The organism is Kitasatospora sp. NPDC051914, assembly GCF_040680995.1.
In the GTDB taxonomy this organism is placed as follows: Bacteria; Actinomycetota; Actinomycetes; order Streptomycetales; family Streptomycetaceae; genus Kitasatospora.
This window is the reverse complement of record NZ_JBFAXX010000067.1, coordinates 1-40633: the sequence shown is the minus strand read 5'-3', so window position 1 is coordinate 40633 and position 40633 is coordinate 1. Positions and strand designations below refer to the sequence as shown.

General features: G+C 74.8%; 33 protein-coding genes and 4 pseudogenes. 9 read left to right on the top strand and 28 right to left on the bottom strand.

What is annotated here, in order from left to right:
• Window positions 1-99: 99 nt before the first annotated feature.
• From AB0M03_RS32815 to purD, 4 genes are all read right to left on the bottom strand, one after another.
• Window positions 100-999, bottom strand: coding sequence for a phosphoribosylaminoimidazolesuccinocarboxamide synthase (locus AB0M03_RS32815; RefSeq protein WP_363498371.1), 900 nt, complete (start codon window positions 997-999; stop codon window positions 100-102).
• 43 nt (window positions 1000-1042) lie between these two features.
• Entirely contained in the window at window positions 1043-2584 is a 1542-nt protein-coding gene (locus tag AB0M03_RS32810; protein WP_363498368.1) for a N,N-dimethylformamidase beta subunit family domain-containing protein, read from the bottom strand.
• Between the two features lie 163 nt (window positions 2585-2747).
• A complete protein-coding gene (locus tag AB0M03_RS32805) occupies window positions 2748-4214 on the bottom strand; it encodes a hypothetical protein (RefSeq protein ID WP_363498365.1) in 1467 nt (488 codons plus the stop codon).
• A 493-nt stretch (window positions 4215-4707) separates the two neighbouring features.
• A complete protein-coding gene (purD, locus tag AB0M03_RS32800; RefSeq protein WP_363498362.1) occupies window positions 4708-5952 on the bottom strand; it encodes a phosphoribosylamine--glycine ligase in 1245 nt (414 codons plus the stop codon).
• Between the two features lie 440 nt (window positions 5953-6392).
• Between purD and AB0M03_RS32795 the strand changes: the two genes are divergently transcribed.
• A complete protein-coding gene (locus AB0M03_RS32795; protein ID WP_363498392.1) occupies window positions 6393-7163 on the top strand; it encodes an SLATT domain-containing protein in 771 nt (256 codons plus the stop codon).
• A 240-nt stretch (window positions 7164-7403) separates the two neighbouring features.
• On the opposite strand, the gene AB0M03_RS32790 is transcribed toward AB0M03_RS32795, so the two are convergent.
• The 3 genes from AB0M03_RS32790 to AB0M03_RS32780 all read right to left on the bottom strand — a co-directional run bounded on the left by AB0M03_RS32790 (window position 7404) and on the right by AB0M03_RS32780 (window position 10038).
• Window positions 7404-8054, bottom strand: coding sequence for a hypothetical protein (locus AB0M03_RS32790; RefSeq protein WP_363498359.1), 651 nt, complete (start codon window positions 8052-8054; stop codon window positions 7404-7406).
• A 139-nt stretch (window positions 8055-8193) separates the two neighbouring features.
• Window positions 8194-9087 (bottom strand): GntR family transcriptional regulator, encoded by an 894-nt coding sequence (locus AB0M03_RS32785; protein WP_363498356.1) that lies wholly within the window; start codon window positions 9085-9087, stop codon window positions 8194-8196.
• Between the two features lie 153 nt (window positions 9088-9240).
• Entirely contained in the window at window positions 9241-10038 is a 798-nt protein-coding gene (locus AB0M03_RS32780) for a carbon-nitrogen family hydrolase (RefSeq protein ID WP_363498353.1), read from the bottom strand.
• 156 nt (window positions 10039-10194) lie between these two features.
• Here AB0M03_RS32780 and AB0M03_RS32775 point away from each other — a divergent pair, with 156 nt between their 5' ends.
• Complete coding sequence (locus AB0M03_RS32775) at window positions 10195-11028, top strand: maleylpyruvate isomerase family mycothiol-dependent enzyme (protein ID WP_363498389.1); 834 nt, start codon at window positions 10195-10197, stop codon at window positions 11026-11028.
• A 152-nt stretch (window positions 11029-11180) separates the two neighbouring features.
• Complete coding sequence (locus AB0M03_RS32770) at window positions 11181-11990, top strand: Bro-N domain-containing protein (protein ID WP_363498350.1); 810 nt, start codon at window positions 11181-11183, stop codon at window positions 11988-11990.
• 45 nt (window positions 11991-12035) lie between these two features.
• On the opposite strand, the gene AB0M03_RS32765 is transcribed toward AB0M03_RS32770, so the two are convergent.
• From AB0M03_RS32765 to AB0M03_RS32740, 6 genes are all read right to left on the bottom strand, one after another.
• Complete coding sequence (locus tag AB0M03_RS32765; RefSeq protein WP_363498347.1) at window positions 12036-13352, bottom strand: MFS transporter; 1317 nt, start codon at window positions 13350-13352, stop codon at window positions 12036-12038.
• A 92-nt stretch (window positions 13353-13444) separates the two neighbouring features.
• The gene (locus tag AB0M03_RS32760; RefSeq protein WP_363498344.1) at window positions 13445-14671 is read right to left on the bottom strand and encodes a M64 family metallopeptidase; all 1227 of its coding nucleotides are present in this window, start codon (window positions 14669-14671) and stop codon (window positions 13445-13447) included.
• Between the two features lie 191 nt (window positions 14672-14862).
• On the bottom strand, window positions 14863-16113 hold the full coding sequence (locus AB0M03_RS32755; protein ID WP_363498341.1) for an ABC transporter permease: 1251 nt from the start codon (window positions 16111-16113) through the stop codon (window positions 14863-14865).
• Complete coding sequence (locus tag AB0M03_RS32750; protein ID WP_363498338.1) at window positions 16110-16793, bottom strand: ABC transporter ATP-binding protein; 684 nt, start codon at window positions 16791-16793, stop codon at window positions 16110-16112. Before AB0M03_RS32750 ends, AB0M03_RS32755 begins: the two co-directional genes overlap by 4 nt.
• Window positions 16790-18289 (bottom strand): peptidoglycan-binding protein, encoded by a 1500-nt coding sequence (locus AB0M03_RS32745; RefSeq protein ID WP_363498335.1) that lies wholly within the window; start codon window positions 18287-18289, stop codon window positions 16790-16792. The genes AB0M03_RS32750 and AB0M03_RS32745 overlap by 4 nt, the downstream gene beginning before the upstream one ends.
• A gap of 336 nt (window positions 18290-18625) precedes the next feature.
• Window positions 18626-19852 carry a benzoate/H(+) symporter BenE family transporter gene (locus AB0M03_RS32740; protein WP_363498332.1) on the bottom strand — a complete coding sequence of 409 codons (1227 nt, stop codon included), beginning with the start codon at window positions 19850-19852 and terminating at the stop codon, window positions 18626-18628.
• Window positions 19853-20048: 196 nt separating this feature from the next.
• Between AB0M03_RS32740 and AB0M03_RS32735 the strand changes: the two genes are divergently transcribed.
• Both AB0M03_RS32735 and AB0M03_RS32730 read left to right on the top strand, forming a co-directional pair.
• Complete coding sequence (locus AB0M03_RS32735; protein WP_363498329.1) at window positions 20049-20867, top strand: LPXTG cell wall anchor domain-containing protein; 819 nt, start codon at window positions 20049-20051, stop codon at window positions 20865-20867.
• A 163-nt stretch (window positions 20868-21030) separates the two neighbouring features.
• Window positions 21031-21822, top strand: coding sequence for a hypothetical protein (locus AB0M03_RS32730; RefSeq protein ID WP_363498326.1), 792 nt, complete (start codon window positions 21031-21033; stop codon window positions 21820-21822).
• 81 nt (window positions 21823-21903) lie between these two features.
• Here AB0M03_RS32730 and AB0M03_RS32725 read toward each other — a convergent pair whose 3' ends face one another.
• The 3 genes from AB0M03_RS32725 to pdhA are packed head-to-tail and all read right to left on the bottom strand — an operon-like array spanning window position 21904 to window position 25492.
• Entirely contained in the window at window positions 21904-23346 is a 1443-nt protein-coding gene (locus AB0M03_RS32725; RefSeq protein WP_363498323.1) for a dihydrolipoamide acetyltransferase family protein, read from the bottom strand.
• A 14-nt stretch (window positions 23347-23360) separates the two neighbouring features.
• On the bottom strand, window positions 23361-24335 hold the full coding sequence (locus tag AB0M03_RS32720) for an alpha-ketoacid dehydrogenase subunit beta (RefSeq protein WP_363498320.1): 975 nt from the start codon (window positions 24333-24335) through the stop codon (window positions 23361-23363).
• A complete protein-coding gene (gene pdhA / locus AB0M03_RS32715) occupies window positions 24335-25492 on the bottom strand; it encodes a pyruvate dehydrogenase (acetyl-transferring) E1 component subunit alpha (RefSeq protein WP_363498318.1) in 1158 nt (385 codons plus the stop codon). The genes AB0M03_RS32720 and pdhA overlap by 1 nt, the downstream gene beginning before the upstream one ends.
• Window positions 25493-25865: 373 nt before the next feature.
• On the opposite strand from pdhA, the gene AB0M03_RS32710 reads away from it, so the two are divergent.
• Window positions 25866-26534 (top strand): response regulator transcription factor, encoded by a 669-nt coding sequence (locus AB0M03_RS32710; RefSeq protein WP_363498315.1) that lies wholly within the window; start codon window positions 25866-25868, stop codon window positions 26532-26534.
• Between the two features lie 160 nt (window positions 26535-26694).
• Window positions 26695-27735 (top strand): phosphotransferase, encoded by a 1041-nt coding sequence (locus tag AB0M03_RS32705; protein WP_363498386.1) that lies wholly within the window; start codon window positions 26695-26697, stop codon window positions 27733-27735.
• A 62-nt stretch (window positions 27736-27797) separates the two neighbouring features.
• Here AB0M03_RS32705 and AB0M03_RS32700 read toward each other — a convergent pair whose 3' ends face one another.
• The 6 genes and pseudogenes from AB0M03_RS32700 to AB0M03_RS32675 form a co-directional block, all read right to left on the bottom strand.
• On the bottom strand, window positions 27798-29306 hold the full coding sequence (locus AB0M03_RS32700) for a protein kinase (protein ID WP_363498383.1): 1509 nt from the start codon (window positions 29304-29306) through the stop codon (window positions 27798-27800).
• 322 nt (window positions 29307-29628) lie between these two features.
• Window positions 29629-31116, bottom strand: coding sequence for a protein kinase (locus AB0M03_RS32695; protein WP_363498313.1), 1488 nt, complete (start codon window positions 31114-31116; stop codon window positions 29629-29631).
• Window positions 31117-31310: 194 nt separating this feature from the next.
• Window positions 31311-31907 (bottom strand): bacterial proteasome activator family protein, encoded by a 597-nt coding sequence (locus AB0M03_RS32690; protein ID WP_363498380.1) that lies wholly within the window; start codon window positions 31905-31907, stop codon window positions 31311-31313.
• 112 nt (window positions 31908-32019) lie between these two features.
• Window positions 32020-32859, bottom strand: coding sequence for a hypothetical protein (locus tag AB0M03_RS32685; protein ID WP_363498310.1), 840 nt, complete (start codon window positions 32857-32859; stop codon window positions 32020-32022).
• A 137-nt stretch (window positions 32860-32996) separates the two neighbouring features.
• Complete coding sequence (locus tag AB0M03_RS32680; protein WP_363498308.1) at window positions 32997-33977, bottom strand: NAD(P)H-quinone oxidoreductase; 981 nt, start codon at window positions 33975-33977, stop codon at window positions 32997-32999.
• Window positions 33978-34040: 63 nt separating this feature from the next.
• Window positions 34041-34682, bottom strand: a pseudogene (locus AB0M03_RS32675) (NAD(P)-binding protein); the annotation flags it as partial.
• A gap of 222 nt (window positions 34683-34904) precedes the next feature.
• On the opposite strand from AB0M03_RS32675, the gene AB0M03_RS32670 reads away from it, so the two are divergent.
• Window positions 34905-35960 carry an NAD-binding protein gene (locus tag AB0M03_RS32670; RefSeq protein ID WP_363498377.1) on the top strand — a complete coding sequence of 352 codons (1056 nt, stop codon included), beginning with the start codon at window positions 34905-34907 and terminating at the stop codon, window positions 35958-35960.
• 15 nt (window positions 35961-35975) lie between these two features.
• Here the strand turns inward: AB0M03_RS32670 and AB0M03_RS32665 are convergent, their stop codons facing one another.
• From AB0M03_RS32665 to AB0M03_RS32645, 5 genes and pseudogenes are all read right to left on the bottom strand, one after another.
• Entirely contained in the window at window positions 35976-37160 is a 1185-nt protein-coding gene (locus AB0M03_RS32665; RefSeq protein WP_363498374.1) for a molybdopterin molybdotransferase MoeA, read from the bottom strand.
• 17 nt (window positions 37161-37177) lie between these two features.
• Window positions 37178-37429: pseudogene (locus AB0M03_RS32660) on the bottom strand (DUF6457 domain-containing protein); the annotation flags it as partial.
• Window positions 37430-37558: 129 nt separating this feature from the next.
• Window positions 37559-38128: pseudogene (locus tag AB0M03_RS32655) on the bottom strand (NTP transferase domain-containing protein); the annotation flags it as partial.
• Window positions 38129-38195: 67 nt separating this feature from the next.
• On the bottom strand, window positions 38196-39110 hold the full coding sequence (locus tag AB0M03_RS32650; RefSeq protein ID WP_363498306.1) for an MBL fold metallo-hydrolase: 915 nt from the start codon (window positions 39108-39110) through the stop codon (window positions 38196-38198).
• A 133-nt stretch (window positions 39111-39243) separates the two neighbouring features.
• Window positions 39244-39891 (bottom strand): NAD(P)H-dependent oxidoreductase, encoded by a 648-nt coding sequence (locus AB0M03_RS32645; RefSeq protein ID WP_363498304.1) that lies wholly within the window; start codon window positions 39889-39891, stop codon window positions 39244-39246.
• 106 nt (window positions 39892-39997) lie between these two features.
• Between AB0M03_RS32645 and AB0M03_RS32640 the strand changes: the two genes are divergently transcribed.
• Window positions 39998-40360 (top strand): helix-turn-helix domain-containing protein, encoded by a 363-nt coding sequence (locus AB0M03_RS32640; RefSeq protein WP_363498302.1) that lies wholly within the window; start codon window positions 39998-40000, stop codon window positions 40358-40360.
• 93 nt (window positions 40361-40453) lie between these two features.
• On the opposite strand, the pseudogene AB0M03_RS32635 reads toward AB0M03_RS32640, so the two are convergent.
• Window positions 40454-40633, bottom strand: a pseudogene (locus AB0M03_RS32635) (dolichol-phosphate mannosyltransferase); the annotation flags it as partial.

The window sequence follows — 40633 nt, the reverse complement described above, 5'->3', positions numbered from 1 at the left end:
TGGCGTTGCTCTTGTGGTGCGTTACAGCGGTCGGGGGGGGTGCCGCCCCGCCCGTTGGTCGGGGCCGCGCCCCCCCACGCGCCCCTACGGGTTGCCCTTTCAGGCCCAGGTGGTGCCGGTGAGGCGCTCGTAGGCCTCGATGTACTTGGCGCGGCTGCGCTCGACGATCGCGGCCGGCAGCTCCGGCGGCGGCTGCTCGCTCCTGCGGTCCCAGCCGGACTCCGGCGAGGCCAGCCAGTCGCGGATGAACTGCTTGTCGAAGGACGGCTGGGCGCGGCCCGGCTCCCACTGGTCGGCGGGCCAGAACCGGGAGGAGTCCGGCGTCAGCACCTCGTCGCCGATGACGAGCTCGCCGTCGAGCAGGCCGAACTCGAACTTGGTGTCGGCCAGGATGATGCCCCGCTCGCGGGCGATGTCCCGGGCCCGGGTGTACACGGCGAGGGTGGTCTGCCGCAGGTTGGCGGCGAGTTCGGCGCCGACCCGGCGGGCGGTCTCCTCGTAGGGGACGTTCTCGTCGTGCTCGCCGACCTCCGCCTTGAGGGCGGGGGTGTAGATGGGGGCGGGCAGCTCGGAGCCGTCGACCAGGCCCTCGGGCAGGGCGATGCCGCAGACGGTGCGGGAGACCCGGTACTCCTCCAGGCCGGAGCCGGTGAGGTAACCGCGGGCGACGCACTCGACGGGCGCCATCTCCAGGCTGCGGCAGATCAGGGTGCGGCCCTTCCAGTCGGCGGGGGCGCCGGCCGGCAGCTCGGTGGAGATCACGTGGTTGGGCACGATGTCGGCGATCCGCTCGAACCACCACAGCGACAGCTGGGTGAGGATGCGGCCCTTGTCGGGGATCTCGTTGGGCAGCACCCAGTCGAAGGCGGAGGTGCGGTCGCTGGCCACCATCACCAGGTCGCCGTTGGCGGCGCGGTACAGGTCGCGCACCTTGCCGGTGTGCAGGTGGACCAGGCCGGGAACCTGGACGGGCTCGGGCTTGGTGACAAATCCGCTCAAGGTCGTCTCGTCCTCAGGGAAGGGGGCTGACGGCCCGAGTCTTTCACGAGAGCTGCCTGGCCTCCTTGCAGAGGTGGTCGAGGAGGTTGGCGGTGGCCCGCTGGATGCGGTCGTCGGTGTGCCCGGGGCGGTCGAGTGCGGGCGACCAGGCGAAGGTGCCGGCGGCGAAGACGTACGCGCCGCTCGGCGCCCGGTAGAGGGAGGTCTGCTGGTGCCGCAGCCGACCGGCGCTGTCCCGGTACGGGGAGTGGGCGAGCAGGGTGCGCTCGAGGTGGTCGGGCAGCGGGGCCCGCGGGTGGTAGTGGTCGGCCTCGCCGGCGACCAGGCCGGGCAGCGGGTCGCCCTCCTGGAGGCCGGTGCCGGACCAGAGCCAGTGCGCGGTGTTGCGGGCGATCATCGGTGCGGGCACGGGCACCCGCCCCGCGTACTGCACGCCGAGCAGGGCCTGTTCGGGCTCGCCGGCCTCGCGCCAGAGCGCGCTGGCGCTGCCGGGCAGCCCGGCGGCCGGGCTGCCCGCCGGGACCCGCTGCCGCTTGCGGCAGTTGAGCAGCCGGTGGGGCTCGCCGGAGGGGCCGGGCGACAGGTCCACCCGCCAGTACATGGTGTTGGCGGAGAGGAAGACCAGCGAGGTGCCAGTGTCCCTGGCCTCCTCGACGGCCCGCCGCATCGGCTCGGACCAGTACTCGTCGTGCCCGGGGAAGACCATCGCCCGGTGCTTCGACGTGTCGACCTGCCCGGCGTGCAGGTCGGTGGCGGTGGCGTAGGCCAGGTCGTAGCCGTAGCGCTCGGCCCAGCGGATGAAGTCGTAGGCGTGGCCGACGTGCAGCGGCAGCCCGGCGCCGGCGTGCGGGCGGTCGAAGGAGACGGTGACGGCCGCCTCGGACTCGCCGACCAGCCGCCCCTCGGCGTTCCAGGCGTGGTAGAGGCTTGCGCCGGTGTGCCCGTCCTCGGGGAAGAGGTTGTAGGCCTGCCAGGTCACGTCGGGCAGGACGAGCAGCAGCTCGGCCGGGTGCGCCGGGTCCGCGTCGCGGACGGTGAACGGGATGTGGCTGCGGTGCCGGTCGTCGGCGGTGGTGAGCACGGCGACGTACGCCCCGGCGCGCCAGCTCGGGGGGATGTGCAGCCGCCAGGACTGCCACCAGTGGTGGCAGGAGACGGTGCGGCCGACGACCAGCGGTGCGGCTTGGGCGAGGCCGGAGACCAGCGGGCTGGAGCTGACGTGCCGGGCGCCGTCGCCGCCGTAGTGGCCGATCCGGTAGACGTCCACGGTGAACTCGCGGGGCGGGTTGACCGTGACCCGGAAGTCCACGGAACCGCCGGGCCGCACCACGCCGGCCGAGGCGAATCCCTTGATCTGCTGGTCCACGTCGTCGGCGTTGGCCGGACTGTTGACCGGCACTGCGGGGCGGGGCGCGGTGAACGGCTGCTGGCCCGGCGCGTCGACGCTGACGTACCAGGGCACCCCGCCGTCGGCGAGGTACTGGTCGGGGCTGCGCAGCCACGGCAGCGGCCCCTGGCCGAAGGGGTCGGACACGCCGTGCGCCAGCGTGCCGGACTCCCACCGGCGGTTGAGTTCCGTCCCCACGGGCCCCTCCCACGGTCGCCGGCGTCGGGCTCGACCCGCCCGTCCGCGGCTGGCATGTGCCACACGGATGTGCGTGCGGTCCAGCACACCACAGGTTGCTGGCACTGCGTCACCCCACCGTAGCAACTGGTAGGCAAGACGCCCGATTCGACCTGATTCGTCATCAACTGCGGACGGGGCGCGCGAGCCGCACGCCCGCCGTCTCCAGCCAGCCGCGGAGCGGTGCGTCCTTGCCCAGTTCGACGGCCTGGGCGACCACCGCGGCGAGGTCGGCCCGCCGGACGCCGCCCATCAGCAGCACCGGGCCGTCCAGCCAGTCCAGCCCCGGCACGGCGGCACCCGCGTCCACCACGGCGCAGCAGACCATCGCGGTGAGGTGCTCGGCCAGCAGGTCGCGCCCGCTGCGGGGCACGGCCGCACGGTCGCCGCGGGCGGCCAGGGCCTCGGCCAGGTCGTCACCGCCGCCGGAGGCGAGCCGGGCCAGCACCCGCCCGAGCGGAGGGCCGCCGGCCCGCCCGGCGCCGTTGAGCGCGGCCTCCAGCCCGGCGGACTTCTCCCGCCAGCCGCGGGCCGCCACCTCCGCCGCGTACGCCTCCCACTCCAGCGGCTGCCAGCCGCCGGACGGCACCTGGTGCAGCAGCTCGGCGGCGAGCAGCGAGACGGCCGCGTCCACCCGGCCCGGCTCCTCCAGCAGGTCGCAGGCGGGGCGGTCGCCGAGCCGGGTCTCGTACCCGTCGGCGAGCCGGTCGCGACGGGCCAGCTCGGTGAGGGCGGCCACCACGCCCGCGTTCAGGTGCTCGGGGTGGCGGCCGAGCCGCCAGGCCGGCAGGGCGACCCGGGTGAGCAGGCGGTCCCACCCGGCGTAGGCCAGGCCGACCTGCTCCTGGGCGGCGATCCGCAGCCCGTAGTCGACCGCCCTGGCCTGGTGGGAGGCCCAGGCCGCGGCCGAGCGCTCCAGCTCGGCGGAGTGCTCCCGGCAGGCCGAGAGCAGCGCCCGGTTGATCCGGTCGATCAGTGCGGCGGGCCCGCGGTGCGGCTCGCCGAGCGACGCGTCCAGGCTGCGGACGAACCGGCGGGCGGCGGCGATGTCGTGGTCGGCGGCCGCCGCGGTGCCGGCCACCACCGGGGCCAGCAGCGCCCGCAACTCACCGGCGCGCATCCACCACAGGAACGGCGAGCCGATCACCAGGACGGGGGCAGCGTGCGGGAGGCCGCGGCGGCGCGGGCCGGGCGGCTCCTCCAGCCAGCTGTCGCAGTCCGGGGTCAGCGCGATGCCCGACGGGGCGGGCACCTCCAGCCGCTCGGCGAGGTCGGCCAGCAGCCGGTAGAGCTCGGGGGCCTCCTCGGGGCGGACCGGGACGGCCGGGGTGACCGGTGGCACGGCGGTGCGGTGCGAGCGGCGGACCAGCCAGCCGAGGGCGAGGGCCAGGACGGCGACCCCGGCCACCACCCATCGGACGGCGTCCCACGGGCCCGCGTCGGGCGCACCGGGTGCGCCGATCCGGCCGGTGAACCGGCCCGCGAACAGCACCACGGCCAGGGCGGCGGGGAGAACGGTGGCGGCCAGGGCCCAGCCGCGGATTCGCAGCACGGCCTGGGCATGCGCGCGTGCGGCGTCGACAGCAGCCATTCGGCGCGGCACCCCCTTCGGAGCAGTCGGGCGTCGGCGGACCGGGATGACGATGACCGGGGGCCGGGACGTCCGAGCGACTCGAAATGATCAGTATCCGACCGGGACACGGCGGCAGCCGCCCCCGGTTGTGCATCCTGCATGGCTCTTCTGACAGTTTTGACGCCCTCGTACAGATGGGTGTTCCGGATCGCACTGCATTCCACTCGTCCTGGTGACGGCGCGAACGATCCGGACGCCCCCAGCATCCCCCCGGGAGCGTCGCACCACCCGGTGGCGGCCATGGCAGCGGTGCCCCGGGCGGGCGCGATTCAGCGCACCCTACGACTGCAGCCCCCGTTGCGTCAGCCGGATGCCCGATGAGTCACCCGAAGGGCTGGATTCCTGGCCGGGTACGGCCCCCGGGGCCGGGCGCGGCGGGTCCGGAAACGGGTGAGGGCGCTGCGCCATGGGGGTGTCCCCACGGCGCAGCGCCCTCGGCGAGCGGCCGGGCCTACTGCTGCGCGGCCTTCAGCGCGATGTCCGTGCGGTGGTGCGAGCCCTTGAGCGAGATCCGGGCGATGCCGCGGTAGGCGCGCTCGCGGGCCTCGGCGATGTCGGCACCGGTGGCGGTCACCGAGAGCACCCGGCCGCCCGCGCTGAGCACCTCGCCGCCGTCGCCGCTGCGGGTGCCCGCGTGCAGCACGTAGGTGTGCTCGTCGGCCACCTCGTCCAGACCCTCGATCGGGTCGCCGGTGCGCGGCGCGGCCGGGTAGCCCTCGGAGGCGACGACCACGGTGACCGCAGCGCCCTCGTCCCAGCGCAGCGGCTCCAGCTCGCCGAGGGTTCCGTCGGCGGCCGCCAGCAGCACGCCGGCCAGCGGGGTGCGCAGCCGGGCCAGCACGACCTGGGTCTCGGGGTCGCCGAAGCGGGCGTTGAACTCGATCACCCGGGTGCCGCGGGAGGTGAGCGCCAGACCCGCGTACAGCAGGCCGGAGAACGGGGTGCCGCGGCGGCGCAGCTCGTCCACGGTCGGCTGGAGGACGGTGGCCAGCACCTCGTCGACCAGGCCCTCGGGGGCCCACGGCAGCGGCGAGTAGGCGCCCATGCCGCCGGTGTTGGGGCCCTCGTCGCCGTCCAGCGCGCGCTTGAAGTCCTGCGCGGGGACGAGCGGCAGCACCGTGGTGCCGTCGGTGATCGCGAACAGCGAGACCTCGGGGCCGTCCAGGTACTCCTCGATCACGACGCGCTCGCAGGAGGCGGCGTGCTCCAGCGCGGCCGCGCGGTCGGAGGTGACCACGACGCCCTTGCCGGCGGCGAGGCCGTCGTCCTTGACCACGTACGGGGCGCCGAAGGCGTCCAGCGCGGCGGCCGCCTCCTCGGCGGTGGTGCAGACGTAGGAGCGGGCGGTCGGCACGCCGGCGGCGGCCATCACGTCCTTGGCGAAGGCCTTGGAGCCCTCGAGCTGGGCGGCCTCCGCGGACGGGCCGAAGACGGGGACGCTGGCCGCGCGCAGCGGGTCGGCCACACCGGCCACCAGCGGCGCCTCCGGGCCCACCACGACCAGGTCGGCGGCGAGCTCGGCGGCCAGGGCGGTGACGGCCGCGCCGTCCAGCTGGTCGACCGGGTGCACCGTGGCGACCTGCGCGATCCCGGCGTTGCCCGGGGCGCAGTGCAGCTCGGTGACGGCGGGATCGAGGGACAGTGAGCGGCACAGGGCGTGTTCGCGGGCGCCGCCGCCGATTACGAGGACCTTCACGCTTGGCAAGGGTAGTCGGTGGCCGGTTCCGCCCTCCCGGCGGCCGTGGCGAAACCTCCAATCGTGCCGCTTTTCTCCGCATCCGATCTGGAGGATCGTCCAATCCGGCGTCCGTCCGGGCTGCGGCGCAGCCCCGGGGTCATGCCCGCAGGCCGCTCGGGCCTCGCTCGGAAGAGTGAAATCTCGCCGCCCGGCGAAACCCTCTCACCTCGGCTTCCGGACCCGAACCCGGATAACGATCACAGCCGAAGCACCCACACGGTAAGCCATTTGGGGGTAAGAAGTGCTGATGGACGAAAACCGGCGACGCGCCGGAGCACGGCACCATGGGCGACTCGCACCGCCGCACGGAGCCATGTCCGACGCAGCGTCAGCCGGGCGTCCAACCAGGACTGCACTGTCACCCGCCACAGGGAGCCCCACAGGTGAGCCAGCCGGAAATGCAACCCGAGGAGAGTCCCTGGGGCAAGGACGTCGGCGAGGAGGACCAGCCCTCGGTGGCCGCGACCGGCCGCACCCCCACGCGCCGCCGCACCGATCTGAGTGCCCGCCAATTCCCTTTGGGTGACTGGGGAGAGCCCGCCGAGCGGCTCGAGGAGCTCTACCGGTGGTCCGAGGAGCGGGCCGTTGAGGCCATCGACTGGTACCGCAGGGACCGCATCTGGAAGCGTCGGTGGGCGCGGCTGCTGCGCTTCGGCGCCGGGGTGTCCGCGATCGGCGGCGTGAGCGCCCCGCTGGTCGGGCTGACCGGGGTGCTGGACGGGGCGGCCGGCTGGGGCTACCTCGGCCTCGCACTCTCCGCCGCCTGCCTGCTGACCGACCGCGGATTCGGCCTCACCTCCGGTTGGATGCGCGACGTCTCCACCACCCAGGCGCTGCAACGGCGTTTGGAGGCCTTCCAGTTCGACTGGGCCTCGGAGTGCGTCCGCGAGGTGCTCGGCCCCACCGAGGGCACCGCCGGCGAGGCCGCCGAGCGCTGCCTGGGCGTGCTGCGGCGCTTCTGCGAGGACGTCTCGGACATGGTCCGCACCGAGACCTCGGAGTGGATGCTGGAATTCCGCGCCTCGATGACCCAGCTGCCCACCCAGGCGCCCGGCGTCTGGGGCGGCCGCTCCGAGGGCGGGTTCGGCGCCCAGGTCCGCGTCCTGCCCCCGCCGGGCACCCGGCCCACCATGCCACGACAGCGTCCCCCGGAGGGGCCGCTGCGCTAGTTTGTCGCCCGCTCGCCGCTGTTCTATCGTCCGCTCGCCTCCGGGCCCTCCTGACCCGGCGCCGACGGTCGTCGCGCTGATCGTCGCCCGCTCGCCTCCAGGCCCTCCTGACCCGGCGCCGACGGTCGTCGCTCCGTCGCTGCGCTCCCGCGCTCCTCGCTTTCGGCACCGGCGGGCCCTTCGGCTCGGGGCGGTCTTCGCTCCCTCGCTCCGCCCCGGGGTCGGGGCGGGCCTTGGGGGTCAGGCGAAGACGATCATCGAGCCCTGGGTGACGCTGCGGGTGGCCGCCGCGTAGAGCCCGGCCCAGGCGTGCCGCTCCCGTGCGTACGGGTGGTGTGCGTCGTCCAGCGGCGGGGCGAACGGCTGCTCGAGGCCGGTCGGCGAGAGCGGCCGGGTGGGGGCCGGCGGCTCCAGTACGTCGATGCCCAACACCGGTGCCACCGCCTGCAGTTCGCGCAGCAGTCCGTACGAGGAGCCGAGCGGCCCGCCGGTGGCCAGCAGCTCGTCGTCCACCAGCGGGACGGGGAACTCCACCGGCACGTACGCCCCGGCGTGGTCGAAGTGCCAGACCAGGTGCGACTGTTCGGCCGTCGACTCGAACATCTCCAGCAGCTGCTCGTAGTCGCCGCCGAGCGCGTCCACCGGGGTGATCTGGAAGCCCGTCACGCCCAACAGGTAGGCGCGGCGCAGGAAGTGGAGCGAGTCGTAGTCGAAGGCGGCTATCGGCTCGACGTCGCCGGTGATGCCAGGCGCGTAGCCGTGCACCGGCACCTCGGGCAGTCCGTGGCCGGCCAGCACGGAGTTGTAGCGGACGAGATCGTCCCGGAAGGGGTTCTCGGGGCTGTAGGTGAGGACGTCCACGAGCGGGACGAGCCAGAGGTCGCAGGCCATGGGCCGGCCCATCCTCTCCGGGGGTCGGGCGCCGCGCGCGGCCGACGGTGGTCGGGGAACGAGCGCCCACCCTACCCGGACGCCGGCGCCGCACGTCGCCCTCGGGTCGGCCGCCGACGGGGCGGGCGGGGCCGCGGGCTCAGGACGGCCCCGGCCGGCCCCGGACGGGCCCGGAGGGCCGCACCGGGCGGCCGAACCGCCCCGGCGGCACCGACCGCGGCAGCGGCACCCGGGTGGCCTCGTCCGGCAGCGCCGCCGGGGCGGCGGGACGCGGGGCGGCCGCCTCCGGTCCGGCGACCGGGGTGCGCAGCAGGCCGGTTACCGGCACCGACTCGACGTCCTCGCCGGCCAGCCGAGCCAGCAGCTCCAGCGTGAACAGGTTGTAGTCGTTGACCACTTGGTGCGCCCCGGCGATGTCGCGGGCCTCGATCCGGTCGACCAGGTCGCCGTGGCGGTCCCAGCAGACGCCGCCCAGGTCCGCCGCCTGCCGCAGGTAGGGGGCGGCGAACATCCAGGCCTGCACCCGCAGCCAGCCGAGGTAGTCGGCGACCCGGGCGTTGCCGAGCAGCGCCGCCGCCTCCTGCCAGAACCGCAGGTCGCAGCCGACCAGCACGTCCAGCTGGCCGGCCCGGGAGGCGCGCGAGGCGGCGTCGGCCCGGCGGCGCAGCGAGGGCATCCGGGACCAGTCGTAGCCGCCGGAGCCGTGGGCCGGGTGGGCGGTGAGCCTGCGCAGCGCGCTGTCGGTCAGCAGGGTCCGCGCCTCGAAGATCTCCAGGAAGTCCCGCCAGGTGAAGGCCGGAACGGTGAAGCCGCGGTGGTGCTCGGCGCGGAGCAGTCCCTGGGCTGCGAGGTCGACCATGGCCTCGCGGGCGGGGGTCGCCGACACCCCGTAGAGCTCGGCGACCTCCTTCACGGTGAAGTTCCGGCCGGCCGCCAGGCGGCCGGCCATCATCTCCTCGCGCAGCGCGTCGGCGATCTGCTCGCGCAGACTGTTGCGCTGGATCGGGGGACGGGCGGCACCGGTGCCGTACATGCGGGCCACCCTCCTCCGGCGGTGTCAGGGAGCCAGCGCGGAACGCGATGGCGGCTCATCTTCTCAAACACGCCCCCGGGGTGCACAGTGCCTCATCACGCCCATAACCGGACAGCCCGGCCGGGGCAGGTCCGGCCGCCCGGCCGCGGCCGGTCAGCGCTGGACGGGTGCCGGAATGCCGAGCAGCCGGTCCCGGTGCACCGGGAAGTCGGCCCGCGCCTTGCCCACCTCGGCGGGCTCGAGGTCCACGGTGAGCACCTCCTCGTCCGCCCCGGCCTCGCCGAGCACCCGACCCCACGGGTCCACCACCAGGCTGTGCCCGGCCTGCGGCACGCCGCCGTGGGTGCCGGCCGTGTTGCAGGCCAGGACGAAGGCCTGCTCCTCGACCGCGCGGGCCCGGGCGAGCAGCGTCCAGTGCTCGCGGCGGCGCTCCGGCCAGGCGGCCGGGACGACCAGCAGTTCGGCGCCGTCGTCCAGCAGGGCCCGGAACAGCTCGGGGAAGCGCAGGTCGTAGCAGGTGGCCAGGCCGAGTCGGCCGACGCCGGTGTCGGCGGTGACGATCTCCTGGCCCGCGCCCATGGCGACCGCCTCACCGCTGTCGAAGCCGAAACGGTGGATCTTGCGGTAGGTGTGGGTGAGGGCGCCGTCCGGCGCGAAGAGCAGCGAGGTGTTGTAGATGGGGCCGTCAGGATCGCGTTCGACGATCGAACCTGCGTGCAGCCACACCCCGGCCGCGCGGGCGGCGGCCGACATGGCCTCGGCGGTCGGGCCGTCCAGCGGCTCGGCCCCCGCCGACCATGCCTCGTAGGCGAAGCCGCCGAGCGCCCAGAGCTCCGGCAGCACCACCAGATCCGCACCCTCCTGGGCCCTGACCAGCGCAGCCGCGCGGGAGCGCCGCTCGGCCGGCGGCTCGGTGTCGGAGACCGCGAGTTGGATCAATGAAGCGCGCACAGTACCACCGTCCACGGCAAGAGTCCTACGATCATCACCCGAAAGCGCTGTCCCGCTGTGACCCGACAGCGTAACGTGCGGGTAGCACTTGCGCCCCCAGGTCCCGGCGGCGGCCGGCGGAGCGTGTTGGAAGCTGACGGAGGCCCGGAGATGCTTGTGGCGGACAACCAGACCGTGCAGGTTTACACCGACGCTTGGACGCAGTCCATCGAATCGGTGGCCGAACTGCTGGCCCCGTTGCCCACCGACTCCTGGAACAGGCCCACCGACTGCCCCGGCTGGTCGGTGCGCGACGTCGCCTCGCACATCATCGCCGTCGAGTCCGAGCTGCTCGGCGACCCGCGGCCGATCCACTCGCTCCCCCGCGACCTCCGGCACGTCACCACCGAGTTCGCCCGGTACGTCGAGCTGCCGGTCGACAAGCGCCGCTGCCACACGCCCGTGGAGATCACCAGCGAGCTGGAGTACACCGTCATCCGCCGGATGCGGGCCCTGCGCAACGCCCGCCACCAGCCGCACGACCTGGTCCGCTGGCCGGCCGGGCCGCTCTCCCGGGAGATCCCCTACGTCGAGCTGCTGCGCAACCGCGCCTTCGACGTGTGGGTGCACGAGCAGGACCTGCGGCGCGCCCTCCGGGTGCCCGGCAACCTGGACTCCCCCGGCGCCGCGGTCACCCGCGACTACCTCGTCCAGGGGCTGCCCAAGGTGGTCGCCAAGCTGGCCGGCGCCCCGGCCGGGACCACGGTGGTCTTCGACGTCACCGGGCCGCTGGAGTTCCTGCGCACCGTCCGCGTGGACGCATCCGGCCGCGGCACCGTCGACACCTCCGTCGGCCTCGCCCCCGACGTCCAGTTCCACCTGGACTGGGAGACCTACCTCCGGCTCGCCTGTGGCCGCATCCGCCCCGAAACGGCCGCCGCCGCCATCCGCGTCGACGGCGACACCGAACTCGCCGCCCGCGTCCTCGCCCACTTCACCCTGACCCCCTGAAGCCCTGATCGGCGTCCGCCCCGGGCGCGCGCCCCGTACCCGGACGGCGCGCGCCCTCGCACTCCCGTACGACGCCTGCCGACCGCCACTTCATCCGTTCGGCCTCGTTGATCCGTGCAGCACCCATCACCGAGAGTGAAGGAGGGGGCGGCATGAACGACGAGGCCGACATGGTGTTGGTGCCGTCGAGCTTCCCGGTCACCGGGCAGCCGATCAGGGTGGTGGTGATCCACGGGGAGCCGTGGTTCGTCACCGCGGACGTGTGCAGGATTCTCGGGCTGACCAACCCGAGCGAGGCCGTGAGGGGGCTGCACAAGGCCCACGCCCAGCGGATCGACCTTCGGATCGTAACCCTCAGCCCGCCTGAGGGTTATGACGTTTCCGCAGGTGGAAAACCCTATGGGCGCGGAAACCCAGTGGTCGGGGTGATCAGCGAGGCCGGCCTCTACCGGCTGATCATGCGGTCCGACAAACCGACCGCCGAGCCCTTCCAGGACTGGGTCACCGGAGATCTCCTGCCCGCCGTCCGCCGAGGTGACTTCGATGCGGGGCACCACCGCCGGAGGATGGGCGAGACGCTGGCCGAGGCGGTCGGCCAGCAGGTGGAGATCCTTACCGACGTCACCTTCAGTGACGGAATCAGCGCCCATGTCCGCTCGGACGGGACGGTGCACTGCCGCCACGGCGAGATGGAGTTCCGCGTTCCGAGCCGGGAGGAGGACAGCGGGCCTCCGTTCGGGCCGTACTACCGGTGCCCGAGCGTGGAACGGGTCGGCATCCGCGGAAGTGTGGCGCTGCCGCGCTGCCCGAGGCTGAAGCTGGTCGAGCTGGTCCGGCACCTCGCGGAGACCGGCCGCCGCAACCACCCGGGCGGCACGGTGCGCTGTGAGCTCGGCCGGGTGCGCTTCTCCGGGACGCCGCTCGACGTCGCGGATCTGCTCCGGGAGATCGGCGCGGCCTGATCCGGCCGCCGGCCCGCCCCGCGCGGGGCGGGCCGGCGGTGTGCCTCAGTGGGCGAGCCTGCGGCGGAGGCGGAGGATCATGGCGGTGCCGACCGCCATGGGGATGTACTGCCAGCAGAAGGCCCAGCGGTAGGCCTCGGCCGTGTGGGTGCCGTCGGCGGAGGCGAGGATGTCCAGCAGGACGCCGATGCCGAGGAGGGTCACCACGGTGCCGACGAAGCCGCCCATGTTGGCGATGCCGGAGGCGGTGCCGAGGCGTTCGGCGGGGTTGTGGGAGCGGGCGTAGTCGAGGCCGACCAGCGAGGCCGGGCCGTTGCTGCCCATGACGGCGATCAGCACCAGCAGCAGCCAGAGCGGCGGGCGGCCGCCGGGCCAGGCCAGGACGGCCGCCCAGCAGAGGGCGGTGGCTGCGATCACGGCGAGGCTGAGCGGCATCCGGGTGCGCGGGCTGCGGGAGACCGTCCGGCCGAAGACCAGCGCGAAGACCATGTTGCTGACGACCAGCAGGGTCAGCAGGGCGCCGCCGGCGGCCCGGCTCATGCCCTGCCCCTCGACCAGGTAGGGCATGCCCCAGAGCAGGCCGAAGGCGGCGGCCGGGAAGGCCGTGGTGAAGTGCACCCACAGGCCGAGCCGGGTGCCGGGTTCGGCCCAGGCGTCCCGGATCTGCCGGCCGACCGGGAGGCCCGGTGCGGAGCTGTCGCGCCGGGCCCTGCGGCTGTGTCCGGGGCCCTCCCGCAGCACCAGCGCGACGAGCGCGAACACGCCGGCGCCGGCCAGTGCGATGGCGGCGAAGGTGGCCGTCCAGCCCTGCTCGTGCAGGGCCCGGGCGAGCACGACCGTGGTGACCAGGTTCCCACCGACCCCGACCAGCCCGGTGAGCTGGGCGATCAGCGGGTTCTTCGCGGCCGGGAACCAGTGCGCGGCGATCCGCAGCACGCTGATGAAGGTCATCGCGTCGCCGCAGCCGAGCACCGCCCGGGAGGCCAGCGCCGGGCCGAAGGAGTCGGCGAAGGCGAAGGCCAGCTGTCCGGTGCTCATCAGCAGGACGCCCAGCAGCAGCACCCGCCGGGCGCCCTGCCGGTCCACCAGCAGGCCGACCGGGATCTGCATCGCCGCGTACACCAGGACCTGCAGGACGGCGAAGGTGGAGAGCGCGGAGGCGCCGATGCCGAAGCGGGCGGCGGCGTCCAGGCCGGCGACGCCGAGGCTGGTGCGGTGGACGACGGCGAGCAGGTAGACCGAGGCGCCGACCGCCCAGGCCGCCCAGGCGGCGCGCCCTCCCGGCGGGACGGGCCGGAGCAGGGGCGGGGAGGAATGGAGTGGGGGAAGGGGGCGGGCGGTGTCGGCAGGGTCCGCGCTCATGGCACCAGAGCCTAGTCATCCCATGACCTGACCAATCGGGCAGGGTACGAACCGGGCCCGACCGGGCACCGGCGGACCGCGGGGCCCGCCCGTCAGCCGGTCAGCGTCCAGCTCACGGTGCGGGTCATGTACCGGTCCCGGAAGGCCTCGTCGCGCACCCAGTCGGTGGTGTCCCGGACGGTCGCGGTGACGGTCGCCCGTGCTCCCGGCGCGAGGCCCAGGGTGGCGGTGTCCAGCCAGCTGCCGCCGGCGGCGGGCACCGGCTTCCCGTTCACCGTCCACTCGATCTGCAGCTGCCTCGGGCCCTCCAGCGGCACCGCGCTCACCTGCAGCCGCGGCCGCCCGGCGACCGGGCCGGGGGCGGGCACCGCGCCGTCCAGCGGCTTCACCCGGCGGTAGACCTGCTCGACGATCGCCTCCCGGGAGGGCAGGTTGTACGTGCCGCCGAGGGTCCGCATGACCGAGTCGGCGGTCGGCCGGTACAGCCCGTTGGCGCTGCGGTACGCGCCCACCACGCCGCCGCCGTCGGGCGAGGTGGCGCCGAGCCAGCGCCACCACTTGACGTGGGTGCGGAGCATCTCGTCGGCGTCCACGGCCGAGAGGTTGGCGTAGCCGGGGTCGTCGGGGGCGCTGTCGTACTCGTCGCCGAGGTCGCCCACGGTGTGGCCGATCTCGTGCTGGATGATCCGGCCGGCGTCGGGGCTGCCGCCGGCCAGCGTGGTGACGCCGGTGCCGCCCGCACCGCCGTACTCTTCGGAGTTGGCGAGCGCTATCAGGTACTGCGGGCCGGCGTCCTCCCCGGCGTAGCGGGCGGTCGCGGACTCGTCCGCGCAGAGCAGCCGGGCGGTGCCCTCGCACCAGAAGTGCATGCCGAGCGGGGTCTCCGTGGGCCCGCCGTCGTCGTCCTCGGCTATGCCGGCGACCGGGGAGACCACCTCGACCCGCCGTATGTTGAAGAAGTTCTGGTACGTCCGGAACGGTTCTATCTCCATCAGCGCCCGCCAGGCCCGGTCGGCCTGCTCCCGGAACAGCGGCTGCTGGGCGGCCGTGTAGCCGTCGCCGAGGAGCACCAGGGTGATCCGGTTGGCCGGGTCCCCGGCCCGGCGGATGTCCACGCTGGGGGCCGCGCCGGGGGCCCGCAGGTCGATCCGGCCGGGGGCCGGCGGTGCTCCGCGTTCGGCGAGCGGGCCGGCGGGCGGCCCTATCACCGCGGACGGCGCGGGCGCCGCGACCTCGAGCGCCGCGGGCAGCACGGCGGCCGACATCAGCACGAGGGCGGCCAGACTCCGGACGATCCGGCCAGGGTTGCCAGGCGGCATGCGGGTGCGTCCTCCGGGCTCCGGTCACCCGGCGGGGGCCCGGGTGGTGGTCGCACACACGTACCCACGACGACACGCCCGGCCGACCGGACGCATCCGAAGTTCGCCGAACCGGACCAACGGCACCCCGGCGTGTCGGCTCGCACTGGCGCCCGCGGACACTCCCGCCCGGCGGCTGCCCGCCGCCCCGGTCAGCTGCTGCGCAGCGCGGCGAGCGGGTCGGTCCGTGCCGCCCGGACGGCCGGGTAGACGCCGGCGAGCAGGCCGATCACCGCTCCGACCAGCGGCGCCGGCAGGGTGGCCCAGGGCTGCAGGACGGCCGTCCAGTCGCGGGCGGCGGCCACCGCGAGGACGGTGAGCACGCCGAGGCAGGTGCCGATCAGGCCGCCGAGGGCGCCGAGCGCGGCCGACTCGGTGAGGAACTGCGCGGCGATGTGGTGGGTGCGGGCACCGAGGGCGCGGCGCAGGCCGATCTCGGGGGTGCGTTCCAGGACGGCGACGAGCGTGGTGTTGGCGATTCCTACGGCGCCCACCACCAGGCAGATCGCGGCGAGCGCCAGGAACAGGCCGGTGAGGTCGGAGGTGACCCGGTCGCGCAGGCCGTGCGGGTCCGGCGGGGCGGTGGCGGTCAGCAGGTCCGGGGCGTCCGGGCGGAGCGCCACGGGCAGCTGGTCGGCCACCACGGCGGCCGCCCCGACCCGGGTGGCGGCGATCAGCCGGGCGGCCCGGTCGTCCCCGGTACCGGGGTTGCCGAAGCGCTCCAGCGCGGTGGAGCCGGGGATGATCATGCCGAGCAGGGTGTCCGGCAGCCGCTGGACGTCCCGGTAGATGCCGATCACGGTGTACGGCAGGCCCTCGATGAAGATCGCGGGCTGGGCGTCCAGCCGGGTCACCCCGAGCCGGGTCGCGGCGGTGCTGCTGAGCAGCACCACGGGCAGCGAGGCGGACTGCGCGTACGGGTCGAGGGTGACCCCGGCGGCCAGCGTGGGGTGGACGGCGGCGACCGCGCCCGGGGTGGCGGCGAACAGGGCGAGGCCATGGGCACCGCCGCCGGCCGCCGGGGAGGCGGAGATCCGCAGGTCGTCCGAGGGGATGCGCCACCAGACACCGGCAGCGGTGACGCCGTCGATCCGCCCGGCCCGGGCGTCGACGTCGGCGGGGAACGCGGTGGGCGGGTCGGCGCCCGGGGCCACGCCCTGGGTCGACGGGTGGTCGGCGACGGTGACGGTGGTCGCCCTGGTCAGGTCGAAGCTCGCGCCGATCTGCCCGGAGGCGGTGGCGGTCAGCCCGAGCACGGCGACGAAGGCGCCGATGCCCAGGACGGTGCCGAGCACGGTGAGCGCGGAACGGCCGGGGCGCTGCAGCACACCCGCCAGCGCCTCGCCGAACAGGTCGCGCGGCGACAGCCGGGAGGGCGGGCCCACCGGGCCGGTGCCGCTCACCGGTGCGCCGCCGGCTCGGTGAGGCGGCCGTCGCCGATCCGCACCACCCGGCGGGCCCGGGCGGCGACGGCGGGGTCGTGGGTGATCATCACCAGGGTGAAGCCCTCGTCGTTGAGCTGCTCGAAGCGGTCCAGGACGGCGGAGGCGGAGGCCGAGTCCAGGTTGCCGGTGGGCTCGTCGCAGAGCAGCAGGTCGGGCCGGTTGACCAGGGCCCGGGCGATCGCGACCCGCTGCCGCTCGCCGCCGGAGAGCGTGGTCGGCAGGGCGTCCGCCCGGTGTCCGAGGCCGACCCGGTCCAGTGCGTCCCGGGCGGCCTTCCGGCGCCGCTCCCCCGGGGTGCGGTTGTAGACCCCGGCGAGCAGCACGTTCTCCTCGGCGGTGCGGTGCGGCAGCAGGTGGAAGGACTGGAAGACGAAGCCGATCCGCCGCCCGCGCAGGGTGGAGCGGTCCCGGTCGGAGAGCTGCCCGGTGTCGATGCCGTCCAGCATGTAGCGGCCGGCGGTCGGGGTGTCGAGCAGCCCGAGCAGGTGCAGCAGGGTGGACTTGCCCGAGCCGGACGGGCCGGTGACCGCCAGGAACTCGCCGCTGTGCACGGTCAGGTCGCACGGGTGGAGCGCGGTGACCGGCGGCGGCCCCGCGTGGCTGCGGCCCACGCCCTCGAGCCGGACGATCTCGCTCACCGGCCGACCACCACCGGGTCGCCGGGCTGCAGCTGCGCGGTCTGCACGGGGGTGACGGCCACGTACCCGTCGGCGTTCACCCCGGGGGTCACCGGCACGGTGATCCGGCGGCCGCCCGAGTCGATCCGGGTGACGGCCGTCCGGCCGGTGGCGTCGGTGAACACGGCGGCCACGGGCACGCACAGCACCGGATCGGCGGTGGCGCTGCGCTTCACGGTGATCCGCACGTTCTGGCCGACGAACGCGGCGGGCAGCGGATCGGCCGGGTCGATCCGCAGCGGCACGTACGAGGCGCCGGGCGGGCCCGCTGCGGGAGCGCCCGGCGCGGCCGCACCTCCGGCGGCCCCCGCACCCGCGGCGCCCGTCCCGGCGGCACCGGCGGCACCGGGCGCCGCACCGCCGCCGATGGCGATCACCCGGCCCGCGGGCGGCGCGGTGGTCGGCGCGTCCAGCCCGGCGACCCGGCCCTTGGCCGTCGTCCCCGAGGCCTCGGCGAGGATCTCCACCTCCATGCCGGGGGCGATGCCGGGGGCCTGGGCGGGCGCCAGCTGGCCGGTCACCACCAGGTCGCCGCTGGTCAGCGAGAGCAGCGGGCCCGCGACCGGGGCACCGACGGGGGCGTTCACCGCGGTCACGGTGGCCGGCACGACGGGCAGGAAGACCGCCTCGCCGGCCGACACCACCGGGCCGTTCGCGGCCTCGGCGGCGGCCAGCGCCGCCTTGTCCTCGGCGAGCTTCCGCCGGGCCTCCTCCAGCTGGCCCGCGGCATCGGCAGCGCCGGTGCCGGTGCCCTGGTGTGCCTTCAGTGCGTCGACCTGGCGCTGGTCGGCCTCCACCGTCCGCCGGGCGGTGTCCACCGCCTGCTGGGCGGCGGCGCCGGCGGTCGGGGCGGAGTGGCCGAGCTTCCGGTAGAAGTCGGTGACGGCGCGGGCGGTGCCGGTCCCGAACGTGCCCTCGGCGTCGGAGCCGCGGCCGTGGCCGAGGTCGGCCAGCGCGGCCTGCAGCTGGGCGACGTCCGGGCCCTCGGCGCCCGGCTTCAGGTCGCGGTAGGCCGGCACCGCGCCCTTCAGCACGAACAGCGGCCGTCCGGAGACCTCGGCGAGCAACTGCCCGTTGCCCACCGCGTCCCCGGGCTTCACGGCGAGCCCGGAGACGTAGAGCTGGGTGATCTCGGGCGAGCCGGAGGCCGGGGTGACGTTGTACTGGGTCGGCGGATAGACCTGGCCGCGGGTGACGGTGGAGCGGGTCAGCACCTTCAGGGCGGCCTCGGCGGTCAGCAGGGTCCTGGGCGGGGGCGCGGTGTCCGCGGCCCGCTCCGCGGGCGACTTGATCACCGTGGCGGCGCCCAGCCCGCCGCAGGCGACCAGCGCCGCGGAGACCGCGACCACGACCAGGGCACGGCGCCGCCGCACCATCCGCGAACGGCCCGGAGACCCGCCCTCCGCCGTCTCCTCCGCGTCGAATTCCTGCTCCCGTTCCCGAATCAGGTCGCTCAATGCCTCGTCACCAGCCACTCACCGCTGCCCGTCGGAAGAAATTCACGTGCACCGGAGCGGGTGATTCCGAATTCCCCACCGCACCCGGATCGAGCCGCCTCAGCCTACCCGCGGGGCCCGCTGCGCCATACGATCCGGCGGTCGCGAATTTCGATCCGAATTGCCCGTACCCGCACGGAATTCCGCCGTTCGGGGCGCCTTCTCCTACCGCATGCACATCATGATCGCAGCCCGGGATCGGCCGTTCGGTCTACGGTTTCCGTGAAAGGCGCCCACGAACCCTCCGCATACGGACGCGGTGGATTCCGGCGGAATAGCGGGACGCGGCCCGGAGGGTCAGCCGCGGCGGTGGTGCAGGACGACGTGGGTGGCCAGCCCGAGCAGCAGACCCCAGAAGGGAGCGCCGATGCCGAACAGGGTCACCCCCGAGGCGGTCGCGAGGAAGGTCACCACGGCGCCGTCCCTGCCGCGCTCGTCGGCGACCGCCCCGGCCAGGCTGCCCTGGAAGGAGGCGAGCAGCGCCACCCCGGCGATCACCGCGATCAGGACGTGCGGCAGCCCGGTGAACAGGCTCACCAGCACCCCGCCGAAGCTGCCCACCACCAGGTAGAGCACGCCCGCGGACATCCCGGCGACGTACCGCCGCCGCAGGTCCGGGTGGCTCTCCTCGCTGGTGCAGATCGCCGCGGTGATCGCGGCCAGGTTGACGCCCGGCGAGCCGAACGGGGCCAGCAGCACCGAGAGCACGCCCGTCGAGCCGACCAGCAGCCGGTCGTCCGGCCGGTAGCCGGAGGCCCGCATGATGGCGAGGCCCGGGGCGTTCTGCGAGGCGAGCGCCACGATGGTCAGCGGCAGCGCCAGGCCGACGGTCGCCGCCCAGGAGAACGCCGGCGCGGTGAGCACCGGACGGGTCGGCCCGCCCGCCCCGATGTGCAACGGCAGGCCGACGGTGGCCGCCGCCAGAACGGCGCCGACCAGCAGCGCCACCGGCACCGCGTACCGCGGCACCAGGCGCTTGGCGAGCAGGAAGGCGGCGAAGCTGCCCAGCACCAGGACGGGCGCACCGCGCAGCTCCGCGAAGATGCCCGCACCGAAGGTGAAGAGGATGCCGGCCAGCATCGCATTGACGATGCCGGACGGGATCGCCCGGACCAGCCGCCCGAACAGCCCGGTCGCGCCGAGCACCGCCACCGCCACCGAGGACAGCAGGAAGGCGCCCACCGCCTCCCGGTACGGGTACGCGCCGAGACTGCCCACCAGCAGGGCCGCCCCCGGCGTGGACCAGGCGGTGATCACCGGCGTCCGCGTCCACCAGCTGAGCAGCAGGCAGGTCAGCCCGCTGCCGATGGAGACCGCCCAGATCCAGGAGGCGGTGTGCGCCTGGTCCAGGTGCCCGGCGGCGGCCGCGGCGAGCACCACCACCAGCGGGCCGGAGAAGGAGACGGCGATGCAGACCAGTCCGGCCAGCAGGGCGGGCAGCGAGACGTCCCGGCGCAGCGAGGGCCGGGGCTCGGGCGGGGCGGGGGCGGCCTCGACCTGCACCGCGGTCTGATGATCGGACATGGGCAGCAGTATCACGGAGACTTCCCCGGCACCCGAAAAAAATTTCTCCGGACCACCTGCAACCCCTCGGGCAGATGGACGTCCATGAGGATGAAGGCACGGAGAGCGGGACCGGCGGACAACGGCCGGGGGGCCGATGCGCCGGGCAGCCTTCACCCATACACACCGTCAGCACACATCCCTGGGGGGACCAGTCATGCGCGCGCCCGTTATCTCCCGTTTTGTCCGCAACGCCGCCGTCACCGCCGCAGCCGCTCTCACGATCGGCGTCGGCCTGCCCGTCCTGTCCGGCGGCACCGCCGTCTGGGCGGCCTGCGGCGACGGCACCGCTGCCACGGCGCCGCAGGCCGTCACCCTTGCGCCCGGCGCGTTCCTCCCGCCGCTGCCGAAGAGCGTCACCGCCGGCGGCGCCGCCGTGGAGCTCGGCCTGCTGCAGGCCAACGACACCGGCAAGCCGCACCAGGCACTGGCCCCCTGGTTCGCGCTGTTCGCCTCCGAGCCGCTGCCCGGTGGCCGCCGGCTGGTCAACCTGCAGCCCGAGGACGTGAGGGTGGAGGTGCAGTTCCACGGCGCCTGGAAGCGCCTGCCGGTGCGCCACAGCTGCGACCCGACCCTGGTGGCCGACACCTCGTCGATCGCGGAGCCGGTGCCCGCGGGCGGCACCCACCGCTACCGGTTCCGGCTGACCGTCCTCGCGAAGACCCCGGAGCAGATCAACAAGATCGACGTCAGCACCGGCCCGCGCACCGCCTTCCGGCTGGCCGTGAAGCACCCGAAGCCGGCCGCCGCCCCGACCACCGCGAAGCCCACCACCGCGAAGCCCACGCCGACCAAGGCGGCGCCCGTCCCGGCGGCCGCGACCACGGCCCTCGCGGCCACTGCCGCCGCCCCGGCCACCGAGCTCGCCGAGACCGGCCCGTCCACCCCGACCGCATTCCTCCTCGCGTCCGGCGCGGCGGCCCTCGCCCTGGGCGGCGGGGTCCTGTTCGCCGCCCGGAAGCTCTCCCGCCGCTGACCGGGACGCTTCGCAAATCCCGTGCGGTCCTTCCCGCGTGCCGGGTTGCGCGGCCATCCGGGTGAGGGCACCGTGGGCGGGACCGGCGGGAACGGCCGGGGGGACCGAAGCGCCGGATGCCTGTCCGTCCACACCATCGGCACCGACGTCCAGGGGGTCGCTCATGCGCACACCCGTCTCCCGTTCCGTCCGCAGGGCCACGACGACCGCGGCCACCGCCCTCCTGCTCGGGACCGCCCTCCCGGTGCTCTCCACCGGGAGCCCCGCCTGGGCGGCCTGCGGGAACGATCCGGGGCCCGCTCTCCCCTCCGAGCCCCGGCACGCCGAGGACCCGGTCACGGCCTTCATCCAGCCGCTCCCCACGGAGGTGGCGGCGGGCGGGGAAGCAGTGGAGATCGGTGTCGAGGAGGGCAACTTCACCGGTGGGCCGTACCAGCGGCTTACCCCCCGGTTCGCCGTGCTCGCCTCGGCACCGGCGGCGCAGCAGGGCGAACTCGCCAACCTGCAGCCGGCGGACGTCAGCGTCGAGGTCATGTGGCAGGGGCAATGGCAGCGGCTGGCGCTGCACCGGTCCTGCGACCCGGTGCTGGTGGCCGACACCTCCTCGCTCGCCGTGCCGCTGGAGGACGGGCGGGCGCAGCGCTACCTGTTCCGGGTGAGCCTGTCCGCCGCCACCCCGCCCGAACTGAGCAGGCTGGACGTCTACGCGGGTTCGACCGGCAGCGACCGGACGGAAGCCGCGGAACTCACCGTCACCCGGAGCGGCCCCGCGGCAGGCGGGGCGGGCACGACGGCGGCCGCAGTGGCCGCCGCTCCGGCAGCGGACGTGAGCACGCCGGCCGCAGACCCGGCGGCCGTGTCCGCGCCGGCCGGCACCGGGTGGGCCGGGACGGCGGTCCTGCTCGCCCTGGGCGGCGGGATCCTCCTGACGGCGCGTCGGCTCCGGCGCCGCTGACCGTCCCCGGAACGCCGCCGGCCCCGCCCCCACGGAGGGGACGGGGCCGGCGGCGTTCACCGAGGGATCGGCCCCGGGCGATCAGCCCCAGGTGATCAGGCGCTTCGGGTACTCCAGGATCGCGGCGATGTCCGCGAGCACCTTGGAGCCGAGCTCGCCGTCGACCAGGCGGTGGTCGAACGAGAGCGCCAGCGTGGTGACCTGACGGGGCACCACCTTGCCCTTGTGCACCCACGGCAGTTCCCGAACCGCACCAAAGGCGAGGATGGCCGCCTCGCCCGGGTTGAGGATCGGGGTGCCGGTGTCGACGCCGAAGACGCCGACGTTGGTGATGGTGACCGAGCCGCCCTGCATGTCCGCGGGCGAGGTCTTGCCCTCGCGCGCGGTGTCCACCAGCTCGCCGAGCGAGACGGCGAGCTGGGTCAGGGTCTTGCCGCCCGCGTCCTTGATGTTGGGGACGATCAGGCCGCGCGGCGTGGCGGCCGCGATGCCGAGGTTGACCTGCCCCTTGATCACGATCTCCTGGGCGGCCTCGTCCCAGGCTGCGTTGATCTCCGGGTGCCGCTTCACCGCGGTGAGCAGCGCCTTGGCGACCAGCAGCAGCGGGGAGACCCGGACGCCCTGGCCGAGCTCGCCGGTCTCCTTGAGCTTGCGGACGAGCTTCATCGTGCGGGTCACGTCGACCTGGACGAACTCGGTGACGTGCGGCGCGGTGAAGGCCGAGGAGACCATCGCGGCGGCAGTGGCCTTGCGGACGCCCTTGACCGGGATGCGCACGTCGCCGGCGCCGGAGACGACCGGCACGACGGCGGGCGCGGCGACCGGGGCGGGAGCGGCGGCGGCCGGAGCCTCCGGCGCCGGCGCCGGCGCCACGGCGGCGTGCACGTCCTCGCGGGTGATCACGCCGTCCGGACCGGTCGGGACGACCGTGCGCAGGTCGACGCCGAGGTCCTTGGCCAGCTTGCGGACGGGGGGCTTGGCCAGCGGCCGCTCCCCCGTCTGGGCGGGCACCTGGACCGGGGCGGCGGGCGCCACGGGGGCGACCGGGGCCGGCGCGGCGGCCGGTGTTTCACGTGAAACCGGAGCGGCGACCGCCGGTACGGCGGCGGTGGTCCGGCGGGCCCGGCGCTGGGTGCCGCCGGTGCGCGGACCGTAGCCGACCAGCACCTCGCGGCGCTCGGGGACGGCCTCCTCGGCGGCCGGGGCCGCCGCAGCCGGTGCCGCGGGCGCAGCGGCAGGGGCCGGAGCCGCCTCCGCGGGGGCCGCACCGGCGACCGCCACCGCGATGATCGCGGTGCCGACGTCGACGGTGGAGCCCTCCGGGAAGAACAGCTGCTCGACGACGCCGGTGAACGGGATCGGCAGCTCGACCGCGGCCTTGGCGGTCTCGACCTCGCAGACGACCTGGCCGTCGGTGACGGTGTCGCCCACCTTGACGTACCAGGAGAGGATCTCGGCCTCGGTCAGCCCCTCGCCGACGTCGGGCATCTTGAACTCGCGGAGCGCGCGAACTTCGGTGGTCATGTGCGTCGCTCCTCTCAGTACCCGAGCGCGCGGTCGACGGCGTCGAGCACCCGGTCGAGGTCGGGCAGGAAGGACTCCTCGACCCGCGACGGCGGGTACGGGGCGTAGTAGCCGCCGACCCGCAGGACCGGCGCCTCCAGGTGGTAGAAGCACTTCTCGGTGAGCCGGGCGGCCAGCTCGGCGCCCATGCCGAGGAAGACCGGCGCCTCGTGGACCACGATGCCGCGGCCGGTGCGCTTGACCGACTCCTCGAGGGTGGCGAAGTCGACCGGGGTGAGCGAGCGGAGGTCGACGACCTCCAGGCTGCGGCCGTCCTCGCGGGCGGCCTCGGCCGCCTCCTGGCAGACCTTGACCATCGGGCCGTACGCGATCAGGGTCGCGTCGGTGCCGGGGCGGACGATCCGCGCGGAGTGCAGCGGCAGGTCGGCGCTGTCGCCGACGTCGCCCTTGTCCCAGTAGCGCCGCTTGGGCTCCAGGAAGATCACCGGGTCGTCCGAGGCGATGGCCTGGCGGAGCATCCAGTGCGCGTCGTGCGCGTTGGAGGGGGTGACCACCTTGAGGCCGGCGGTGTGCGCGAAGTAGGCCTCGTGCGACTCGCTGTGGTGCTCGACGGCGCCGATACCGCCGCCGTACGGCATGCGGACGGTGACCGGGAGCTTGACGTGCCCGAGCGAGCGGGCGTGCATCTTGGCGAGCTGGGAGACGATCTGGTCGAAGGCCGGGTAGACGAAGCCGTCGAACTGGATCTCCACGACCGGGCGGTAGCCGCGCAGGGCCAGGCCGATCGCGGTGCCCATGATGCCGGACTCGGCGAGCGGGCTGTCGATGACCCGGTCCTCGCCGAAGTCCTTCTGCAGGCCGTCGGTGATTCTGAAGACGCCGCCGAGCTTGCCGATGTCCTCGCCCATGAGGACGGTCTTCGGGTCGTTCTCCAGCGACTTCCGCAGGGCGTCGTTGAGCGCCTTGGCGATGCTGAGCCGGTCTGCCATCAGTTGTGCTCCCCGCCCTCGAAGGAGGCCGCGTAGGCCACGTACTCGGCCCGCTCCTCGGCCACCAGGCCGTGCGGCTCCGCGTAGACGTGGTCGAAGATCAGAGTCGGGTCCGGGTCGGGCATGGAGCGCACGCCCTCGCGGACCCTCAGGCCGAGGGCGTCGCTCTCGGCCTCGATGCCGGCGAAGAACGCGTCGTCGGCGAGGCCCTCCTTCTCCAGGTGGGCCTTGAGGCGGGTGATCGGGTCCTTGGCCTTCCAGGCCTCGGTCTCCTCGGAGCCGCGGTAGCGGGTCGGGTCGTCCGAGGTGGTGTGGGCGCCCATGCGGTAGGTGAACGCCTCGATCAGGACGGGGCCGTTGCCGGTGCGGGCGTGGTCCAGGGCCCAGCGGGTCACCGCGAGGCAGGCCAGCACGTCGTTGCCGTCCACCCGCACGCCCGGGAAGCCGAAGCCGGAGGCGCGGCGGTAGAGCGGGATGCGGGTCTGGTTGGTGGTGGGCTCGGAGATCGCCCACTGGTTGTTCTGGCAGAAGAAGACCACCGGCGAGTTGTAGACCGAGGCGAAGGTGAAGGCCTCGTTGACGTCGCCCTGGCTGGAGGCGCCGTCGCCGAAGTAGGCGATCACCGCGTCGTCCGCGCCGTCCTTGGTGATGCCCATCGCGTACCCGGTGGCGTGCAGGGTCTGCGCGCCGATCACGATGGTGTAGAGGTGGAAGTTCTTCTCGTTCGGGTCCCAGCCGCCGTGGTTCACGCCGCGGAACATGCCGAGCAGGTTCAGCGGGTCGACGTCGCGGCACCAGGCGACGCCGTGCTCGCGGTAGGTCGGGAAGGCGTAGTCACCGGGACGCATCGCACGGCCGGAACCGACCTGCGCAGCCTCCTGGCCGAGCAGCGAGGCCCACAGGCCCAGCTCGCCCTGGCGCTGCAGCGAGGTGGCCTCGGCGTCGAACCGCCGGACCAGCACCAGGTCGCGGTAGAGCGCGCGCAGCTCCTCGGGGGTGGTCGCCAGCGGGAAGTCCGGGTGCTCGACCCGGTCGCCTTCCGGCGTCAGCAGCTGTACGAGCTCCGGCGCGGCTCCCGTGCCTGCGCGGAGGTTGTCAGGGACGCCGGGGGCGGCCTTCTTGCGCGCCCTCGCCGTGCTTTTGACGGTCACGTTCACTCCTCGGTCTGTCCGGCCGCCCGGGGTCGCCGGTGACCGGTCCGGTCACCTCCGGGCAAAGCGCGCTGGGTGTGCGCACCGGCTGCTCGGCAGGTGGTGATCCTTCTCCGACGGCGTCCCTCACGAGAACGTTACCCAGCGGCGCCCCTTGGCGCGCTTGCGCTAGGACGTCCTACTTGTTCCCCTGCGAGAACCGCCGGTGTGGTGCGGGTCTCGCGTCGGTGGCCGTCAGGACACCAGCGCACGGTATCCGGGCAAAGCTCTCCGCGTAAGGGGGTAACGGGCATCGATTCGGTGTCCTCCGCGCCGGTCTGTCCCCCGGGGAGCGGCCGGGAGCAGGGATTTCGACACGGTGGCGTGGAAGGATTCCCCCATGACAGGAAACGGACATATCAGGGTATTCCTCCTCGACGACCACGAGGTCGTGCGGCGCGGCGTGCACGATCTGCTGTCCACCGAGGCGGACATCGAGGTGGTCGGCGAGGCCGGTACGGCCGCCGAGGCGCTCGCCCGGATTCCCGCGGTGGAGCCCGACGTCGCGGTGCTCGACGTCCGGCTGCCGGACGGCAACGGCGTGGAGGTCTGCCGCGAGGTCCGCTCCCGGGTGCCCGGGGTGCGCTGCCTGATGCTCACGTCCTTCTCCGACGACGAGGCCCTGTTCGACTCGATCATGGCGGGCGCCTCAGGGTACGTACTGAAGGCGATCCGCGGCACCGACCTGATCACCGCGGTGCGGGACGTCGCGGCCGGCCGCTCGCTGCTCGACCCGGTGGCCACCGGCCGCGTCCTGGAACGGCTGCGCGAGGGCAGCGGCAAGGAGGACGAGCGGCTCGCCCGGCTCACCAGGCAGGAGCGCCGCATCCTCGACCTGATCGGCGAGGGGATGACCAACCGGCAGATCGGCAACGAACTCCACCTCGCCGAGAAGACCGTGAAGAACTACGTCTCCAGCCTGCTCGCCAAGATGGGGATGAAGCGGCGCACCCAGGCCGCCGCCTACGTGGCCCGCAACCTCCCGCCCGAGGCGAAAGCACACGGCTGACGATCTGTCAACCACCCCTGCGGGCGCTGATTACGCTCACTCCGTGATTCCCAGCCCGGCCTCCCCGCCCGTCCTCGGGGAGGGCACCGTCTCCCTCCTCGCCCCCGCCGCCCGCCGCACCCGGCCGCTCCGCCACGCCGCCGCACCGGCCCGTCCCGACCTGTCCGCCCCGCCCGTCGGCACGCTCAGCCCGCCGGTCGCCGACGCCTCCCTGGCGGGCGTGCTCCGCCGCTTCGGCACCGCACCGCCGGTCTCCGTCCGACCGGTCGCCGAGGGCCTGCTGAACCGCGGCTACCGGGTCACCACCACCGACGGCCGGTACTTCCTCAAGTGCTACGTCGACCTCGCCACCGCCTCGCGGGACGCGGTCACCGCCCAGCACCGGGCCACCACCGCGCTGCACGCCCGCGGGCTGCCGGTGGCCCGGCCGCTGCCCGCCCTCGGCGGGGACACCGTCGTGGCGCACGGGGAGCGGTTGTTCGGCCTCTTCCCCTGGATCGAGGGCGGCCACCGGCACGGCACCTCGCTGGACCCCTCGCAGTGCGCCGACCTCGGCGCGCTGCTCGGCCGGCTGCACGGCGCGCTGGCCGAGATCTGCGCCCCCGTCCGCCAGCCCACCGGGCGACTGGCCGCGGACCCGGACGAGACCGCGCGGCTCGTCGCCGACCTGCGCCGGCTCGCCGCCCGGCACCGGCCGCAGGAGCCCTTCGACGCCCTCGCCGAGGAGCACCTCGCCGAGCGGCTCGACCTGATCTCCGCGCACCGGCACCGCCGCCCCGTACCGGCCGCCGCCCCGCCCACCGGCTGGACGCACGGCGACTTCCACGGGCTCAACCTGCTCTACCGGGACGGCGGGGTCGCCGCCGTCCTCGACTGGGACAAGCTCGGCCTGCACCCCACCGCGGAGGAGGCCGTCCGGGCCGCCACCCTGGTCTTCAACGACCGCGACACCGGCGTGCTGGACCTCTGCCGGGTGCGCGCCTACTCCCGCGCCTACCGGGAGGTCTCCGGGGCCGGACCGGCCCAGCTGGCCGCCGCCGTGCACCGGGTCTGGTGGGAGCGGCTGAACGACCTGTGGATGCTGCAGTGGCACTACCAGCGCAGCGACCACCGAGCCGACCCGCTGTTCCCCGCCGCGGCCGGCCAGCTGCGCTGGTGGTGCCAGGAGTACGAGCAGGTCCTGGACGCCTTCACCAACTGACCGGGCGGGGCGTCACCACCCCGCGGGCGCGGGCGAGGTGGCGCCCCCGGTCGGGCCGGGCGTCACTGGGTCGAGGTCGTCGCCGTGGGGTTGGCGGTCGGGGTCGGGGTGTCGCTCGGCTGGGCCGTCTGGGTCGGCTTGGTCTGGGTCGGCGTCGGCGACGGCGACGTGGTCTCCGTCGGCGAGGCCGAGGGCGAGGCCGAACCCGTCGCGGTCGGGCTGCCGGTCGGCGAGTGCGTCCCGAAGGTCGGCTCGGTCGGCCTGGTCGTCTCGCTCTGGGTGCGCGACGGGACGGTCGTGGTCGGCTGCTCGGTGGGCTGCCCGGTGTCCGCCGGGGCGGTGGTCTGCGTGTTCTGCTGGGTCGGCGTGTTGCCGCCGCCCCCGCCGCCGCCGCCGCTGAGCGCCAGCCCGATGCCGACGCCGGCCGCCACCAGCACCGCGAGGACGCCCAGCACCCAGCCCCACGGGCTGCGCCGGTCCTCCTCGTAGTCGCCCGGCCCGTCGCCGCCGCCGTACCCCTGGTCCCCGTAGCCGTGGTCCCCGTAGCCCTGGCCGCCGGTCGGCTGGTAGGGGCGGGAGGGCGTCTGGTAGGGCGAGGTGACCTGGAAGGGCAGTGCCGCCGTCGGGTCCGCGGGCTCCGTCCGGCCGACCGGCTCGGTGACGGCGGTGCCGCCGCTGGGCGTGCCCTCGGGGCCGGGGCGGCCGTGGCCGCCCTGCCCCGCGGCCGCCAGACCGGCGGCGGCCGCGGCCGCCGCGGCGGCTCCGGCCGCGTAGCCGGCGCCCTGCGACCCGTGCATGGTGCGCAGCGCGTGTTGCACATGGGCCCGGAACTCGTCGGCGGTCTGGAAGCGGTCGTCCGGGTTCTTGGCGAGCGAGCGGAGCACCAGCTCGTCCAGCTCGGCCGGCACCCGCCCGTTGGCCCGGGACGGCGGCACCGGGTTGTCCTGCACGTGCTGGTAGACCACCGACAGCGGCGTCTCACCGATGAACGGCGGCCGCAGCGACAGCAGTTCGTAGAGCATGCAGCCGGCCGCATAGAGGTCGGAGCGGTGGTCGACGGCCCGGCCGAGCGCCTGCTCGGGCGACAGGTACTGCGGGGTGCCCATCACCATGCCGGTCTGCGTCATGGTGGTGGCCGCGCCGGTGAGCGCGCGGGCGATGCCGAAGTCCATCACCTTGACCGCGCCGCCGGTCGTGATGATGACGTTGGCGGGCTTGATGTCGCGGTGCACGATGCCGTGCTTGTGGCTGTAGGCGAGCGCCTCCAGGACCCCGGCGATGATGATCAGCGCCTGGTCGACCGGCGGCGCCTCCTCGTCCACCAGCAGCTCGCGGACCGTCCGGCCCTCGACCAGCTCCATCACGATGTACGGCGTGGACTCGCCGTCCAGCAGCTCCTCGCCGGTGTCGTACACCGCCACGATGGAGTGGTGGTTGAGCGCGGCAACGGCGTGCGCCTCGCGCGTGAAGCGCAGCCGGGCGATCTCGTCCTCGGCCAGATCCGCACGCAGCAGCTTGACGGCGACGGTGCGGCCGAGCCGCACGTCCTGGGCGGAGAAGACCTCCGCCATGCCGCCTCGGCCGAGCCGGCCGGTGATCCGGTAGCGGCCGTCGCCGACCGTGCCGAGCGCGGCCTTGGTGCCGCGGCCCGGGGTGTGCCCGAAGGCCGGGGTCTGCACGACCTCGGTCGCGGCGGTCTCCGGCTCCCGGGCCGCCTCGTCCTCGGTGGAGGCCCGGACGCCCGCGCCCTCGCCGTCGTCCGGCCGATCGCTCTGTGCCATCGCTCCTCGCCCCGGGCCCTCGCTCGGCGCGCAGTCGCCCTGTCGGTTACGTCCTGTGAAACGCTACCGCTTCGGTGCGGTCACCGTGGAACGCGCGGCTCGGGCCGGCGTATCAGTTCCGGCCGTCCTGCGGCAGCTCCAGCACCTGCGAGACCACCGGTGCCGAGGAGTTGCTGCCGTAGGTGCTGTTCTTGTTCTGCTCGCCCTTGGCGGCCGCGATCAGCACGATGATCACCGCCAGGACGATCACGCCGAAGATCACGCCGACCACGACCAGCGCCGTCGAACAGCCCGCGTTGTTGTTCGCCGGCTGCGGCTTGGCCACGAACGGGCCGGGCTGGGCCGGCATCGGCCCGGTCGGGTGCGCCTGCTGCGGGAACGGCCGCGGGGTCTGGTAGGGCTGCGGGGCCTGCTGGAAGGGCTGCGGGGTGTGCGCCTGGGGGAACGGCTGCGGGGTGTGCGGGGCCTGCGGGAAGGGCTGCGGCGTGTGCGGCGCCTGGGCCTGCTGGAAGGGCTGCGGGGTGTGCGGCGCCTGGGCCTGCGGGTACGGCGGCGGCGTGCTGGCCTGCGGCGGCTGGTACGGCTGCTGCACCTGCGGGGTGGGCGTCCGGATGTCCCCCGTGACCTGCGGGAAGTTGGTCAGCGAGGGTGCGGCGTGCACCGAGCGCGGGCCCTCGCTGATCACCAGCGGGGTGGAGGCCTGCAGCGGCGCGCCGCCGGCCTGCGCGGCGGACTCGACCCGCTCGACCTCCTCGCGCATGGCCTCCGCGGTCGGGAAGCGGTGCGCCGGGTCCTTGCGCAGCGCACGCTCGACCAGTGCGTCGACCGCGGGCGTGACCGCCCGGTTGATCGTCGACGGCGCCGGCGGCGGCTCCTGCACGTGCTTGTACGCGATGGAGAAGGCCGAGTCGCCGTCGAACGGCAGGCCGCCGGTCAGCAGCTCGAAGAGCATGCAGCCGACCGAGTAGAGGTCTGAACGGGCGTCGACGCTCTTACCGAGCGCCTGCTCGGGCGACAGGTACTGCGGGGTGCCGACCACCATGCCGGTCTGCGTCATGGAGGTGACACCGGACTGCAGCGCGCGGGCGATGCCGAAGTCCATCACCTTGACGATGCCCTTGGTGTTGACCATGACGTTGCCCGGCTTGATGTCCCGGTGCACCAGGCCCTGGTCGTGCGAGGCCTCCAGCGCGGACAGCACCGCGGCGGTGATCTTCAGCGCCTGGGCGGTCGGCATCGCGCCGTGCTGCGCGATCGCGTCGTTCAGCACGTCGCGCAGGGCCTGGCCCTCGACGTACTCCATGACGATGTACGGGGTGGCCGCGCCGTCCGCGGCGATGTCCTCGCCGCTGTCGTAGACCTGCACGATGTTGGTGTGCTGGAGGCGGGCGACGGCCTGCGCCTCGCGGCGGAAGCGCTCCTTGAACGAGGCCTCCCGGCCCAGCTCGGTGTGCAGGGTCTTCACCGCGACCTGGCGGTCCAGCACCGTGTCGTACGCCAGGTGCACGGAAGCCATGCCGCCCTGCCCGAGCAGGCGCTGCAGCACGTACCGACCGTTGCCCAGGGCGTGGCCCTCGACCGTGGTGCCGTCCTCGCTCATGTCCCCCTGCTTCCAGGTCTCTCGTCCGGGGCCTGCCCGGTCCGCGGGCCCGCGGCGCCGCCGGCCCCCGCCGGCAGCACGCAGGCCGACCGGCAGGGGCCCAGGGTATCGGCTCGCGCCGACGTGATCGGGTGCAGGGGCGCAGCTGTGTCCGGCCTGCAACGCGGTTGCCGAACAGCTGCGACACGGGGCCGCTACAGGTACGGACCCGAACGGATTCCGCGGCCCGGACCGGATTCCTCCTCGCCCGGCTCCATGCCGTGCAGACCGGGCGGCAGCGCCCTGCGCATCTGCTCCAACTGCGCCCGCGCGGCCATCTGCTGGGCGAACAGCGCGGTCTGGATGCCGTGGAACAGGCCCTCCAGCCAGCCGACCAGCTGCGCCTGGGCGATCCGGAGTTCGGCCTCGGTGGGGATGGTGTCCTCGGTGAAGGGGAGCGAGAGCCGCTCCAACTCCTCGACCAGCTCGGGCGCGAGGCCGAGTTCGAGCTCCTTGATCGAGCTGGCGTGAATGTCCTTCAGCCGGGCACGGCTGGCCTCGTCGAGGGGGGCCGCCCGGACCTCCTCCAGCAGCTGCTTGATCATGCTGCCGATCCGCATGACCTTGGCGGGCTGCTCGACCATCTCGGTCACCGGCAGTTCGCGCGGTTCCCCCTGGTCGTCACCCCGGCCCAGTCCGCCCGGGACGGCGCCGATCGGCATGCCGTCCGGGCCCACGATCAGCACCTTCGGGTTGTCGTCCGGCTGTCCGCCCGACGCCTCGACGGCCTGCTGCAGCGAGCGCTCGTTCATCGGGTTCGTCATGCCTGGCATTCTCCCTCACCGGGGTTCGGTACGGGGAGTGCCCGGCGATCTTGTCCGGTCCCGGATACGGGAGTTCCGGGTCGGACGCGGGAGGTCGGGCTCAGCCGCGGCGCATCCGCAGGCCCACCATGGCCAGGCCGATGCCGATCAGCGTCAGCCCGGCGCCGAGCGGCAGCTGGCGGGTGGAGGGGTCGGACCAGCGCAGCGGGGCGGCGACGTCGGCGGCCTGCGGGAGGGGCGCCGCGGCGGTGGCGCCGGGCAGCGCCTCGGCCAGGTCGGCGGAGGACTCCGGTGCGGCGGGCCTGGCCGCGGTGGTGGCGGCCCCCGCGGCCCGGCCGTGCGCGGGGTGCCCGACCGCGGCGGCGGAACGGGTGTGCCGGCCGTGCGTCGGCGCGACGGCCGCGGCCACGGCGCCCGGGTCCGCGGAGGAGTGCGAGGAGTGCACGGTGGCGGGGGCGGCGGGCGCGGTGGTCGGCTCCGTCGTGGTGTCCCCGGTCTCCTCCGCCTCCTCGGCGCAGTCGTCGCCGTCCTCGGGCCCGGGCTGCGCGTCCTGGCCGGACGGGGAGGCGGGGCTCGCCGGAGCCTCGGTCGGGGGTTGCTGCGAGGAGACCGGGGCGGACGGCTCGGGCACGGTCGCCGGGGTGTTCACGGGCGGCCTGACGGGGAGTCCGGACATGCCGGAACCCCCCTGGGCCGAGGGCGGCACCGTAGTGGGTACGACCGGCTGCGGGAGGGCCGAGGCCGCCTGTTCGAGCGCCTGCCGCACGGCCGCCTCGGCCGTGGAGCGGGGCGTGCCGGTGGTCTCCGCACCGTCGGCGGCGACGGCCGGAACCGCCAGCAGGACCGGAAGGACGAGGCCCGCCCCGACGAGGGCCGCCCGGCGGCACGCGACGGGGAACGCGGAAGGAAGAGCGCGGAACGCGTACGGCAGTGCAGCCACGGCGGGAGGTCCTTCCGACGGGCGGCCGCGCAGTGGCGCGGTCGGCGGCGGGACAGCTCCGGACCAGCGTCACACAGTCCGGCAAAACGGGCATTTCGTACGCTCACTCCCCGTGCCCGCCGCCATCCGCGCCACGGTCAGCCCAGCCGCAGCACCACCTTGCCGACGTGCTCGCCCCGCTCGATCAGGCGGTGCGCCTCGGCCGCCTCCGAGACCGGCAGCACCCGGTGCACCACCGGGCGGACCACCCCGGACTCCACCAACGGCCACACGTGCTCGCGGACGGCGGCCACGATCGCCGCCTTCTCCGCCACCGGGCGGCCGCGCAGGTTGGTCGCCGCGATCGCACCGCGCTTGCGCAGCAGCGCACCGAGGTCGAGCTCGGCCTTCACCCCGCCCTGCAGGCCGATGACCACCAGCCGCCCGTTGACGGCCAGGGCCTCCACGTTCCGCTGCAGGTACTTGGCGCCCATGATGTCCAGGATCACGTCCGCCCCGGCACCGCCGGTGAACTCCCGGACGGCCTCCACGAAGTCCTGCTGCCGGTAGTCGACACCGGCGTCCGCGCCCAGCTCGGCGCAGCGGGCCAGCTTCTCCGGGCCGCCCGCGGTGACCACCACCCGGGCGCCCACCGCCTTGGCCAGCTGGATCGCCATCGTGCCGATGCCGCTGGCACCGCCGTGCACCAGGACGGTCTCGCCCGGACGCAGGTGGGCCACCATGAAGACGTTCGACCAGACCGTGCAGGCCACCTCCGGCAGCGCCGCCGCCTCCTCCACCGAGATGCCCTCGGGCACCGGCAGCAGCTGGCCCGCCGGGACGGCCACCCGCTCCGCGTAGCCGCCGCCGGTGAGCAGGGCGCAGACCTCGTCGCCGACCGCCCAGCCGGCCACGCCCGCGCCCAGCGCGGCGATCCGCCCGGCGCACTCCAGGCCCGGATAGGGGGACGAGCCGGGCGGCGGGTCGTAGAAGCCCTGCCGCTGCAGCAGGTCCGCACGGTTGACGGCGGTCGCGGCGACCTCGACGAGGACCTCGCCCGCCGCGGGCTCCGGGTCGGGCACCTCCGCCCAGGTCAGTACCTCGGGCCCGCCCGGCTGGGGAATGGTGATGGCTCGCATGCCCGCCACGCTACGCGCGCCGCCACTGCCGCCGACCTTCGGCCCGCCGGTACCGGCCTGCGGTCAGCCGTGGTTGACGCTGCGTCGGACGATGATGATCCGGTCGGTGAGCTGCAGCACCGCGACCTCGGGGTCGGTGAAGTTCAGCAGTCGGCGACCGCGGACGACCGCCACCACCAGGTCCTCGCACTCGCGCGGGGAGCGGCCGGCCTCCGCCTTGGTGACCGGGCGCTCGGTGAGGTCGAGGCCGGAGCCCACCGTCAGCAGGTCCTCCATGACCGCGCCGGCGTGCGGGCTGAGGATCGACATGCCGAGCAGCCGGCCCGCCGAGCTGGAGCTGGTGACCACCACGTCGGCGCCGGACTGCCGCAGCAGCGGAGCGTTCTCGTCCTCCCGGACGGCCGCCACCAGCATCGCCTCGGAGTTCAGCTGACGTGCGGTCAGCGCCACCAGCACGGCGGTGTCGTCGCGGTCCGGCGCGATCACCACCTTCTCGGCACGCGGCAGTTCGGCCCGCATCAGGGTGTCCGTCCGGGTGGCGTCGCCCATCACGGCCGTCAGGCCGTCCCGGCCCGCCTGGTCGCACGCCCTGCGCTGCGGGTCGACCACCACGATCGACTCCTTGCGCAGCCCCTGGCCGAGCAGGGCGGTGACCGCGCTGCGGCCCTTGGTGCCGTAGCCGACCACGACAGTGTGCTCCCGCACCGGACCTCCAGCGAACCGCCGACCTGCGACGGCACGGCCGCACCGCCGCAGGCGACGATACCGCCGGGCCCGCCGCACCGGCCCGCACCCGCCGTGGACCGGCACCCGGTCTCCACCGGACCCGCCCCGCGCGGCAGTGGCCCGCGGCGGCGCCGCGGCGCCATGCTGGTGCCCGTGACGAACGGCACCCGCTCCTCCGGCCCCGACGGCAGAACCTCCCGGCTGCGCGCCTACCGCACCGGCCGATCGCAGGACGCCGAGGTGGAGTCGGGCGGCCGGGTGTCCCTGCCCACCCGGACTCCCCCGCCGCCGTTCCGGCAGGTCTCCCGCCGGCTGCTGCTGGCACTGGGCGTCCTGGTCGCCACCACGCTGATCGTCTGGCTCGACCGGGCCGGCTACCACGACAACGCCGACGACTCGCTCGACCTGCTGGACTCCGCGTACTACGCCACGGTCACCCTCTCCACCACCGGCTACGGCGACATCACCCCGGTCAGCGACAGCGCCCGGCTGACCAACATCTTCGTGATCACGCCGCTGCGCGTGCTGTTCCTGATCATCCTGGTCGGCACCACCCTCGAGGTCCTCACCGAGCGCACCCGCCTGCAGTGGCGGATCGGGCGCTGGCGCTCCACGGTGCGCGACCACACCGTGGTCGTCGGCTACGGCACCAAGGGCCGCAGCGCCGTCGCCGCGCTGCTCGGCCAGGGCATCCGCCGCACGTCGATCGTGGTGGTGGACCCGCAACGCAAGGCGATCGACCAGGCCACCATGGACGGCCTGGCCGGAGTGGTCGGCGACGCCACCCGGACGGAGACCCTGATGCGGGCCGAACTGCCCCGCGCGGCCCGGATCGTGGTCGCCCCGGAGCGGGACGACACCGCCGTGCTGGTCACCCTCACCGCCCGCCAGCTGAACCGCGGAGCCACCGTGGTCGCCGCCGTCCGGGAGGACGAGAACGCTCCGCTGCTGCGGCAGTCCGGCGCCGACGTGGTGGTCACCAGCTCCAGCTCGGCGGGCCGGCTGCTCGGCATGTCGATCCTCAGCCCGCACGCCGGCGCCGTCATGGAGGACCTGCTGACCCACGGCACCGGCCTGGACGTGGCGGAGCGGCCGGTGACCACCGAGGAGGCCGGCCGCTCCCCGCGGGAGTGCGCGGACCTCGTGGTGGCGGTCGTCCGCGGCCGCCGACTGCTGGACTACGCCGCCCCGGAGGCCGCCGTCCTGAAGCCCTCGGACCGGGTGATCGTCATCAGGGACGCCCACAGCCACGCCTGACCCCGCACCGGGTGGTCAGGGCAGCTCCAGCACCTCGGCCCGGCCGCCCGCGGCGAGGCCGCCCGGCGGCACCACGGCCACCCCCTCGGCCAGCGCCAGGCCGCGCAGCATGGCCGGCCCGTCGAAGCGCAGCGGCACCACGCCGTCGCCCGTCCGCACCACCGGCACCAGCCGGGTGTCCCGGGGGTGGCCCGGCAGGTCCACCGCGGCCGGCTCCGTCCGGGCCGACGGGAGGTTGCGCCCGGCCAGCGCGGACAGCAGCGGCAGGGCCAGGGTGAGCGCCCCCGCGGCAGCGGCCAGCGGGTTGCCGGGCAAACCCACCAGGTGGCGGCCGCCGGGCAGCGAGGCCAGCAGCATCGGGTGCCCGGGGCGGACGGCGACGCCGTCGACCAGCAGCCGGGCCCCGGCGTCGGCCAGCGCGCCGTGCAGGAAGTCCGCCGGACCCAGGGCGGTACCGCCGGTGGTGAGCACCACGTCGGCGGGCGAGCGGCGCAGCGCCTCCAGCAGCAGCCCGCGGTCGTCGCCGACCCGGCGCACCCCGCACACCTCGGCACCGGCCGCGGCCAGCCACGGCGGCAGCAGCGGGCCGAGCGCGTCCCGCACCCGGCCCGGCCCGGGCACCCCGGACCCCAACAGTTCGTCGCCGAGCAGCAGCAGCTCGACGGTCGGACTGCGGCGCACCTGCAGCAGGTCGTGGCCGGCGGCGGCGGCCAGACCGAGCACCGCCGCGGTGACCCGGGTGCCGGCCGGCAGCAGCACCTCGCCGCGGCGGCACTCCTGGCCGCGCGGGCGGACGTCCTGGCCGGGGCCGACGGCGCCGTGCAGCAGCCCGTGCTCGACGCGGCCGTGCTCGCGGCGCAGCACCCCGGTGGCGCCGGGCGGCAGCTGGGCGCCGGTGGCGATCTCCACTGCGGCGCCGTCCGCCAGCGGGGCGGGCGTGCCGCCGGCCAGCAGCCGTCCCTCGGGCCGCCACGGCCCGGGGCCGGCGACCGCCCAACCGTCCATCGCGGAGGTGTCGAACCCCGGCAGGTCGGTGACGGCGGCCAGCGGCTCGGCGAGGGTGCGCCCGAGTGCGGCGGCTAGCGGGACGGCCTCGACCGGCAGCGGTGCCGCGACGGCGAGCCCGGCCGTCCGGCGGGCGACCGGCCAGGGGCGGTCTCCCGCCGGCGCTGCGGCCGGCTCGGTGCGCGGGCGGTCCACGTCGGCGAGGGCGCCCGTCACGCCTGCTCCGGCGGTGCCTCGGCGGCCCACCGCTCGGCGAGGGCCGAGGTGCGGGCAGCGGCGGCCGCGACCGCCTCCGCGCCGCCGCCCTGCACGGCCGCCGCGTACCCGACCAGGAAGGCGGTCAGCGGCGCGGCGGGGCGGGCGACCCCGTGCGCGACCACCCGGGCGAGGTCCAGCAGCCCGGGCACGTCGACGTCGAGTTCCAGGCCGAGTTCGGTGCGGACCTCGGCGATCCAGTCATCCAGCGTGCGCTCCATGGCCCCATGCTGCCCGATCCCGGTGCCGGCGGTGCAGCGGCCGCCGTGTGCGGCACGAGTCCGATTCCTCACGTCCGGCCCGGACGACCGGTGAGCTCAGGGTTCGGCGCGCTCGCGCCGTTCGCGGTCGCGGGCCCGGGCGAGCTCCTCCCAGGTGTCGCAGTCGTACGCGACCGCGTCGGTGTCGGCGAGGCGGACCGTCCGCAGCGGGCCGGTGAGCCGCCGCAGCGGCTGCCCGGCCGGGGTGCCGAGGGCGGCGAGGGAGGCGCGCAGCGCGGCCGTCCGGTAGGCGGCGGCGAGCGGCTGGTCCCGGCCCCCGGCGTCGACCAGAACGGCGGCCTCGGCCTCGGTGTCGTCCAGGGCGTCGAGCAGCCGGTGCACCGTCCGCCGGTCCAGGAACGGCAGGTCGGCGGCGAGCAGCAGCACCCGGTCCGCGGTCACGGCGGCGAGCCCGGCGGCGACCGCGGCGACCGGGCCGCCGCCGGGCGGCTCCTCGCGCACCCGGACCGCCCCGGGCCGGTCCGTGCCGCGGGCGGGCCCGACCACCACGGTGGTGCGGGCGTCCGCGCAGGCGTCCAGCACCCGGTCGAGCAGGCTCCGGCCGCCGACCTCCAGCCCCGGCTTGTCCGCCCCGCCGAGCCGGCTCGCCGCACCCCCGGCCGGCACGACCACGTCGAAGTCCGTCATGCGGCCAGTATCGCCGGACTCGAGCAGTCGATTCAGGGGCGCCCGTGTGCCTTGAAGACGCCCGCCCTCAGTCCTCCTCGACGATCTCCGCGTCGACGATCTCGGCCTCCTCGGACGGGGTGGTGTTGGCAGCGGCACCGAGGTCGAGGATGGCCGGCAGGGTGAGTGCGCCGTAACGCTCGTTCATCGCGGCGGCGAGTGCCTCGGCGTCGTGCGGGTGGGCGGCGAGCGCCCGGTCGAAGTCCTGCAGGTACTCGCCGGTGAAGGACAGCACCCGCAGCGTCTCGTCGTCCGCGCCCGGGGCCCGGTGTCCTGCGATCACCCGGTCGACGCCGAGGTCGGCGATCCGGGCCAGGTTGTGCGCCCAGTCGATCCGCCGGTACGCGTCGGTGTCGGCCGTCCACACGTGGGTGCCGTTGTAGACGAAGTCGCCGGCCAGCACGGTGCGGATGCTGGGGATGTGGACGACCGTGGAGTCCTCGCAGTCGGCCTGGCCGAGCGGCAGGACCTGGATCTGCTGCCCGTCGATCACCAGCGGCTGCGGCAGCAGGGGCGTCGGCAGCAGCGGCTGGTCGGGGATGTCGTCCCCGTAGACCGGCTTCCACTCGGCGACCTTGGCGGCGGCGGTGCGGGCGATGCCGTCCACGACCGGGGGTGCGGCCAGCAGCTGCGCCTCGGGGAAGAGCCGCAGCACCTCCTCGGCCCCGAAGTAGTGGTCGGGGTGGCGGTGGGTGACCACGATGGCCAGCAGTCGGCGGCCCTTGCCGGCGATCCACTCGGCGAGCTCGCGGCCGGCGCTGCGGGTGAGCTGGGCGTCCACCAGGATCGCGGTGGACACGCCCATGATCAGCACGGAGGTGGCGAAGAAGGCGCTCTCCGGGCCGGTGAAGACGTCGATCTCCAGCGGGGCCGGCGGCGGATACCCGGGCCCGGGGGCCGCGCGGTCTGGTCCGGCGGTCTCGTCGGGCGGGTTGGGCGTCACGTCGGCTCCCTGGTCGGCGGGGCGGCCCGCGGCGGCCGCTCGTTCGTACCAGCTTGGTCGGTGGGGGTACCGATCGCCGGTCAGGCGCGCCCGGGCGGGTGCAGTGGCCGCCGCCCGGGCGCGAGCCGGCCGGTCAGGCCGCCACGCGCGCGCCGACGGCCTCGGCGCGGGCCACCGCGTCCTTGAGCGCCTGCGCCTTGGAGGCGTCCGCGTGCTCGGCGAACTGGGCCAGCGCCGGGTTGACCCGGGCCAGGGTGAGCTCGGGCACCACGAAGTCGACCTCCAGGCCGAGCATGCCGGTCAGCACCTTCTCCAGGTAGGTGGTGACGAACTCGAAGCCCTCGCGCGGGGTGCCCGGGCCGTACGCGCCGCCGCGGGAGGCGATCACGGTGACCGGGGTGCCGGCCGCGGAGGGCTGCTCGCCGGCGCTGCGGCCCATCAGGATCACCTGGTCCAGCCATGCCTTGAGGCTGGACGGGATCGTGAAGTTGTACATGGGGGTGCCGATGACCACCGCGTCGGCCTGCTCCAGCTCGGTGATCAGCTGCTCGCGCAGCTCGAAGGCCTGCTGCTGCCCGGGGGTGCGGTGCTCGGCGGGGGCGAAGCCGGCGGTGATGCCGTCGGCTGCCAGGTGCGGGACGGGCTCGGCCGCGAGGTCGCGGTAGACCACGGTGCCGCCGGGGTTGGCGGCCTCCCAGGCGGCGCGGTAGGCCGCGGAGACCTCGCGGGAGACGGAGCCCTCGGAGAGCGCGGACGAGTCGATGTGCAGCAGCGTGGGCATGGCGTGCCTCCCTTTCGGTAGTGGCTGCATCTTCGTGAGCAGCTTCCACAACAGTAGCAGCTTACTTTTCTATAGTCACTTGCCGCCGGGCAGTACCCTGGGAGGCATGGCGCAGGAAACGGCACCGGCCCAGCCGGCCTGTACGGGAGTGGACGTCACCATCACCCGGGTCTTCGCTCTGCTCGGAAAGCGCTGGACGGGGCTGGTCGTCGCGGTGCTCAGCCACGGGCCCGCGCACTTCGCGGAGCTCCGCCGCGCCATCCCGGGCATCAGCGAGCGCATGCTCTCCGACCGGCTCACCGAGCTCGCCGAGGCCGGCCTGGTGCTCCGCGAGGTCGACGAGGGGCCGCCGCTGCGGGTCCGCTACCTGCTCACCGAGTCCGGCTGCGCCCTCGGCCCCGCCCTCACCGAGCTGCGCACCTGGGCCGAGCGCTACCTGCCCCCGCTCCCGCCCGGCGGCACCTGCTGAGGCTCCCCCCGGACACGACGGAGCGCCCCGCCGCCGTGGCACACCGCTCGGTCGGTGTACCCGGCGACGGGGCGCTCCCGTCACCCCGGAGGGTTACTTCTGCTTGCCGGTGATCTTGTCGATGCGGGCGGTGATGCCCCAGGCGGTGACCCGCCAGAGGGCCTCGACGACGATGTTGCGGCTCATCTTGGAGGCGCCGTGCTCGCGTTCGACGAAGGTGATCGGGACCTCGGCGACCTTGAAGCCGGCCTTGACGGTGCGCCAGGCGAGGTC

What these genes read in the sequence shown, in the direction of transcription:
- AB0M03_RS32805 (WP_363498365.1), bottom strand. Translation starts at nt 4,214, where the DNA reads ATGGCTGCTGTCGACGCCGCACGCGCGCATGCCCAGGCCGTGCTGCGA.
- AB0M03_RS32795 (WP_363498392.1), top strand. Translation starts at nt 6,393, where the DNA reads ATGCAACCCGAGGAGAGTCCCTGGGGCAAGGACGTCGGCGAGGAGGAC.
- AB0M03_RS32790 (WP_363498359.1), bottom strand. Translation starts at nt 8,054, where the DNA reads ATGGCCTGCGACCTCTGGCTCGTCCCGCTCGTGGACGTCCTCACCTAC.
- AB0M03_RS32785 (WP_363498356.1), bottom strand. Translation starts at nt 9,087, where the DNA reads ATGTACGGCACCGGTGCCGCCCGTCCCCCGATCCAGCGCAACAGTCTG.
- AB0M03_RS32770 (WP_363498350.1), top strand. Translation starts at nt 11,181, where the DNA reads ATGAACGACGAGGCCGACATGGTGTTGGTGCCGTCGAGCTTCCCGGTC.
- AB0M03_RS32765 (WP_363498347.1), bottom strand. Translation starts at nt 13,352, where the DNA reads ATGAGCGCGGACCCTGCCGACACCGCCCGCCCCCTTCCCCCACTCCAT.
- AB0M03_RS32760 (WP_363498344.1), bottom strand. Translation starts at nt 14,671, where the DNA reads ATGCCGCCTGGCAACCCTGGCCGGATCGTCCGGAGTCTGGCCGCCCTC.
- AB0M03_RS32740 (WP_363498332.1), bottom strand. Translation starts at nt 19,852, where the DNA reads ATGTCCGATCATCAGACCGCGGTGCAGGTCGAGGCCGCCCCCGCCCCG.
- AB0M03_RS32735 (WP_363498329.1), top strand. Translation starts at nt 20,049, where the DNA reads ATGCGCGCGCCCGTTATCTCCCGTTTTGTCCGCAACGCCGCCGTCACC.
- AB0M03_RS32730 (WP_363498326.1), top strand. Translation starts at nt 21,031, where the DNA reads ATGCGCACACCCGTCTCCCGTTCCGTCCGCAGGGCCACGACGACCGCG.
- AB0M03_RS32725 (WP_363498323.1), bottom strand. Translation starts at nt 23,346, where the DNA reads ATGACCACCGAAGTTCGCGCGCTCCGCGAGTTCAAGATGCCCGACGTC.
- AB0M03_RS32720 (WP_363498320.1), bottom strand. Translation starts at nt 24,335, where the DNA reads ATGGCAGACCGGCTCAGCATCGCCAAGGCGCTCAACGACGCCCTGCGG.
- AB0M03_RS32710 (WP_363498315.1), top strand. Translation starts at nt 25,866, where the DNA reads ATGACAGGAAACGGACATATCAGGGTATTCCTCCTCGACGACCACGAG.
- AB0M03_RS32700 (WP_363498383.1), bottom strand. Translation starts at nt 29,306, where the DNA reads ATGGCGGAGGTCTTCTCCGCCCAGGACGTGCGGCTCGGCCGCACCGTC.
- AB0M03_RS32695 (WP_363498313.1), bottom strand. Translation starts at nt 31,116, where the DNA reads ATGAGCGAGGACGGCACCACGGTCGAGGGCCACGCCCTGGGCAACGGT.
- AB0M03_RS32690 (WP_363498380.1), bottom strand. Translation starts at nt 31,907, where the DNA reads ATGAACGAGCGCTCGCTGCAGCAGGCCGTCGAGGCGTCGGGCGGACAG.
- AB0M03_RS32680 (WP_363498308.1), bottom strand. Translation starts at nt 33,977, where the DNA reads ATGCGAGCCATCACCATTCCCCAGCCGGGCGGGCCCGAGGTACTGACC.
- AB0M03_RS32645 (WP_363498304.1), bottom strand. Translation starts at nt 39,891, where the DNA reads ATGCCCACGCTGCTGCACATCGACTCGTCCGCGCTCTCCGAGGGCTCC.
- AB0M03_RS32640 (WP_363498302.1), top strand. Translation starts at nt 39,998, where the DNA reads ATGGCGCAGGAAACGGCACCGGCCCAGCCGGCCTGTACGGGAGTGGAC.